Raw genomic sequence first — 55,661 nt, forward strand, 5'->3', positions numbered from 1 at the left:
ATGGGATTAAAGATGAAATGCATCGCAGTTTATACGAAAAGCTTCGAACAATTTTCGGACATTTACGAGGAAGTTCTGAATACGCCGCTTGCGGAGAACGAAGAGCGCGAGGTTGAGGGCGTAGTGGTTAGCGAATCGGGTACCGTGCCGGAAAACTATTTGGATCGGATGAAGGTTCGTCCGGACGTTGTCGTCATGAAGGTGAAGGACAAGGATATTACGATTTTGCAGCACGGCGACGTGTTCGAGATCTTCATTCCCGAAGAAGAAAACGTACTGCTATAGAAGCCGGAAGCCGAATTTTTCGGCTTCTTTTTACACAAACGGAAGCCCCACGTCCAAGGTGGGGTTTTTTTGAAGAGGAAAGGCCTCCACAAAGCTTCAGTAGCGTGGGGTTATTTACGAGAGTACGGGAGAAGGCTGCGGAGAGGCAGCCGATCCCGGGTACGACCGGGCAGCGGGGGGAACAAGAATGAATAATCAAACGCTTTTGGACATTGCGCAGCTGATGCGGGAGTCGGGGGACGGTCTTCATGCGGAAAAGCTGGCGGAAGTTGAACGGAAATATTCGTCGGGCGAGCTGACGATCGCATTCTGCGGCCACTTTTCCGCGGGGAAATCCAGCCTGGTTAACCGGCTTTGCGGCCACCGGCTGCTGCCTTCCAGTCCGATTCCGACAAGCGCGAATATCGTAGCGATCCGGAATGGCGCTCCGGCGGTCAAAGTTACGCGCACGGGCGGTTCGGCGGGAGAGCGCACGGCGGTCATCGCTCCCGAAGAGCTTGACGCCTATTGCAAAAATGGGGAAGACATCGCATCCATCGATATTTCGTATCCGATTCCGCTGCTGGGCGACCGGCTGGCGCTTCTCGATACGCCGGGCGTCGATTCGACCGACGATGCGCACCGTATGGCGACGGAATCCGCCCTGCATTTGGCGGACGTCGTTTTTTACGTCATGGATTACAATCATGTGCTTTCCGAAATGAATTTCGAGTTTGCCAAAAAGCTGAAGGAATGGGGCAAGCCGATCTATTTGATCGTCAATCAAATCGACAAGCACCGCGAGCAGGAGCTGACCTTCGAGGCTTTCCGCCAAGGCGTTGCGGAGGCGTTCGCCAACTGGCATATTTCGCCTGACGGTTTCGTCTATTTGTCGTTGAAATATCCCGATCATCCGCATCATGAGTGGGAAAAGCTGCTCTGGCTGATCGGCAGCCTTCAGGAGAAGGCCGATGAGCTGCGCGAATGGTCCGCCATTTGTTCGGCGGATCAGCTGATTCGCGATCATGCCAAGGTGCTGGAAACGCAGAACGAGGCGGAGAAGAGCAAACTGGCCGAGATCGCCGCGGACGTAAAGCCGTTGCAGGACGCCCACGGCGCGGAAGCTGTGGACGAGGAGGGCGGCGAGGGAACGGAGCCGGAAACAGACGGCGGCGATGCGGCGTCTTTGACGGAAGCGCTCAACCTCAAACGCCGGGAGCTTGCCGCTTTGACGGAGCAGGCGGACAGGAAACTGGCGGATTGGAAGATAGAGCTCCAGAAGCTTTTGGACAACGCGAACATTACGCCGGCGGGTACGCGCGATTTGGCCGAGCATTACTTGCAAGCCCGGAAGCCAGGCTTTAAGGTCGGCTTTTTTGCAGGGGCTGCGAAGACGGCGAAGGAAACGGAAAGCCGGCTGGCGGCGTTTCAGGCCGATTTCAGCGAGCGCGTTCGGGCCAATATCGCTTGGCATTTGCAGACGTGGGTCAAGGCGGCGCTGGAAGAGACCGGTTTGAAGGGCGAAGCCTACTCAGGAGCAGTCGATTCGATAGCCTTCGAGGTATCTCCGCAGTGGCTCGCCAATCAGGTGCAGCCGGGCGCCAGCTTCACCGGGGAATATACGCTTAACTATGCGAAGCAGATCGCTGGCGAGGTGAAGACGCAGTTCCGCCGGCTGTCGCTCGAGGTGCTCGAGCGGGCGCATGCCGAGCTCGCGGAGGCGAGCCGGGCGGAGGCGGACGCTCTGCGCGCCGAGCTTGCGGCGCTGGAACGGCGCTGCGAAGCGCAGCAGGCGCTCGAGCGGCTGCGCGCGCAGGAGGCGGCGTATGCCGAGGCGCTGCGCCAGCGGCTGCGCGAGGGCGGAGCCGCCGCGAAGCCGGCGGTGCCGGACGGCGCGGCGCTTGAAGCCGCTGCGCCGTCCGCGCCGGGCGAGCGCGCCGCCGTGCCGGCGCCGGCGGAGCCGCAGCCGGCCGCCGCGAGCCGCGGCGAAGCCGCCTCGGCGGCGCAGGCGAAGGCGCCGCAGGCCGCCGCCGCAGGCGAGGGCGCCGCGGGCGCGCATGCCGCGCGGCTGCGGGACACCGCCGTGCAGCTGCGCGGCGCCGCCGAGCTGGTCGGCGGCATCCCGGCGCTCGGCTCGATCGCGCGCTCGATGCGCGAGAAAGCCGACCGGCTCGCCGGCAACCGCTTTACGATCGCCTTGTTCGGAGCGTTCAGCGCCGGCAAGTCCTCGTTCGCCAACGCGTTGCTCGGCGAACGGGTGCTGCCGGTTTCGCCGAACCCGACGACCGCGGCGATCAATACGATCGTACCGGCGACTCCGGAGCATCCGCACGGCACCGTGCGCGTGAAGATGAAGCAGGAGGAAGCGGTGCTCGAAGAGGTTCGCTACTCGCTTCGCGTGCTCGGTCATCCAAGCGGCGGCTGGGACGACGCGCTCGCCAAGATTGAAGCGATCGCGCCGCAGCAGGTGAACGCGGGCGGCAAAGCGCACTACACGTTCCTGAAGGCGGTCGCCAAGGGCTACGGCGAAGCGAAAGAAAGCTTCGGCCGGGAGCTGATCGCCGGTTTCGAGCAGTTTGCCTCGTATGTCGCCGAAGAACGGAAATCCTGTTTCGTCGAAACGATTGCGCTGCATTACGCAAACAAGCTGACCGACCAAGGCGTCGTGTTCGTCGATACGCCTGGGGCCGATTCGATTAATGCCCGGCATACCGGCGTCGCCTTTAACTATATAAAGAATGCTGACGCGATCTTGTTCGTCACGTATTATAATCATGCGTTTTCGCAGGCGGACCGTGAATTTTTGCTCCAGCTGGGGCGCGTCAAGGACAGCTTCGAGATGGATAAAATGTTTTTCATCGTCAATGCCGCCGATTTGGCGGAGGACAGCGACGAGCTCAAACAGGTCGTCGCGCATGTGGAAGATAACCTGCTCAAGCACGGGATTCGCAATCCGCGCATTTATCCGGTATCAAGCAAGCTGGCGGTTGAAGGCAAAATGCAGGCGGACCGCAAGCTCGTCGAAGAATCGGGCATCGAGCCCTTCGAGCAGGATTTCATCCGCTTTACGTTCGAGGAGCTGACCGGCATTACGGTGCGTGCGGCCAAGCACGAAATGAAACGCGCTTCCGCGCTTTTGCAGGAATGGATGGCGAGCGCGAGACAGGGCGAGGCTGAGCGCAAGGAACGGCTTCGCGCGCTGGACGACGCGTTTGAAGCGGTACAAGCGGAGCTGAAAGCCCCGCTCTCCGCAAGCTATGTGCAGGATATGGGGAAAGAAACGCAGGAGCTTTTGTATTACGTGAAGCAGCGGGCGATGTACCGCTTCGGCGACTTCTATCAGATGGCGTTCAACCCCGCTTCGCTGCGCGAGGACGGCGGCGATATCCGCAAGCTGCTTCGTTCCGCCTGGATCGAGCTGCAAAGGCTGCTTTCTTACGATTTCTCGCAAGAAGTACTCGCCACGACGCTGCGCGTCGAACAGTTTATGAACCGGAGCGCAGCAACCATGCTTTCGGAAAAAGCCGCGGGCGTGCGTGAGCGGCTGCCGGCATTTGAGAGCGAACCGTTTGAGAAAGCTTCCTTCACTACTCCGGAGGTAGAGGAGACGCTTGAGATCGGCGAGGCGGACGAGAAATGGCTGCATGGCTTTTTCAAAAGCGGGAAGCATTTCTTTGAAGGAGAAGGGAAGCAAAAGCTTCGTGCTTCGCTCGAGTCGAAGCTTGCCGAGCCGATCGCCGCTTATCTGGAGCGCCACCGGAGTTTGATTGCCGACATGTATGGCGGTCAGTTCGAACGACTGCTGCTGGAAAGGCGGGGCGCCTTGCTCGAAGCCGCCGCCGAGCATGTATCGGGTATCCGCGACGCGCTGGAGATGAAGGTCGATTTCGATAAGCTCAGGCATATGCAGGAGCAGCTCGAGGTGCTGTACGGGGAAGAAGCGGCCGTTAAAGCTTGACCCGCTTTTTATAACGAGAAAAAGACTGTTTCCTTTCGAAATGAAGGGAAGCAGTCTTTTTTGCGTGTCGGTAAAGGAACGTTCATCCTCTTTTACTACATGACCAATCATTCCGAAATGAAGCCGCTGCATGAAGCCGACACCGGGCGAATGGGCATCACGGATCGTTCGCGCGTCCGAACGGTTCGGAATTTTCCGCTATACCGATTTTCTCCGATTTGAACAATTTTCGCTTCGATAGAACAATATTCGCATGGGTTTTTCCGGGTTCCTACGGTTATGGGAAAGTTGGGAAAATAATGCGGAATGCGTTTTTTCTGTTTTTCACGAAAGGGCTTTCATTGGCCCTGAAAGGCACGATTTAAGAGAATACGTTGGATTGTGTTTGCATTTCAACATGATATGTAAGTATAAGCGGTTATATGCGGGATTCCACTCATTGCCGTATGTTTCATATGGTGCTAACATTCAACGTATTACGGGTACACAATTTGGTAAATCGCTTTCTATTCCAGCTTTTCCAGCCCGTAAACGCGCTAAATCGGTTTCGAAATCAACCACGCTAAGAGGAGGAGTTTTGCTGCAAAAATCTTGCGATTTGCGGGGCAAATCCGACGTAGGGGTGCGAAGCGATGTCGTTTCATCCGGCGGTGCGCTAACACCGCATGTTCCGAAGCACCACTTCTCAAAACGGAATTGGTTTCACGGGTTTCTGGGAAATTGAAAAGCTTTTCTGGTTGTAACTATGAATAATCATGCAGCGTATGCATTCAAAAACAGTTCCCTAAAGGAAAGGATCCAGGGTTGCGATGAGGCTTTCCCGGCGAGGGGAAGTTCAGTCGCTCCTACAATCTTATCCGGCAGAGGAAAACTATGCTTACGAAGAACTTTCCTGACGGAAAGTTTGTAGGGGGTTGTCACTGTGAACGTGTTCAAGCAATTGAAGGAGTATTATTGGCCGGATCGAAAGCTTTTGTTTGTATCGATCGGATGTCTGGTATTAGCCACGGCGCTCGGGCTCGTTTATCCGAACCTGCTGCGCTATTTGATCGACGATGTAATCCGTAAAGAGGAATACGGCATGGTGCCGAGGCTGGCGCTTGCGGTCGTATGCGTCGTATCCGTCAAAGGGCTGCTGCAATACCTGCACGGCTTGTCGGGCGGCTGGCTCGGCAACAAAGTCGCTTACAACATGAGGGGCGCGCTTTATCACAAATTGCAATTTTTGTCCTTTCAATATTATGACAAGGCCCGCACGGGCGACTTGATGTCGAGGCTAACGGCCGATTTGGAGGCAATCCGCCAGTTCATCGGGTTTGGGTTCGCGCAAATTTTGAACGTCGTGCTCATGGTGGTATTCGGCTCGGCCATGATGTTCTCGCTGAACTGGAAGCTGACGCTCATCACGTTCGTGACCATGCCGTTTCTCGTCTTCACCGCGATGAAATTCGAGAAAAACATCCATCCCGCCTTTCGCAGCATCCGCAAATCGATGAGCGATTTGACGACGGCGGTTCAGGAAAATATTACCGGCGTTCGCACGGTGAAATCGTTTGCGCGCGAGCCTTACGAAATCGACAAATTTTCCGAGCGCAGCACCGCTTATAAAGATACGAACATCCAAACCTCGAACATTTGGGCGAAATACTTTCCGGTTATGGAGCTGTTCGCAAATTTAAGCGTAGTCGTGCTTCTTGGCGCCGGCGGTTACCTGGTGATCGAAGAATCGATGACGATCGGCGAGCTGGTCGCATTCTTCAGCCTAATCTGGTACATTATCGGTCCTATGTGGGGCATAGGCTTCCACATTAATAACTATACGCAATCCAAAGCATCCGGTGAGCGCGTACTGGAGATTTTGCACCAATACGTTCACGTCAAAGACAAGGAAAACGCCGTAAAGCTGATTCCGGATCAAGTAAAAGGCCATGTACGGTATGAAAACGTTACGTTTGCCTATCCGGATGCCAAGCCGGCGCTTACCGATTTCAGTTTGGATGCCCCTCCGGGCAGCGTGATCGGCATGCTTGGCGGTACGGGCGCGGGTAAATCGACCGTGATTCAGCTGCTGCTGAGGGCGTACAACATCAAAGAAGGCAAAATCACGCTGGATGGGCGTAATATCGCCGATATTCAAGTTCGGGATCTGCGCGAACAGACGGCGCTCGTATTCCAAGAGACGTTCCTGTTCTCCGCTTCGATTCGGAACAACATTGCGTACGGCAACCGCGACGTTTCGCTGGAGCAAATTATCGAGGCCTCGAAGATGGCTAAAGCGCATGATTTCATCATGGAGCTGCCTCTCGGGTACGATACGATCGTCGGCGAGCGCGGACTCGGATTGTCCGGCGGGCAAAAGCAGCGTATCGCGATTGCCAGGGCGCTGCTCAAGGATCCGAAAATTTTGATTCTCGATGACGCGACAAGCGCCGTCGACATGGAAACCGAGCATGAGATCCAAGCCGGCTTCAAGCAGCTGATGAAGGGACGTACGACATTTATCATCGCGCACCGTATTTCTTCGCTTCGTCATGCCGACGAGATTATCGTATTAGACAAGGGCCATACCGTGCAGCGCGGATCGCATGAAGAGCTGCTGAAGCAGCCGGGGCCGTATCTCGACACGTATAACATTCAATATGCGGATCGACCGCAGGAAGACAATAACGGCCATGATGCCGCCGAGCATGAGGAGCAAGGCAAATTGGCGGAAGTCATTCGTTTGGAGAGGAGGCTGGCGCAGTGAGCGGACAGCAGGAAGAACGAAGTCGGCAGGAAACGGCGGATAACGGAAGCCAGGCCGAGCCGGAAGTGAAAACGGGAGACGCCGGCCCCAATCAAGCAAAGGCGAATGAACGTTTTACTTATCAAGACGACGAAGTGATGGAGAAGGCATTCGACTGGAGCCAGCTGCGCCGGTTGTCGCACTATTTGAAGCCTTACGGGCGTCAAATGATGCCGATCATCATCATTACGATGCTGCTTGGTACGCTTACCAAGCTGGCGATCCCTTTTCTGATCACGCTGGCAATCGACGATGCCTTAATCGCAGGAAACAGCTCGAAGCTGATTACGATCGTGTGCATTATGGCCGGCGTTTACGTAGTCCAGTGGCTGGCGAATAATTACCGCATCCGCTATATGAACAACATCGGACAGAAGGTCATTTACGACCTGAGGAAGGATTTGTTCAGCCACATCCAGCAGCTTTCGTTCCGTTTTTTCGATAAGCGTCCGGCGGGCTCTGTGCTCGTTCGCGTGACGAACGACGTAAACTCGATGCAGGATTTGTTTACGAACGGCGTCGTGAACGTGCTGATCGATCTGGTGCAGCTGGTCGGTATCATCATTATTTTGCTCAGTATGAACGTGAAGCTGGGGCTTGCGATCATCGTTACCGTACCGCTTATGTTCCTCGTGTCGACTACGCTGCGCAAGCGGATCCGCCGGGCATGGCAGGACGTTCGGACGAAGCAGTCGCGGATCAACTCCCACTTGAACGAATCCATTCAGGGGATTAAAGTGACGCAGGCGTTTACGCAGGAAAAGGAAAATATCGGCTATTTCAAAAATATGAACGATACGAACCGCAAGTCGTGGAACAACGCAACCGCGCTGAACCAAAGCTTCGGACCGATCATCGAGGTAACCGGGGCGATCGGGTATTGCATCTTGTTCTGGTACGGCGCTTCACTCGTGCAGAGCGGCGCAGTGACGATCGGCGTATTGGTCGGCTTCGCGACTTACATCGGCAACTTCTGGGAGCCGATCAACCGTTTGGGACAAATGTATTCGCAGCTTTTGATCGCCATGGCCTCCTCGGAGCGCATTTTCGAATTTATGGATGAGAAGCCCAACGTTGCCGAAGCGAAGCATGCAACCAAGCTGCCGCCGATCAAAGGGAACATTCATTTTGAAGACATCGTGTTCGAATACGAAAAAGACCGCCCTGCGCTTCGCGGCATTAGCCTGAAAGTGCGGGCAGGGCAGTCGGTGGCGCTCGTCGGACATACCGGCTCGGGCAAAAGCACGATCATTAACCTGCTTTGCCGCTTCTACGATCCGGTACAAGGAAACGTGATCCTTGACGGTCACGATATCCGCGACGTCACCATCGAAAGCTTGCGTTCGCAGGTCGGCATCGTGCTGCAGGATACGTTCATTTTCTCGGGTACGATCCGCGACAACATCCGCTTCGGCAAGCTGAATGCGACCGACGAGGAAGTGGAAGCGGCGGCCAAAGCCGTCCATGCGCACGATTTTATCGTCAACCTGCCGCAGGGCTACGATACCGAGGTGCAGGAGCGCGGCAACGTGCTGTCGATGGGGCAGCGTCAGCTTTTATCCTTTGCGCGTGCTCTGCTCGCCGATCCTCGCGTGCTCATTCTCGACGAAGCGACGGCCAGCATCGATACGGAAACCGAGCTGAAAATTCAGGAGGCGCTCAAGACGCTGCTTCAAGGCCGCACCTCCTTTATTATCGCGCATCGGTTGTCGACGATCCGCAGCTGTGACAATATCGTGGTGCTTGATCACGGCCGCATTATGGAAAGCGGCAGCCACGAGCAGCTGATGGAGCATCAAGGCATTTATTACGGCTTGATTCAAGCGCAGTACCGCTTTCTTAGCGAAGCAAGCTAGAGGATAAAGCTCTTCCCTCCGAAGCGAAGGCAGCCTGAAAAGACGCAAGTTATTTTCATGTTGCCTTCCCGGAGGTTTTCTTTTACACTTGATGTTAACGTGAACAATTCAGTTGAATCGCTCATATAGCTTACTTTCATTTCCCCATTCGAAGGAGTGTAAAATCCATGAAGAGCAAATTTTCGGCACAGCTGTATACGCTTCGCAACGAGCTTGAGAAAGACTTTCCCGGCGTTCTGCGCGAGTTGAAAAAAATGGGTTGGGCCGGCGTGCAAATTTCCGGACTGCGCGGCTACAGCGCGGAAGAAATCGCATCGGTGCTGAAGGAAACGGGGCTCGGCACGGCAGGGATGCATATCGGGCTTGACCGGTTCCGCGGCGAGCTGGACACGGTGCTTGAGGAGGCCCGTCTTTTTAACACGAAAGACTTGATTTTGCCGGGTCTTCCCGAGTCCGTGCGCAATGAAGATGGATACCGCACGATCCGCAGCGAAATGAACGATATTGCCCGCAAGCTTGCTCCGCAAGGCTATCGGATCAGCTATCATAACCATGCTTGGGAATTCGACACGGTCATCGAAGGCAAGTCGGCGCTCGAATATTTGCTGGAGCCTGCTCCGGACAATGCGCTGCTCGCCGAAATCGACGTTTATTGGGTGAAAAGAGGGGGCAGCGACCCGGTTTCGTTCATCTCTCCTTACGCAAACCGGATGCCGATCATTCACTTGAAGGATATGACGAACGACGAACGGCAAACGTTCGCCGAAATCGGCACGGGCGTCATCGATTTTGCGCCGATTTTGACTTGGGGCGAGCAAAACGGCATCGAATGGTACTGCGTCGAGCAGGACGTATGCCCGGGCAACCCGATGGACAGCATGCAGATCAGCTTGGATAACCTGAACAAGCTTGCCGACGAGCTGGCGAAATAACGTAACGGCAAGACGATAGGAAACCGGAACCCGCATCCATATGCGGGTTTTTTGTTGATTTCCAAGACAGGTAGGGAGGCAAGACGTAACAGAAAGCAGGGAAGGTGAGAAGAGGGGGCGGGTATGGGGTGGAAGAGCGGCTGGAATCTCATACCCGTCTCCTCTCCCACGCGCAGACGTAAGGCTTCGCACAAAAAGGACCGACAGGGTGAAACTTCCCTGACGGTTGATCCTTGTCACTGCCCGGTTATCCGGCAGTTTTCCTTCACATGCAGTCACCGATTGGGCATTAGCTGAATAGGCTACTCATGACGACTCGAATGGTTGATGCGCCGGCGTTATTGCTGCGTTGCAGGGGCGTCTGGAAGCGCCCTGCGGCCGGCGAGCCGACGGAACCCGGGATCTGCTCGTACCGGATTGAAAATGGAAGTTCTTGCGAAAAGGTTGAGCTGCAAGTCTGACGGCTTGCCGCTTACGAAGCTGCGTTTCTCGCGAAACGGAGTAGCAAGTCTGACGACTTGCCGCTTACGAAGTAACTTTTCTTGCGAAAAGTTTGAGGAGGTCCCCCCACATGCATATTGAAGTTGTTAGACCGGGCGATTCGGTCTGGGCGATTGCCCAGCGCTACGGCGTGACACCGGCCTCGATTATCGAGGCGAACGGCATTTCGAACCCGCAGCGTCTTGTGATCGGGCAGTCGCTCGTCGTACCGACGGCGGGCTCGATTCATACGGTACGGCCCGGTGAAAGCCTGTGGTCGATTGCCCAGCTGTACGGGGTAACGATGCAGGAGATCAGCCGGTTGAACCCGTCGATCCATTTTGCTCAGCTGCAGCCCGGAATGGTTATTCGCATACCGATCCGGCCGAAGCCGACGATCGAGGTCAACTCCTATTTGCAGCCGACCGGAACGGCTCAGGATGCGGAACGCGTGAAGACGGCAGCTCCCCATTCCACGTATATCAGCATGTTCCAATACCGGGTTACGCGCGAAGGCGATCTCGTTGCTCCCCGTGTCGACCAGGCGCTGTCGGCGATGAAGGATACGAAAGCCGTGCCTATGATGGTCATTACGAATTTCGAGGAGGGCACGTTTTCGGGCGACATAGGCGCCGCCATCCTCCGGAACGAATCGGTCCGGAGCAATCTCATCCGCAATGTGCTGAACGTGATGAAGGATAAAGGCTACTATGCGCTAAACATCGACTTCGAGCATTTGTATCCGGAGGACCGCGAGAAGTATAACGACTTTTTGCGGGAAATTACGCGGCAAGCCCATCTGGAGGGCCATTTGGTTTCTACGGCTCTTGCGCCCAAAACAAGCGCCGCGCAGGCCGGGCAATGGTACGAAGCGCATGATTACGCCGCACACGGCCGCATCGTCGACTTTGTCATCATCATGACGTACGAATGGGGCTGGTCGGGAGGTCCGCCGATGGCGGTCGCGCCGATTCCGCAGGTACGAAAAGTGCTGGACTACGCCGTATCCGTTATTCCGCGGAAAAAAATTATGATGGGCGCACCCTTGTACGGATACGATTGGACCTTGCCTTTTGTCAAAGGAGGCAAGTTCGCCCGCACGCTCGGCATCGATGAAGCGGTCGAGCAGGCGGCCCGCGTCAACGCCGCGATACAGTACGATTACACGTCCCAGGCTCCTCACTATACCTACTTTGACCGGGACGGAAAAGAGCATGTCGTCTGGTTCGAGGATCCGCGCAGCATGCAAGCCAAGTTTAATTTAATTAAAGAATACGGCCTCCGCGGCATCAGCTACTGGGTGCTCGGCAAGCCGTTCACGTCAAATTGGGTGCTGCTTGAGGACAATTTCAAAATCAAATCGTATAAATAAACGGGTTGCAGGCGGTCCTTTGGGGCCGCTTTTTCGTTTCTATCCGGGGGAACGGCTTCCGCGTCTTGGCGTAAGCGTTTTCTTCAATTAGTTGCAAAATTTGGAGCGAACATTTAATCTTATTGTACGTGCTTGTCGATAAAACAAAGTAACGGAATCAACCGGCGGTTGCCGCAGACATGCCGCAGACGCTCTGGCTGTGCACCGGTCTTGCAGGGGAGGGCCATAATGAGATCGACGCGTTTGTTGTGGAGAGTCGCGGGAATTGCCGGACTGCTTGCCACCTTATTGTTCGTATTCGGATTCGGCTATGCGGTCAAGGACATTTTATTTCCTTCGGCGGCAGGCGAATTTGACGGCGCTCAGACGCCCGATCGGCAGGACAACATGCTTTCGCAGGACAAAATAAACATTCTTGCCCTAGGCGATTCTTTGACCAAAGGGACAGGCGATCAAACCGGCGAGGGGTATGTCGGCAAAGTGAAAAAAGGGCTTGAAGCGGCATACAAGAAGCCCGTCTTCATCTGGAACTATGCGGTGAACGGCCAGCTCTCGGAGCAGCTGCTGATGCAGCTGAACGCGGCGGACAGTCAGCTGCCCGGCTTCGTCAAGCAAGCGAACGTCATTATGCTGACGATCGGGGGCAACGACCTGAACCGTGCGGCGAACATTGCCGGCGGGTCGGCTCCTGCATCGCCTGCACCGGGAGCGCCTGCCGTATCGCCGGGCACGGCCGTTACGCCTGCGCCGACTGCCCAAGCGACGCCTAAGCCGCCCTCGGCTTCCGGCACTGCCGCTTTGCCCGAATCGCTGAACCTCGATTTCGATTCGCTGCGCAAGCAGCTTCCCGCAGCGGCGGACAAGCTTGCCGCCATTCTGGCGAAGCTCGCCGAGCTGAACCCGAAAGCCCGTATCGTATATGTGGGGCTTTACCATCCGTATTTGGATTCCGATCCGGACCGGATCGGATCGCCTGTCATTCAGGAGTGGAATGCGAAGGCGTTCGCCTCGGCGAACCGATACGCCAATGTAACGGTCGTGCCGACCTACGATTTGTTTGAACGCGAACAGACGCGTTATTTGTCCGTCGACCATTTTCATCCGAATGCGCTCGGCTACGAGCGGATGGCGGAGCGCGTGCTGCAGGTGCTGGAGTAAAGCGAAGGGAGAGGTGCGGGGTGAGCGACGTTTCAACCGTGCTGTCCGTCAGGGGCATCACCAAAACGATCAAAAATAAGCAAATCATCAAAGGGATATCGTTCGACGTTTACGCGGGCGAAGTGTTCGGCTTTCTAGGTCCGAACGGGGCAGGCAAGACGACGACGATTCGTATGCTGGTAGATCTGATTAAGCCGACGACCGGCACGATCTCGATATGCGGCGTGCCGGTCGGCGAGCGCCCTAACGACGCTTTGCGGAACATCGGCTGCATCGTCGAAAACCCGGAGCTATACAGCTATTTGTCCGGCTGGGAAAATCTCGAGCATTTCGCGCGAATGCTGCCGGACGTCGATGATGCGCGCATACGCGAAGTCGTGGCCATTGTCGGCATGGATAAGCGCATTTACGATAAGGTTCGCACTTACTCGCTCGGCATGCGCCAGCGGCTCGGCATTGCGCAGGCACTACTCGGCAGGCCACGGCTGCTCATTCTCGACGAGCCGACGAACGGACTCGATCCGCAGGGCATCAAGGAAATGCGCGTGTTCATTCGCAATTTGGCTAAAGACGGACTGAGCGTCTTCGTTTCGAGTCATTTGCTGAGCGAAATTCAACTGATGTGCGACCGGGTTGCGATTATCAGCCACGGGAGCGTCATCGCCGTAGGCGAAGTTTCGGAGCTGCTCAGCCGGTCCGAAGCGTCGGTCGTTTGGCGGGCCGTTCCGGCCGAACGCGCGCTTGCGGTTTTGCGTCAGAGCGGCTGGAACGGAACCGTTCGCGAGACGGAAGCCGGCCCGGAGCCGGACGGCCTCTCGCTGACGGCCGCGTCGCTCGGTACAGCCGGACCTGAACGAACCACCGCGACGGCGGAGAAGATATCCGCGGCAAGAATCGCTACGATCGACGCGGATATGCCGCAGCATGACATCCCCCGCGTAAACCGCCTTATGGTGGAGGCGGACGTCGACGTTTACGCGATTACGGTCTACAACCCGACGCTGGAAGATCTGTTCCTGCGCCTGACGGAGGGTGAAACGATTGATTAGGCTGCTGCCGCTCATTCAGAACGAAACCGTTAAAATGCTCAAAAAAAGGCGGTTTCTCGTCGTTATTCTAATCGTCGCCATCCTCGTGCCTGTTTTTACATACGGACAACTGAAAGTCGCGCAAAATACGCGCAAGCAGTTCGGTACCGACAACTGGCGCGTGACCGAGCAGCAAAAAATTTCGGATATTACGAACCGGCTTTCCAGCGGACGCGTGACCGAGGAATGGAAAAAGATGCTGCGTGTCGAGCTCAGAAAGTCACAGTATGCGCTCGAGAAGAACATTGACCCGAACAGCCCGAACGGGGTTACCTTCACGCGCGAATTTATGAAAAACTCGGTGACGCTCTTCCTGCCGCTGCTTATTGCGGTTATTGCGGCGGATATCGTATCGTCGGAGCAGTCGACGGGCACGATCAAAATTTTGCTGACGCGGCCCGTACGGCGCTGGAGAGTGCTCATGAGCAAATTTTTGACGCTGGTTCTGTTCGTCTCGCTCATCATTCTGTCGACAGGAGCGCTTGCTTATCTAATCTCCGGGCTTGTGTTCGGTTACGGGGGATGGACCGCTCCGGTGCTGACGGGCTATCAGTTCGTCGGCGGCGAGCTGAGCACGGCCAATACGCATGCGATCGAGCAGTGGCAGTTTCTTTTAATGGAATTCGGGCTCGCCTGGTTTTCCTGCGTCGTCGTCGCCTGCATGTCGCTTATGGTTTCCGTGCTCGTACGCAGCACGGCCGCGGGGATCGGCATTATGCTGGCCACGCTGATTGCGGGCACGATCCTCGCGAACATGGTATCATCATGGGAAACGGCCAAATATTTATTTATGGTCAACATCGACACGATCGGCTATTTGGTCGGATCGCCGCCGCCGATCGCGGGAATGACGATCACTTTTTCACTGGCCGTACTGGCGATTTGGGCGGCTGCCGCTTTATTTGTGGCATTCCGCGTATTTACGAAACGGGATATTTTGAATTAAGATAGCAGAGTGACGAATTACGGGTAACGGACAGCAAGCGGAAATCCGGCAACTGGAACCGCCATCGAAACCGTTTCTTTCGTGCCGGCAGCGTGCCTCTGCGGGTTTGTCCGCAGTACTGCCGGCATATTTCGTATCGTCAGAGCATGCAAGCGCCGGCGATTTCTCGATTGCCAGGTAACCGAATATCGTTTTGGACGATGCTTTTGAAGTCGTTTTCTGTGTAAATGTTTAGGACGGCACAGCCGTTATCCTTGGAGGGGGCTTTACGAATGGCCGAACAGATCGATTTGTTTGGAACGAAAACCGTTCCGCAGCAAACGCCGCAAAAGGCGGACTATGATGCGGATGACATACAAGTACTGGAAGGGCTTGTCGCCGTACGCAAGCGGCCGGGGATGTATATCGGCAGCACGAGCGCTTCCGGCCTGCATCACTTGGTTTGGGAAATCGTCGACAATGCGGTCGACGAGCATTTGGCCAAATATTGCACGACGATCGATGTAACGATCCATACGGACCAATCGGTCACCGTGCGGGACAACGGCCGCGGTATTCCGACCGGCATGCACAAGACGGGAGTTCCGACGCCGCAGGTCGTTTTTACGATGCTTCATGCGGGGGGCAAGTTCGGCGGCTCCGGCTACAAAAAGTCGGGCGGACTGCACGGCGTTGGCGCCTCGGTAACCAATGCCTTGTCCGAGTGGCTGGAAGTGGAGATTTTCCGCGACGGCAAAATACATAAGCAGCGGTTCGAATATTGGGTCGACGCGAACGGCAAGGAGCATGTAGGCGAGCCGGTATCCGGCCTCGAGGTGATCGGCAACACGAACCGTACGGGGACGAAGGTTACGTTCAAGCCGGACAAGCGCGTGTTTCACGGAGGAACGGCGATCAATCACGATACGCTTGCCGAGAGGCTGCAGGAAATCGCGTTTCTGAACTCGGGGCTGAAGGTGAATCTGAAGGACGAGCGTTCCGGAAGACAGGATTCCTTCGAGTACGCGGGCGGAGCTAGTCAATTCGTCCGCTTCTTGAACGAAGAGAAAACGGTGCTGCACGACGTCATTCATTTCAGCGCGGAGAAGGACGAGATCGAGGTCGAGGTCGCCATTCAATATAACGACGGCTATACGGAGACGCTCGCCTCCTTCGTTAACTCGATTCCGACCCGGGGCGGCGGTACGCACGAAACGGGCTTCAAAACGGCATTCACCCGCGTGATGAACGATTATGCCCGCAAGCTGACCATCCTTAAGGAAAAGGACAAAAACCTCGACGGAACCGATCTCCGCGAAGGCATGATGGCGGTCATCAATATCAAGATGGGCGACGTCGAGTTTGTCGGACAAACGAAGGACCAGCTCGGCAGCCAATCGGCCCGCAGTGCGGTCGACTCGGTCGTAGCGGACAAAATGGCGGTTTTCCTCGAGGAAAATCCGCAGACGGCGCAGCAGCTGCTCAAAAAAGCGGTACAGGCGTCAAAAGCCCGCGAAGCGGCGCGTAAAGCGCGCGAAGAGGTCCGCAGCGGCAAGAAGGGGAAGAGCGAAAGCTCGAACCTGAACGGCAAGCTGACGCCGGCGCAGTCGAAGGATCATGCGAGCAACGAGCTTTTTATCGTCGAAGGCGATTCGGCCGGCGGCTCGGCCAAGCAAGGGCGCGACTCGAAGCATCAGGCCATTTTGCCGCTCAAAGGAAAGCCGATGAACCCCGAGAAGGCGAAGCTCATCGATATCATGAAGAACGACGAGTATAAAGCGATCATTTCGGCTATCGGCGCGGGCGTCGGCTCCGAGTTCGATCCCGAGGAGAGCAACTACGGCAAAATCATTATCATGACCGACGCCGATACGGACGGCGCGCACATTCAGGTGCTGCTGCTGACCTTCTTCTACCGGTACATGAAGCCTTTGATCGACACGGGCCGGGTGTTTATCGCCCAGCCGCCGTTGTTTAAAGCCAGCAAGAAGAGCGGCAAATCGACGACGATCCAGTATGCTTACTCCGAAGACGATCTTCAGGTCGTCCTGAAGGCGATGGGCAAGCAAGTGGAGCTGCAGCGCTTCAAGGGGCTCGGCGAAATGAATCCCGATCAGCTGTGGGAGACGACGATGGATCCGGCGACGCGCAAGCTGTTCCAGGTGCAGATCGAGGATGCCGCGAAAGCGGAACGCCGGGTCACGACGCTTATGGGCGACAAGGTTGATCCGCGCAAGCGCTGGATCATCGAGAACGTCGATTTCACCGAGTATGAGGAGTAGTTCCGATTTGATGTGTAAAGGGGTCTGCAAATGAGTATGTTGGAACAGTTTTTACCTGCCTTTCTTGAAGATGTAGTCGGCGACCGGTTCGGCCGCTATTCCAAATATATTATACAGGACCGTGCGATACCGGATGTGCGCGACGGCTTGAAGCCGGTTCAGCGCCGGATCTTGTATGCGATGTACGATTCCGGCAATACGCCGGACAAGCCGTACCGCAAGTCGGCGAAGACGGTCGGGGACGTTATGGGGAACTACCATCCGCATGGCGACTCGTCGATCTATGACGGCATGGTCCGGATGGCGCAGCCGTGGAAAATGGGGCATATGCTGGTAGACGGCCACGGCAACTGGGGCTCGCTGGACGACGATCCGCCGGCGGCTATGCGTTATACCGAAGCGCGGCTATCCGAAATCGCGATGGAGCTGCTTCGCGACATCGACAAAAGAACGGTGCCTTTCCGCGACAACTTCGACAATACGACGAAGGAGCCGATCGTGCTCCCTTCGCGTTACCCGAATTTACTCGTCAATGGCGTAACCGGCATTTCCTCCGGGTTTGCGACGGAAATTCCGCCGCATAACCTGCGCGAGGTCATCGATGCTTGCGTGGCGCTGATGAATAAGCCGGATCTGCCGCTCGACGATTTGCTGCAGCTCATCAAGGGGCCGGACTTCCCGACCGGCGGTATCATTATGGGCGGCGAGGGCATACGCGAGGCGTACGAAACCGGCAAAGGACGTATTTACATACGCGCCAAAACGGCGATCGAAGATATGCGCGGCGGCCGCCAGCAAATCGTCATCACCGAAATCCCGTATCAGGTCGTGAAAGTGCGGCTCGTTACGGCTATGGAAAACATCCGTCTGGAGAAGAAGGTCGAGGGCATTGCCGAGGTGCGCGACGAAAGCGGCCGAAACGGGCTGCGGATCGTTGTCGAGCTGAAGAAAGACGCCGACGCGCAGGGCATTCTCGCCTATTTGCTCAAAAAGACGGATTTGCAGGTGACCTACAACTTCAACATGGTAGCGATCGTTAATAAAGCGCCTCGCCAGCTCGGCCTCAAGCAGATGCTTCATGCCTATATCGAGCATCAGAAGGAAGTCGTGACGTACCGCACGAAGTACGAGCTCGAGAAGGCTGAAGACCGTGCGCATGTGGTGGAGGGACTCGTCAAGGCTCTGAACATTCTCGACGAGGTCATCGCAACGATCAAAGCCTCCAAAAACCGTCAAGACGCGCAAAACAACTTGGTCGCCAAGTTCGGGTTTACCGAGCGGCAGGCCGATGCGATCTTGGTTTTGCAGCTGTACCGGTTGACCAACCTGGAAATCACTTCGCTGGAGAAAGAACTGAAGGAACTGCAAAAAACGATCGAGTATTTGCGGGGCATTTTGGGAAGCGAAGCGAAGCTGATCGGCGTCATCAAGAATGAGCTTGGCGAAATCCGGACGAAATACGGGGTCGATCGCCGTTCCGACATTCAGGGCGAGGTCGAAGAAATTAAAGTGAACCTGGAGGTTATGGTGACGCCGGAGGATGTGCTTGTATCGCTGTCCGGCGAAGGCTATATCAAGCGGACCAGCAAGCTGTCGTTCACCCGTTCGGGCGGCGAAATCGGCAATACGGGCCTGAAGGAAGGGGACTATGTTCGCTACCTGTTCGACGTGAATACGATCGAAAATTTGCTCATTTTCACGAAGAAAGGCCAGTACTTCCTCTTGCCCGTCCATCAAATTCCCGAATTCAAATGGAAGGACAACGGTACGGCGATCGTCAATGTCATTCCGATTACGAAGGAAGACCGCATCGTCAGCATCGTACCGGTCAAAGACTTCAAGGAACCGGGCAAATCGCTCGTCTTCGTTACCAAACGCGGGCAGGTGAAACGGACCGATCTTGCGGAATACGAAACGAACCGCTCCGGCGCCATCGCAGCCTGCAAAGTGGCGGATGACGACGAAGTGATTACGGTGCAGCCTAGCGACAATCTGCGCGATATTTTGCTGGTCACGAAACAAGGCATGAGCATTCGTTTCCGTGAGATGGAAGTAAGCACGATGGGCCGGACTGCCGGCGGCGTACGCGGCATCCAGCTGAAAGAGGACGACGATGTCGTATCTGCGGTATGGGTGAACGGAGACGAAGGCGAGATTATGGTCGTTTCGGATATCGGCTACGGCAAATCGTCGCTGCTGATGGATTATCCCGTCCAAGGACGCGGCGGCAAAGGGATCATTACATTTGAGTTCAAAGAAGGGAAGCGAGTGCGGCCGAACGGCTCCGAGCTCGTACGGGCGTTTTCCGTCAAAGAGTCGTACGCCATTATGGCGGTTACGGCGAATGGAGAGAAGCATACGTTCTCTACGGAATCGGCCCCAATCGAGGAGCGCAAGGCGATCGGCAAACTGCTTGTCCCCGTTCAAAAAGGCGATGTAATCGCCGATATGGTCAGACTTACTTAGCATCACGGAGTTGCATGCTGCCCTAACGACCGCCAACCGGCATGCACCGGCGCAGTCTAAGGCGGCAGTTTCAATCGTAGCTGTCGTAAGGCGGCTCGAGGCGATCCAGCAGCTTGAGCGCAATTTCAAGGACGGCCCATGCAGGCAGCGGTTCATTGAACTGCTCCAGCCAGTATGGGTCGTTTATTATCCCTTCGCGAATCGCCCGGTTGACGATGTCCTGTTTGCGTTGTTCATCCATGCTATGACCTCCCGGTGGTGCTTCATTCCCGCTTTGGGCCGGCTATGCGCCGCCTTTCGCAGGGCCATGCGCCTACTCACGAATAGTATATGTTGAATGCCGTCAAACGGTACCGCATTTTATCGTTTAATGTCTTAAAATATTAACGACGCTAACCTTTAAAAGCGAGAGACACAATGGTATACTGGATATAACAAATGGACGTCCATGACGCTGGCGAAACGGCCTTGGCGGCTTTGGCATCGTATGAACGGAACGGCAGGGCGGGACGCCATAGTTGGAAACGGAAGGGGTAGTTGCCGTGTACTCGCAGGAGTTTGCCAAGCTATGGTTCAAGCTTTCGAAAGACATGAAGCTATTTATGGAGGGGCAGCTTGCTCCTTCGCTAACGGAAGGCCAATTGCACGTGCTCGAGTATTTGCAGGCGCATGCAGAGGTGCGAATGAAGCCGTCCGATCTGGTCGATTATTTGTCCACGACGCCTGCGGCCATTACAACGCTGCTTGACCGGATGGAGAAGGCCGAGCTGATCGTTAGGGAACGGGACGACAAGGACCGCCGCATCGTATGGGTGGTCGTCACCGATAGAGGGAAGCAGGAATGCCGGCGCGGCGTTACGCTGCGTCAGCAGTTTCTGGACGGCTACTTGAGCCGGATTTCTTCCCACAACCAGCAGGTGCTCGTTTACTTGCTCGGCAAGGTCGCGAATTTGTGACGTTGCCAGAAGCATGTTACTAAGATTGCCGAAAACAAGGGAGCCCCGCGACAGGTTGGCGTTCCCTTGTTTTTTTGTTTCCGGATGCGGGGCAAAGAGAATCCGGCTTGACGACGAATAAGAGGCGGGAGCCGGACCGGCTTGATCGACCGGAGCTGCTTTTGATTAGCCTTGGGATGCGCCGGCACGCAGGTTTTTTTGATTAGGCTTCCCTGCAGTCGCACGTCTATGCGGGCTCTGCGCTGAGGTCTCGCGCGCAAGGCTCGGCGGCTCTTGCGTCGCGGTGCGGGCATGGGAACGCGGCTCGATCCGCTTTTTTACACAAGAGCTCTATGCTATAATCGGATGATTATGATTTGGAAGAAAACGGGGCGAAATTGATGGATACATTGGCGGACGCGGCGGACATCCTTCTTATCCTCGCAGGTTTGCTGCTCTTGGTTTTTCTGTTCATGCGGCTTTACCCCGCTTTCGGCGGAAAAGCGCCGAAAGAGGATCTGCGTCAATCTCCTCATTACCGGGACGGGACGTTCAGCAATCTGATCCCTACGTCCATGAACATGGATCTGAAGACGAACCTTGCGGTATTGCGCGAATTTGTAAAGGGGAACCCGAAAGGAAGGCCGGGAAGACCGCTCGGCGTCGAGCCTCTGCCTCTTCCGCTTAACGGCGCGCAGGGCCGGGTTACCTGGTTTGGGCACTCGGCTTTGCTGCTCGAGCTGGACGGCAAGACGATGCTGCTGGACCCGATGTTCGGGAAGACGCCTTCTCCGTTCCCGCTGTTCGGGGGCAAGCGGTATAGCGGGCCTCTGCCTGAACTGGAGAAGCTCCCGGCGATCGACGTTGTGTTCTTGTCTCATGACCATTACGACCATTTGGACTATGGCTCCATCAGACGGATCAAAAACAAAGTCAAGCGTTTCTGCGTCCCGTTAGGGGTGGGGAGCCATTTGGAAAGATGGGGCGTCGAGCGGGCGCGGATCGAAGAGCATGACTGGTGGGAGGAGTTCGAATGCGACGGGCTTCGGCTGGCCTGTACGCCCGCAAGGCATTTTTCGGGAAGACGCCTGACGGACCGCAACTCCACGCTGTGGTGTTCATGGGTCATAGCGGGCCGGCATGCCAGCGTTTATTTTAGCGGAGACAGCGGCTACGGTCCTCATTTTGCGGAGATTGGAGAAAAGTACGGGCCCTTCGACCTGACGCTGATGGAATGCGGCCAATATGACGAACGGTGGGCTGCGATTCATATGATGCCGGAACAAACGGTGCAAGCTCATCTGGACGTTAAGGGCCGGGTCATGCTCCCTATTCATTGGTCGGCCTTTACGCTGGCTCTGCATGAATGGACAGACCCGATCGAGCGTGTGACGAAGGCTGCCCGGGAACGAGGCGCGCATGTTTCTACGCCAAGAATCGGGGAGCCGGTTCTGATCGGCGCTGCCGAATACCCGGACTCCGCTTGGTGGAGAACGTATTAATCGTGAAAGTTGTGAAGATGCGCATTGCGGTGCGCTTCTTTTTTTGCTTCGAATGCTGAAAATAATAAGCGTATCGCGGCGGGGGCTCTTGTTCGCCGTTCGTCTTTATGCCGCCTTTCGGAGGTTTGTGGAGTTTTTCCGACAATCGCTGCTGTTATAGCTTCTATTTATTTATCGAACAATTGGAAGTTTTGTCAAATGGGTGTAAAGTTACATTTTGCCACTTGCATAACGAACAAGTGTTCGGTATATAATGATGAATATAATCAGTGTTTCCTTTCGGAGGGTTGACCATGCGTACGGCGAAGAACCGAACGATTTTTTTGGCGGAATTCATTCCTGTAGGTTTAGCATTTTTTGTTTTTCACGCAATTCCCACTGCATTGCGAACATACACTCTGTATATAATAAGAATATATGTTCGTGTTTATTAGTGGGTCATATGTGCGAAGGTGTTGGACGCATCTCCGAATCGCGACTATACAGGAGTGGATGTCATGCCTCAAGAGCGAACCATTATGTTAATCGATGGACAGTCATTCTATGCTTCGATTGAAAAAGCGGCCCAGCCGGCCTTGAAGCATAAGCCGGTAGCTGTAGGTGACCCCTCTAGAAAATCCGGCATCATTTTGGCCGCTTGTCCCATTGCCAAATCACGCGGTGTGACGACTGCTTCAAGAGTGGGCGAGGCGCTCGCGAAATGCTCCGATTTGGTCGTAATACGCCCCCGAATGCAAACCTATATCACGGTATCCTTACTCATTACCGAGATATTCGAGTCATTTACAGACCAGGTTGAACCCTATTCCATCGACGAACAGTTTCTCGATGTTACGGGTTCTGTCGGTTACTTCGGGGCTCCGGAGGAGATCGCCCGCCAGATCCAGACACGTGTTCAGTTATCGACAGGAGTTTGGACCCGTTGCGGAATTGGACCTACCAAAATACTGGCGAAGATGGCTACGGACAATTTCGCCAAAAAAATGCCCAATGGTATTTTCAAACTTGGCTTCGACAATTTGGAATCTGTATTATGGCCGCTGCCGGTGCATCAAATGTTCATGGTTGCCTCTCGAATGACTCGTCACTTCACACGCATGGGTCTTTACACGATTGGCGATATTGCTCGTCTGGAACTGGGTGATTTTAAAAGGCGCATGCGTAAAGAAATGGGCAAGCAAAGCGATATACAAGCGGAATATTATTGGCAAACAGCACGTGGCATAGACCCTAGTCCTGTCGTGGCAAGTATTCGAAATCAATTGAAATCGGTAAGTCACGGCAAGGCGCTCAGAAGCAGCCTTTATCGGAAACTTGAAGATATTGAGGTTGTACTGCTGGAATTGGTTGTGGAGGTCTGCCGTCGCAGCAGGAGAGTGGGTTACATCGGGCGAGTTGTATCCGTCGGAGCAGCGGAAACGGATGGCCAGCGCTCGGCATCGTTTAATCGACAGGTAACGCTTGAACAACCGACATCCCTTTCACATGAAGTCGCAGCAGCGGCTTTCGGGATTTTCCATAAACATTGGAGCGGTATGCCTGTTAGCCACCTGTATATTGCACTGACTCAGCTGACCGATGATAGCGTCATTCAGCTTACTTTTTTCGATGACCGGATCAAAACATACGATCTAGAAAGAGCAACTGATAAAATAAAGGATAAATATGGAAGCTCCGCTATTATGCGAGCATCCTCATTATTACAGTCCGGAGTGGCCCGTGAGAGGGCGGAACAGATCGGAGGTCATTATATATGAGCAAATTGGATGGCAATGAAAGGTGGAAATCGAAAATGCTGCTCACCGAACATCAAGAACAATATGAAAATCGCTACGACACCAAGAATTCTCGTAATCGGCCTACAGAGGATGAGCTCAAAATGATTCGTGATTACATCTTGCTCCCTTACATGTTAAGTATGGTGCAAAAGAGCATCGAAGATATGAGCAACCATTCCACCCTTCTAAAGAAACTTTATTTGACAGCAGGCCGGGCGGTAATGAAGCAAATAAGCACGGATATGTACAATGTTCGGCGCGAATTGTCCAAGCGTAATATTAAAATTACTAATGATGAACAAGCGGATATGGTCATATACCACCGTTTTATTTGTAGGGGATACGAGGATCGCTTTGGAATGGTCCGGGATGTTATGCGCTCGGAAATCAGCATTCGCCTATCAAAGTATATTAAGGAATTAATTAGCCGAATGGACTGCGAAAAAAGCTTAGATTGACAGAAAATCAGTTTCGCCAGTCAAGCGGCCGAAATCCGTGCTTAAGCCGGCATATGAAAAAGATCGCCAATTGGCCAAGTAGGCCGGATAAGGCGATCTTTTCTTCAAATCAATCTTCAAATCAATGCGGGCTCCTAACTGAAAAATAAAGCACTAGACAGGCCACGGCTGCCATATAGGGCGTTGCACTCCTGGTTTGTCTTCCTGATCGATGGCCCCCGACACTCAGCCGTTTGCAAAAAAATAAAGAACCGAACCTTTTTTTGATAGAGAGACAATATAGGGTGTAAGCTGCTTATTCAGGAGGGCCCTCCGCATGCAAAGTGAACCTATGTACCAATTACTTACAAAAATGAAAGGCGGTGATCGACAGGCTTTTCATACGATGTATGATGCCACCTATCAAGACGTCTACCGGACAGTCTCCTTTCTGGTGGATCATCGGCAGGATCGGGAAGATGTCATGAATGAGATCTATATGCAGATGTGGACCTCACTTGCTAACTACGATACGAACCGGCCTTTCCACTTCTGGCTGCACGGCTTGGTAATCCGTCAAGTGCAGAGATTTCGGGTCAAGAGCTGGCGGAGATTCCGAATTTTTGAACGCATCCGTGCCTTCTCCCGGGAAGAGTCTCATTGGGATCAGCCTGCTGTGTTGATGGATGGGACGAACCTCATGATATCGCAGGCAATCCGAAAACTGACCGACAAACAGCGAACGGTGATTATCCTCCGCTTTTTTCACGACTATGCGCTTGAGGAAATCGCGACATTGCTCGATATTCCACTGGGTACAGTCAAGTCCAGATATCACGCAGGCCTCCAGGCGCTTCGAAAATACATAAGGAATCTCCCCCCGGAAAGGATGGAAAAGATCAATGACTATTGAACGCAATATCCGTGAACATCTGCACAAAGAAGCGGAAACGATGGAGTGCCCGCCGGCCATTTCCAAACGAATAGAACAATCCTATTCTCAATATTTGAAACGCAAAAGGAGCGAAAAAAACATGAAAAAACGATTGATTGGCGGAATAGTTGCTGCTGCGATTTTGATTCCAACCGCGGCATTTGCGGCCCCTGCCCTGATTGACATGCTTACGAGAACGCCAATGACTGCTGAACAAGTCAAGACGGATGAGGTTGGCAATGCAACGCTTGAGAAGCTGTATCGCGCATTTCCAGAAACAAAATCGTTTGAGATTATCGATGCAAGCAACGTTCAAGGTGTCCAAACTAGCATCATCCTGCAGGAAAAAGGAGGAACCGGCAAAAAGATTACCCTTCATACAAACGCGATTACGGGTGCGATTGAACATGTGATTCAAGAGAATTGGGAGCCTAAGGAGAAGCCGCTCACTGCTTTAACCGATCAGGAAATCAAGGCGAAGGCAGATTTTCTAATTGATAAAATGTATGGCAACATCGGAGAATACGAGTTTGCTATGGAGCAAATGGAGAACCCGGATCAAAAAACGTTTATGTTGAATTACACTAAAAAGGGATCACAAACACCGTTCTACCAGGCATTTGTTCAGGGCAATACAATCAGTGTTTCTCTGATCGGCGGCGAGATTGCACCTTCAAACAGTAAAGTAGAAGGTTTTTTCTCTAGAAATGGTAAGCCTGATTATTTTGCTGATGCCTATTTAAATGATGTCAAACTGTTTTCTTTACTAAACATTAGCCCGCCGGAATTAAAGCAAGAACTAGCAAAAGGTAAGTCTGTTGTGGAAATTGCAGCGTCTAAAAATATTTCTAAACAACAAGTGATTGATGTCATTGCCAAAACACAGGTTGAGAAACAGCTGCAAGGTGAAAGTAATGGCGATGTTCCTAAAAACAATCGTTCAACTGAGCAAATGTTAAAAGCTATTGAACCGAAAGTATTGCAAGTTATTGAACACAAAACGGAAGCGCCATCGAAGAAATAACAAGTCAAGGCGCATGAGGTTGGTAAAACCAACCGAGGATTGACGGCGGGCGCGGGCTCCGAGCGGTCTTGACGCAAGGAAAGCCCTCCGCCGGAGTTATGCCGGTCTTGCTCGCGGCAATCTCAGTCCGGCGTACGGATTTGTATTGTCGGCGCCTCGGCCCTCATTGTAAAATAAGGGGACAGGATTCGACATTTTCCGTAAGCGATGGGGGAACTGGCCGTGACAAACGAATACAACGGGGAACACGCAGCGAATACGCAGTTAGAGGAGCTCGTCGAGCGGTTTCGTCCGTATGCGGCCGAAGGCAAATGCGCTTCGTATATTCCGGCGCTGGCGAATGCGGAGTCTTCGCATCTCGGGACGACCATCGTCCAGCCGGACGGAACCGTCTGGAGAGCCGGGAACTGGGACGTCCCATTCACGCTGCAAAGCATATCCAAGGTGCTCAGCTTTATCGCCGTTTGCGTGGCGCACGGCATTCCATATGTGCTGGAGCGGGTGGACGTGGAGCCGACCGGCGACCCGTTCAACTCGATCGTCCGGCTTGAAATGCACAAGCCGGGGCGGCCCTTTAATCCGCTTATTAATGCGGGGGCGATAACGACCGCTTCGATATTGCCGGGCGATACGCCGAAGCAGAAACTGGCGGCGATCGTTCGCGTGGTCGAACGGCTGACCGGCAAGCCGGCACAGGTGAACGAGGACGTGTTTCAGTCGGAATGGGGAACGGCCTACCGGAATAGGTCGCTTGCTTATTACTTAAAGGAAACCGGCTTCCTTGCCTGCGATGTGGAGGATGCGATCGAGGTATACTTGAAGCAGTGCGCGATCGAGGTGACGACGGAGGATCTCGCCATGATCGGGCTTGTGCTGGCGCATGACGGCTATCATCCGATCCGCCGCGAGCAGCTGCTGCCGAAGCAGGTCGTCCGCATGGCCAAAGCGCTTATGCTCACTTGCGGCATGTACAACGCCTCCGGCAAGTTCGCCGCTTTTGTCGGCGTGCCCGCCAAGAGCGGCGTATCCGGCGGCATTATGGCGGCGGTCCCGTCGCGCGTCCGTCCGCCCGGAACGCCGTGCGCCGGCGGCTGCGGCATCGGGCTCTACGGCCCGGCGATCGACGACGTCGGCAACAGCAAGGCGGGCGGCATGCTGCTGCAGCATTTGGCGGAGCAATGGGATTTGAGCATTTTTTAATCCAAAGCGCATAACGGAGCACTTCGAAAGCATCGGAGGCATCCTGCATTCTCTTAAGGAGAGCAGGGATGCCTCTTTTTGTTTTCCCTGCAAGCGGATGGAAAGAGAGGGTGACGATGAACGCGATCGTGGTGGTCAGCAAGCATTCCGAGCAATATGTGTCCGTTCGTTTCCCGTACCGGCCGGATTACGTCGACAGGATCAAGGGCATTCCCGGCAGGCGCTGGAATCCCGGCGAGAAGGTGTGGCTGGTGCCATACACGCTTTCCGCCGTAGCTTTACTCGTAGGCCTTTTTCGCGATACGGCCCAGATGCAGGGGGAACTGGCGGAGGAATGCGGGTTTGTCTGGGAGTGGCTAGACGAAACGGTATCCGGGAGCGGTCCAGCCGATTTTTGAAGGAGGAAAGATAATTTAAAGGGGAAAGGACGCCGGTTATGGAATAATATTCATAGAGGAAGGGTTGACGTATTTCTTACAGTTGCGGCGACAACTGCGGAGGGGGACGAAAAACGAGCAAGGGCGTATATCTTCTCTTATTGATCCCTGTATCGTTACTGTTGTATGCAGTGGTTAAGGAAATCTTTGGAACCGGCGATCCTGCAATCGCGTACTTGCTCTCGCTTCTTGTAACGCACATGGTTTTGAGCAAAACGGTCGAAGACGAACGTGCCGAACGATAAACAGCGGTGTGCAGCGAACCGACGCGAAAGGAGCATCCATGACGAATGACCATTCTATCGCCAAACGCGGCTGGATAATCGCACTTTTGCTGCTGGGCACCTTTTTTGCTTTGGGCTTGGCGGCTTTTCTGCGGCACAAGACGAACAGCAATATGTATAACTTCCTTGGCTGGGATATGTTTCTGGCCTGGATTCCGCTCGCGGGCTCCTTTCTCATCGAGCTTGTGCATCGCATGCCGGGAGGTGGCCCAGGCGGCTGCTGCTCATCGCAGCGGGCTTTTGGTGGCTTATGTTTTTTCCGAATTCCGCCTATTTGGTGACGGAGATCATTCACTCCTTCCGGTATTTTGATCCGGGGACGAGCGGGAGGTTTTGGTACCGTATCGACTTCTGGTACAGCCTATCGGTTACGTTTACGGCTGCCGTGACCGGGCTGCTGCTTTCCTCGTGGGCGCTTCTCCTCTTGCATGCCAGGTGGAAAATCCGGCTGGGAACGCAGCTCAGCTGGATTGTCGCCGCGTTCGTTCTGCTGCTGGGCATTGTAGGCATTTATATCGGCAGATTCGTTAGGTGGAACAGCTGGGATATGATGAGCGACCCGAATGCCATCGTTTCGGATGTATTTGCGTTGGTCTTGCAAGAAAGCGATAAAGGCTTGTTCCTGCCGTTTACGGCGCTGTTCTTTTGGATTCAGCTTCTGGTCTACGCGATCTTCTGCGCGTTTGCCGGAAACGCGGGTAGGAAGGAAGACGCGAATGTCGATCGAAATAAAGGGTAAAAGGAGAGAAAGCGTATGTCGCAGCACGAGATGTTCGATGTTTTCGATGAAGAAATGAGGAAGACCGGCCAAGCAAGCCGCAAGGATGTACATGCCCAAGGGCTATGGCATCAAACCTTTCACTGCTGGATTGTGAATAAATCGGCGGAAGGCGGAGCGAGTCTTCTGCTGCAATTGCGGCATAAAGATAAAGATACGTTTCCGAATCTGTTTGACATATCGTGCGCCGGGCATCTGTTGTCGGGCGAAACCGTTCGGGACGGCGTGCGGGAGCTGGAGGAAGAACTTGGGCTGCGGGCTTCCTTCGAGGAGCTTCACTATTGCGGAATGGTTGCGCAGGAGAACATCGTTACGGCCCGGTTAATTGACCGCGAGTTTAACCATATTTTCGTATACGAATGCGATAAGCCGGTGGAAGCCTACGAATTCCAGCTCAGCGAGATTTCCGGGCTGTTTGCGGTGGATGCGGAGGCGTACAAACAGCTGGTAACGGGAGAGCGGGATTCGATAACGGCAGAGGGAATCCTGATGGATGATCACGGGAGGGAACGACTCCAGGTAAGCAGAGAGATCCGCGTAGGCGATATCGTGCCGAATACGGACGCCTATTACCGTTTGCTGTTCGACAGGATCGGCTAGAACGCTTAACACAACGGGAGGAAGCCTATGAAAACCTATGTTTACTTTGTCAGACACGCGGTGTCCCCGTTTGCGCTTCATGACGAAAGAGCCAGGGGACTATCCGGGGAGGGGGCTGCCGATGCGCATCATGCGGCCGGTTTATTGGCTTCCGAAGGAATAAACGTCGTCGTATCGAGCTCGTATACAAGAGCCGTGGATACGGTAAGGCCGCTCGCGGAGCTGCTCCAAACGGAAATCGTAGAATTCGAGGAGCTGCGGGAAAGACCGATCGCAAGCTTGCGGTACGCCATTTCGGAGGACGAGCTGACGGCGGCAATCGGAAGATCGTTCGAGGACATCGATTTTTGCATGGCGGAGGGGGAAACGACCAGAGAAGCGCAAGACAGGGCGATCCCGGTCTTTAAGCGGCTGCTTGAGCAGTATCGCGGGCAAAAAATAGCGGTAGGGACGCATGGGAATATTATGACGATCATTTTGCAATATTTTGACGGGCGGTACGGATTCGAATTCTGGAAGCAAACGTCCAAGCCGGACATCTACAAACTGCAGTTTGACGGCGACGTGCTGGAAAATGTGGAAAGGCTGTGGCGGCCGAGGGGATAAGTCTGGGCTCGCTCACAAAGGCGAACGGCTGGGAGAACGGCGTTCCGAGGCTCCCGGGCCTGTCGTTAAGGGGAAGGAGTCTTGAGCTCGTACCACGTCGCGTAAGCCTCGATGTTCGAATCGGAATGATCGCTCGCATCGAATGTCTTGAAATACCGTGCGTAATAGGCGTGCTCGATGGTTTTCGGATCGCCGTCCGAGTCGATGGTCATGTGGATTTCCGAGATGTCGAGCCCCCATTTGAGGCTCTTGGCGATTGTTTTCATGGTATCGACGGTGGCAAAGGTGCGGGCGCTTGCTACGATGGAATCGAGCAATTGCTGCGATGGCTCTTCCTTCAGCGTGATGCGGCACGTCACATCCGGACGCGTAAACGTGATGCTTACATGTTTGACGGATTCCGACAGGTTCATCAGCTCTTTTTTCCAAGCGTCGGCGGCATCGGTATCCACTTTATGAGTAACGCTGCATCCGCAGACCGTCATGAGCATAACCAGGAGCAGCGGTGCACATATTCTCCGCGCGTTCATGAAATAGGCTCCCTCCTGTCGGCTTCGTTCTTCACTACGTATATACCCTAGCACTGCGGTAAAGGTTCCGCAAGGCCGCGGATTTTCGTCAGACAGGACGGAAGGTACAAGGAAAGAAAGGAAACGAAAGGATGGGATGCGGGTGTCGGGTAAAAGGCTTCGGTCTCTCGTCGGCGTTCTCGCCATAGCGCTTGCCGCGGGAGGGTGCTCCCTCGTCGACAACATGAAGGGGCGAAACGGCGGAGACGGGAAGGCAGGCGGCGAAACGGCTGCGTCAGCGGCTCCGGAGACGGCAGGGCAAGCGGTTCTTCCCTACAGGCAGGAGGTGGTCGCGGACAACCTCAACGTGCCTTGGGCATTCGAGATTTCATCGGACGGCCGCATGTTCTTTACCGAGCGTTCGGGTGCAGTCCGCATGATCCGCGACGGGAAGCTTGTCAAGGACCCCGTCATTTCGATGCCGGCGCCGTTCGTCAGCAAAGGGGAGGGCGGTCTGCTCGGCCTGGCGCTTGATCCGCAATTTGCGGACAATCATTATATGTATGTGTACCATACGTACGAGGACAAGGGGCAGACGAAAAACCGACTCCTTCGCCTGATCGAGCAGAGCGGCAAAGCGAAGCTCGATAAAGTGCTGATCGACGGTCTGCCGGGAAGCACGAATCATAACGGAGGACGGATCAAATTCGGTCCGGACGGCCATTTATACGTCACGTCAGGCGACCGGTACGAGCCGCCGCTTGCGCAGGATACGAAGAGTTTGGGCGGCAAAATTTTGCGCATCCGGCCGGACGGTTCCGTTCCGGCGGATAACCCGTTTCCGGGCTCCCCGGTTTACAGCTATGGCCACCGGAACCCGCAAGGGCTTGTCTGGCAGCCGGAGACGGGGAAGCTGTTCGCGTCCGAGCACGGGCAGAGCGCGCATGACGAAATCAATGTGATCGAAGCGGGAGCGAATTACGGCTGGCCGACGATTGAAGGGGACCAAACGGCTCCCCGGATGAAGCCGCCGCTCGCGCACAGCGGTACGACGACCTGGGCGCCGTCAGGCATGACGTTCGTCACGAAAGGGCCTTGGAAAGGCAGCATGCTCGCGGCTAATTTACGCGGCGAGCAATTAATCCGTTTCGAGCTGTCGGGTGACGGCGGCCAACCGGCGGTGTCCGGCAAGCAATATTGGCTACAGAGGCAGCTTGGGCGAATAAGGGATGTATACGAAGGGCCGGACGGTTCGCTGTATGTGCTGACGAATAATCGCGATGGGCGAGGAACCCCGAAGGCTGGTGACGATAAAATCATTCGGCTCGTGCCGGAAGCGGTCAAATAAAAGGGACCGTTCCCTTTTGGGGGCAGGCGATATAGCCGTCCGGCAGCGAGCATTCCGGCAGATACGGTTATCTGCCGTATCTTGGGTTCGAGCTGGCGGATCTTTCCGTGCGCAAATACGGATTGTTCATGCCCGAGAAATCGTCGACAGTTCTGGATGTGTATACGTGACGAGGAACCGGGCAGCAATGGTGGCGGTTCACGATTTCAACCTGATGAACGATCTCCACGACCTGCGGATGATAAATGTCTCTAAAAACTTGAACAGGCGGATCATAAACGGTTTTCGTCGGGCATGTCGGGCAATGAGGTTTTGGATGACAAGACATGTGCATCAACCCTTTCTTGTGAAGTAGTACAGTATATGGGGCAAATGGGAAATAGCATGGATGGAAGCCTAAGGGCTTTTCCCCAATTCATGTACGTTCGTCCCTATCGTCATCGCACGCCCAAAAGGCGCATTCGGCCGCTTATCGGAGCGGGAATGCGCCTTTTGAAAGTGGCGTTCATGGTGTTGCATACGGTTCGGCCGGTGCGAACAAGAGAGAACGCGACCTCGACGATTGTGGATGGAAAATATCCCTCGCGGGGCGGGTTGGCTTGTACGGATGCCTAACGGCTAGTCCCTATACGAGCATGCTTCGTCCATACGGGCCAAAGGACAAAAAGAGACCCGCAAGCAACGGGCCGCGGGTCTTAAGAGATTATATTAAAAGGGGGGTCGACTCTTAGTATAGGCGGTCATCATTAAAGAAACATGAAGAAAGTATTTCGTTTTTGTTACATTTGTGTTAGTTTTTGTTGCGACAAGCTGGCAGGCAGGGCTTTTAAGCGAACGGATCCGCTGCATAAGGGCCGTATATGGCGATTTTCATCAATTTGGCGGACATGAATTTCGGGGAGTACGGCGTGTCGTTTTCCAGCCACCAAACGATCACTTCCACGAAAGCGGCCGCCGTATAGCGCACGAGCATGTCCCGCGGCGCCGTCAAAAGCCTGTCGTCCGGCTGGACGGCAAGGAGTCCCGTCGAAATGAATTCGGTTATCGCGTTGATTAGCCGCGAAGTGAAATAGGGCATGCGCGTCTCGATCAGCATGACTTTGTAATAATCCGCATGCAACTCCACATGTTCGAAGAGATGAACGAAAGTAGGATGCGGCTTATCGCTTCGAAAGTCGAATATCTTCATATCCTCCGAAACGCCGGCCGTCCGCAAACGGTCACCTAGCTCCAGCATAATCTCGTCCGTGCTTTGCTCCGTCAAATCGTGCTTGTCGTTGTAATGCAGATAGAAGGTGGCGCGATTCAGACCGGCCCGTTCCGCGAGATCCTGCACCGTAATTTTTTCGTATCCTTTATCGCGAATCAAGGCAATGAGCGCGGCGTTTAACAGCTGACGCGTCCGCTTGACGCGGGGATCGTCCTTTTTGTTTCTGATCGACATTTGCAGCTCTCCTGTTTAACTTTTTCCGTTTCGGCCACACACTGCCGGAGACTGTCGACAAATCGACAAATCGCCGCGTATTGATGTTTGCGCGCCCGGGATCGGTTTGTTATATTAATAGTCGACACGCTGTCGTATAAACAACGTCATGTTTAATTTTATCGTAACGTTACGGAAAAATAAAGCTGCCTGAACGCGCAGCTGCTTTGCTGCGGACAATTTGGAGAGGATGATGGACGATGGGACGTCTTCACGATAAAGTAGCCATAATTACGGGTGCGGCAATGGGGCAAGGAGAAGCGGAGGCGAGGCTGTTCGCCCGGGAAGGGGCGAAGGTTGTCGCAACGGATATGCAGACCGACCAGCTGGAGCGGGTTGTGGCCGAAATTAATGCCGGCGGCGGACAAGCCATCGCCGTCAAGCATAACGTAGCGTCTGACGACGATTGGAAGCGGGTAGTGGAAGAGGCCGTCGCGGCATTCGGCAAAGTGGAGGTGCTTGTCAACAATGCCGGGATCAGCACGGATGCAACCTTGAGCACCTTTACGATCGAAAATTGGAGCAAGGTGCTGGACATCAACTTGACGGGATGCGTAATCGGCATGAAATACGTCGTGCCGGAAATGAAGAAAGCCGGAGGAGGCTCGATCGTCAACATTTCGTCGATAGCCGGAATCGTGGCGCTGAACTACACGAACGGGTACACGGCGTCCAAAGGCGCGCTCAGGGCCATATCCAAAGCATCGGCCGTAGAACTTGCGCAGGACCGCATTCGCGTGAATTCGGTGCATCCCGGCATCATTGTGACGCCGATGATCCGCGAAGCGATGGAAAGCGGAGCGGAGCAAATGTTCCAAGCGGGAACGCCGATTCCGCGCCTGGGCAAGCCGGACGACATCGCGTACGGCGTTCTGTACCTGGCTTCCGACGAATCTTCGTTCGTAACGGGCACGGAGCTTATTATTGACGGTGGATGGACGGCGAGATAATGATTTTTTGAGTCGGCAGCATGAAGTAAATCATCAAGCAAAAGCCGTTCGTCCGAGTTAGGGCGGGCGGTTTTTGCTTTCCGCGACTCCTGCATAGCCGGGCTGTGCAGATTTGAGCGGAACGTCTTCGGGAAAGTAACGTATTAGAGATAAGAAATCCAATATGTTACAGGAGGTCGTGACATGAATACGGAAATGCAAGCCCCGCAGCCCCGTAAAAACAGCGTGAAGACTATCGTGAATCTTGCCGTTCTGGGACTGCTGGTCGTCATTGTCGGCATGAACAGCTTCTCGACCGTGCAGTACGGTCATGTCGGGCTGTATAAAACGTTCGGCAAGCTAAGCGACAACGTGCTGGCGCCGGGCGTGCATATGAGGCTGCCGTTCGTCCAGACGGTCATTCAGGTCAATACGCAGGTCACGAAGGCGGAGTCCGATACGTCGGCCTCGTCGAAGGATTTGCAGCCGGTTTCCACGCATGTGGCGGTAAACTATTCGGTGAACAAAGAGGCTGTCTATCACTTGATGAACAATATCGGAGGCGCCTACGACACCATCATCATTTCGCCGGCTATTCAAGAGATCGTCAAAGAAGTAACGGCCAAATATCCCGCCGAGGATTTAATTGCGAAGCGCGATGTCGTAGCGAACGAAGTGAGTGATCTCCTGACCAAAAGGCTGGCGAAATACGATCTCATCGTAAACGATATCAACATCGTCAATTTCAAATTTTCCGACGCGTTCAACCAGTCGATCGAAGCGAAGCAGGTCGCTCAGCAGCAAGCGCTGAAAGCGGAGAACGACTTGAAGCGCGTGGAGATCGAAGCCAAGCAAAAAGTCGCACAAGCGCAAGCCGAGGCGGAATCGCTCAAGCTGAAGAAGCAGGAAATAACCCCCGACTTGGTGCAGCTGAAACAAATCGAGGTGCAGGAAAAAGCGCTGGAGAAATGGGACGGCCGCTTGCCGTCGGTGACCGGTGGAGCAACGCCGTTCATCGATGTAGAGTCATTCGTCAAGTGAGCCGTTCAATAGAAAGAGCAGTCGGGTGATTAGCCTGGCTGCTCTTTTCATTTCGGTTACTTCACGACAAGAACGGGAATAGGAGAGTGCTGAACGATGTTATGGCTGACGCTGCCGAGAAACAGCTCTTTCACGTCCGACAAGCCGCGGCTTCCGACGATGATGACATCGGCGGACATTTCCTTGGCATAATCCAAAATGGCGGCAACCGGGTTGCCGATCAGCAGGGTGGCCTTAGCGTCCGGCAGACCGGCCAACTGCCGGTTTGCTTCTTCGACCATGCTTTCGACCCGCTTCAGGTATTCCTTCTCGTATTCGTCGGAAGGCTTGACGATCGCTTCGCCGATGACCGCTACCGGGTTGTGCAGAACGTGAACGGCCTCCAGCTTCGCTTTGCTGTCCCCCGCAAGCTTGATGGCCAGCTGCAGCGCTTTCTTGGATAAAGGCGAACCGTCGTAAGCAAGTAGCATGCGTGAGAACATCCTAATCGTCCTTTCGGGCCTATGGCGGCATACTCATGCAACCAGTATGCCACATTCGGGCTTCGGATAAACGAACTAGTGAATGAGCTCGCTTTCTTTGGCTTTGCTGACGAGCTTTTCGCTGGATCGGTTGATGATTTTTTTGAGCGCGAGCCCTATGATCAGCGCGATCCCGGCGAAAACGGCAAGCATGCTTATATCGCGTGCGACGATGTCCCACAGGATGCCGCCGACCGCTTCGCGCATCATGCTGATCGCATACGTGAACGGCAGGAAGGGGTGAATCGCTTGAAAGAACGGCGGCGTCACTTGTATCGGGAACGTTCCTCCCGAGCCGGCCAGCTGCAGGACGAGCAGGACGATCGCGAGCGCTTTGCCGACATTGCCGAACACCGATACGAGCGTGTACACGATCAGCATGAACACGGTACTGATGAGCAGTCCGAACAGAACGAACCACAGCTTCTCCGCCACATAGGCGCCGAGTATGTAAATGTCCCCGGTCGTCACGAGCAAAGATTGAAGCAGCGTCAAGGTAAGAAAAGTTAAGAAACGCCCGAAATAAACGTGATAGCTGCGAAATGCCCCGTGATGATCGTGAACCTCCACCGTCAACAAGGAAACGAGCAGCAGCGCGCCGACCCAGAGCGAGAGGGTGGAGAAGAACGGCGACATACCGGAGCCGTAATTCGGAATCGGAAACAGCTTGTTTTCCTTAAGCAGTACAGGCTCGGCGAAAAATTCGCTTTCCTTCTCGAAATTGTTTTTGAGCAGATCGATAATTTGCCGGATGTCGCCTTCCGTTTCGAAGGCTCTGAACCGGTCGGCCAGCTGCGCGATTTTCGCTTCCGCCGCAGGCAGCTGCTGGCGGATCGCGTCGAATTCCCGGCTGCCGACAGCAAGTCCTTGCGCCGCATCGTCGACGATCCGCTTCACGTCGGGAATGCTTTTGGCCGCTTCCGTAAGCGCCGATTGCGCGGTTGCGAGCGACTTTTTGGCGGTTGCCAGCCCTTGCTGTACCGCCGGCAGGATTTCGCTGTCATAACGATTGAGGATGTCGCCAAGCTGCGCCGACGCTTCCTTCGATAGCCGGTTCAGCTCGTTCACCAGCTCCGCTGCCGGCTTCTCGCCCTTGTTTACGGCGTCTTGGATACGAGTAACGACCGACAGCTGCTGCTGGAATTTCTCCTTGACGCCATTCAGCTTCGCGATCGTCGGCGCTAGACGGTTGCCGGAGGTGAAGCCGTTCAGCTTCTCGAACAGCGCGATCGTCTTGTCCGTAACCGAAATGGCGGTGGTCAGCCTGCGGGAGGCAATATCAAGAGCGGTCTTAGCTGCATTCGGATCGAAATTGGCATCCAGTAAAATAGCCGTGAGCTGTTCCGTATAGATAGCGGCTTGCTGCAGGAGCAGCAGATCCTGCTTGATGTTCGGCGCAATCGCCTCGAGCGCTTCCGTTCCTTTGTCGAGGTATTGGCCTACCCCCTCGGTTACTTGCTGGCCTTCCTCGGCGATTCTCGCCACCTCGGGGATACGGGACTGCACTTTCCCGACCAGTTCGTTTGCCGTTGCTATATCCTTCGCTGCGGTGTCGACGGCGGCGTTGATCTCCGGAAATGCCGCTTCCAGCTTGAAGACGACTTCCTTGACCTTCTCGATCGTCGGCAGCTCGTTTTCCAATTCGACGCCTACATCATTGAACAGCTGGAAAATAGCGCCGTTGGCTGTCTTTATAAAGTTGCGCGTAATTTCCTCCGTAATGCCGGAAGCGCCTTTGGACGTGATTTTCGGCGAGATGGCATTGATTTTCTCGTTCACGTCATATAAGATTTCGCCCTTCTCCGGATTGTCCGTCAGCACGGTCGCGATTTTGGCGGAAAAATCGGAGGGGATCGTGATGGCGGCATAGTAACCCCCGTGCTTCACCCCGTGTAGCGCATCCTCCCGGCTGACGAAATTCCAGCCCATCTTGCTGTTGGCTTTCAGAGAGGAGACGACTTCGTCCCCGATATTGACGGGCTTGCCGCGCAGCTCGGCACCCTTGTCCTCGTTCGTGACCGCGATAGCGATCCCGCTTGTTTGTCCGTACGGATCCCAGGACGCTTTAATGTTGAACCATGCGTACAGGGAGGGCAGGCAAACGAGTCCGAGTATAATCACCGTCGCCGCCCAGTTTTTGGCCAGTCTTTGCAGATCGCCGAAATAAATGAGTCCAATCTTTTTCATTTGCATCTCCTCTGGATGTCGGATAGGAATTTCACCTTAAGTAGTATAGCCGAAATGCCAGAATTTGAAAATTAAACATTACGGGCGATTGGGCTTTGTCAGGATCGGGTGCTTACGGGTATAATGAGCATATTCCGTTATGAAGGATCGGGGGTTCGCGCCGATCGTTGCAAAAGGCGGAGAATCATCCGTCGTTTGACCGTTTACATAACAGACCGTAAGGAGAGCCGGTTTACATGAGCCAGAGTAATGACAAAGCGCAGCCTGGAGATACGATTGTCATCGTAGCCAATACGAACGATCATCCGTTTGAAATAGGGCAGCGTGTCCTCGTAACCGATTGGTACGATTTCGAAGCGTCGGACGCCGTATACGGCGTAGAGGCGATCGCGCATCCGGAGATGGAGCACTGGTTCGTGCGACATACCGATTACAAGAAGGCATGAGCTTGGAAACGGACCGTATGATGAATGTTGGAGGCGTATATGCTTACTTTTGAAGAAAAACTTGCGATTCTGGAATCGTTTCCCGAGCTGCAGCGCAAAAACGTATCGCTAGGGCGCGTCAATTTCCACTATGAAGAAAGCGTACATGAGAAAAAGACGGTTGCCTATCATATGCATCCGAACGGGAACGGCTTTGTTTACGACGGCTTGCTGCAAGGCTATGCGACGGACGACAAAGGCTTCGTCAATATACGGGATTTCACGTCCGACGAGCTTCGCTCGATCGTGGACAAGTCGATCCGGTCGCTGTCCGGCGCATCGGCACCAAATGCGAACGGCGGCGATAGCGCCGGGGAAGAACGTTGGGTCGGGCCTGACGATCACGTGCTTACGGTCACTTATGAAGACGAGTTGTGGTATTTGTATACCGGAGCGAATTTGGAATCGGCATTCGAAACCTATGAAGAGGTTGAAGCCTACATGAAAGAAGAAGGGTTTACGAGGGAGTAAATAGGAGGGCAAGAAAGCCGGTCGCATGACGAAGGCCGGCTTTTTTATGCCTTTTTACGTCGTTTCGCAAGAGTTTGGAACGAATATATGATAATTTATTATTATTAGCGAGCGTTTCGGGGTATAATTAGTATATTGGCAGCATTGACGCCTTGCAATGAACGCCGGTGAGTAGAGATGACACTAGATTGTTCGCTAATCCATATTAAAAGAGACCTGTCGATAAGGAACCTTTTCTATGATGAACCGAATACTTGCTATGTGAAAATCAGTCGTTAAAAGAAAAGGGGAAATTCAAAAATGAAAATGAACTTGAAGTTTACGAATAACGGGAAATTGGCGATTCAGCTGTTTACCAACGAGGAATTATTAGAAATTTTTAATAGATATATGAATACCTTAACCAAAAAGTATGACATAGAAGTCACGATACCGGTTGATTGGAACCAGTCCATTGCGGAGGACGGATCGCTGAAAGTCGTGCTGGCTAATGTAAAGTGCGAAGTGGAAGTCTTTTTTAAAGAGCTGGGAAGGGACATAAAGGTTCCTTTAAAGAAGAGACAAGGCGGGAAGCTGGACACGGTATTTAAGCTCGAAAAGATGGAATAGGGGAACGAAGGGGCCTGCTCGAAAGAGCGGGCTTCTTTTTTTTGAGGATATTTCCATATGAAGGTTGTAAAATATTGACTACGAACAAATGTTTGCTATAATAGAGTTATAGAACAAACGTTCCTATTTTGAGAGGGGTGTATCGTATGCCGGCAAATAAGATCAGATTTATCGAAAGAGACTATTTCAGAAAACTAATGATCGACAACAGCGAATGGATGACGGAAGACCAAATTGAGAAAATTCTTGATCAGGCCGGCACCCTATGGGACGATTTGACTTTTAAATTTTACGACAATGGAAAGCTTGAGATATTCGATAACCATACGGAGCAGCGCATTTCTTTGCACGACCTTCGCGGCGCCGCCTATGATTTTTACGTGAAAGAAAGAATCCGGTATATCCGCACGAACCTTCAGGCCAAAATATTGCAATCCGCTTAACGGGCGGTGCAGGGCAGCTTGCCGGATCGGGCCCGTTCGGTTGTTTCTTAGTAGCGGCTGATGACGAGTTATTAAAGTTCCAAGCTAAAAAAGCATGAAACTGTCTGCTGACGCAGGGGGAGTGTCATGCTTTTAAGTATTTCCTCTTAATCCCTTCCCGCTTCGTAAAGTTTATGGGCGATCATGCCGGGCTGCGTTCGTACAGTCGACATATGGTCGCCGTGTCCTTGAATGAGCCGGAATAAGCCTAAGCGGCTGGACATATGGGGATGCCAGCCGTATTCGCTGCTCCCTTGCGGCAGAGCCGTGTCCTCCGTGAGATAGAGGTAGCTCTTCGGTATGTTCAGCCTGTAAAAGGTTTTCAGATCCAGCTTTTCGAAGAGCGGCTTGGCAGGCTCGGGAGATATGCTGTTATACATTTGTTGAACGAGACCTAGGCTTGCCAAGTTCGCGAACGTTTCCCGATACAACGGAAAGGGCAGCATGATGGTGTCGTCCTTCGAGCTTTGCCTGAGCTGTTGAAACGCTTCGCGAACGGGCGGCGGCACTTCGTCCGCAACGCTTTCTCCGTCCTTGAGCACGAAGGCATTCAAGAAGACAAGCCGCCGGATACGGTCAGGGACGAGCTCGGCGACTTTCTGGATAACCGATCCTCCGAAGCTGTGTCCCGCTAAGACAATGTTTCGCAGATGCCTTGATACGATGAAATCGGCGACCGATTTCGTAATCATGGCATGGGTTACGGCTTTATTCGGATCGCTCCCGTGTCCGGGATATTCAGGCGCATAAACGATATGGCCCTTATTCCGCAATTCCGCGGCTACACGGTCCCAAAACCCGGCGTCCGCCCAAGATCCGTGAACAAGAACAAAAGTAAGAGACTGCTGCTTTTCGCGATCGTCCTCATTCACTCCTTGCGCATGACCGGCAAGTGCGGGGGCAGGCCAGGCGGGAGGGGAATTCGGAGGAGAGGTTCTATAAGGCCAATGGACGTACATGATCATTTCCTTTCAAGACGTGGATAGATCACCATATGCCCATACCGGGTAGAATGTTCATGCAGCTTTAAGACGCTCGAATCGGTATCCGCATGACAAAAGGGATAGGGCGTCGTTTCTACGGAAGAAACGTTCCCTATCCCTATTGTATTTCAATTGCTCAAGCCTTACATGAAAGTTTCTCCATTGTCATAGTTGAATTGCCAATGGATGCCGAATTTATCCGTCAGGCTGCCGTAGCATTTGCTCCAGAACGTTTCTTGAAGCTCCATGCCGACCTTGCCGCCTTCTTTCAGCTTATGGAACAAGGATTTAACGAGATCGATGTCCTTTTCGACTAGCGCCAGGCTTATGTTGTTGCCTGCAGTAAAGGGCATACCGGGGAAAACATCGGAAAACATGACATTGCTTCCGCTGATGTTAAGCCGCGTGTGCATGATTAAATCCTTGGCTTCCTCAGGAAGCGTAAACGACGGGTCTGGCGGAGTTTGGCCAAAGGTCATCATTTGCGGCTTGTCCGTTCCAAATACCTCGGCATAAAATTCGACAGCTTCACGACAGTTTCCATTAAAGTTAATATAAACATCAACGGCCATTCGCTTCACTCCTTCGTTTTGGTTGGTACTGAGTAAGCCTTATGTACGTGTTCATTGTAGCATTTTAATGGAAATAATCAAATATCCCCGCCAAGTACGGCGCCGATGGAGGAATTATTTTCTTTTCCAACAGTTGTATTCCGTTGATATTATTGGTATAAGTGTTGGAGAAGTTTTTATTTGCGGCATGCGAACAAGAAATACTCACAGCAAAGGGAGAAGATGATCTATGAAAAGAAAAATGATTATCCTGGCCTGCTCGGCGTTATATATGACGGCTTGCAGCAAGGATGCGCCGGCAACGACTCCGACAATCGCGCCGCCCCCGTCAGCCACGGTCAGCAAAAGCAGCGGAGATCAAAAAAACAAACCGGTCGAACAAAACGAAAAAGTAACGGTCGCCTTTCAAAAGGAGCTTGTACGGTTAGGAGAGTTTGATTTAGCGAAAGGGAAAAATTTTGACTTTCAAAAATATCAAACGTCGGCTTTAACGAAAGTGGATAAAGAAATTAGTGAAATGGCCCAGCCTCTCCTCATAGAATGGAAAAAGGAGGCGGAGGTGGAAGTGTTCTACAATGATGTCGTCGATATCAATAGGTCCCAGTGGAAAGTAAAGCCGGATCCCAAACATCCCGACGCGAATAAGCTGATGTCGCCCAAACAAGGGGATATCGCATCGTTCAAAATAGAAAGCACGAGGTCAATCGTCAAGTTCGCGCCTTGGACGTACGTACCAAACGGTGATGGCGGCGAGGTGGAGCTACAATTTAGGTACGTATTAAAGGATGGGACAGCAGGGATGAAATCATGGACATTCAAGGTAGGGAAAGCGGAGTGACTTGACGGTAGGAAGGGGACCTTCGGATGAGCAAAAGAGTAATCCTCGGACTGATTTTGTCTTCGTTCCTTATCGCCGTTTCCTTGATCATGATGGTGTACACGTACCTCTACGCAACAACTAACCGGGTAGGGGTTATAGGAGACGGCAAGTTTCATTTTGAATCGATATTGACTTACGTCTTTACATGTATTTCGGGTATTTTGTTTTTGATTTTCTCTCTCGTTCAAGCTTACAAAGAGAAGAAGGGCAAAGGAGGTTCCGAATGAGCACATTGGAAAAAGCGATTGCGATTGCGTCTAAGGCACATGAAGGACAAGTAGACAAGGGAGGCAACCCGTATATCCTTCATCCACTGAGAGTCATGTTACGGCTTGACACGGATGAAGAGCGCATTGTTGCGGTATTCCATGACTTGTTCGAGGATACTGCGGTAACGTCTGCGGATCTCGGAGAGCAAGGCTTCAGTGCCGAAATCATTGATGCCGTTCATGCCTTAACCAAGAAGAATGGTGAAGCGTATTTGGATTTCATTGCTAGAGCCAAAAAAAATAGGATCGCTAGAAAAGTTAAAGCGGCAGATATTGAAGACAACATGGATCTGACAAGAATCCCCGATCCAACCGAAGAGGACGAAGAACGAGTAAAGAAATATCGAGCGGCTCTGGAAGCGTTAACGCTTTAATCTGTTCTATAGTTAATTAATAGCCGGCGGGAATCAAAGGAAAGGGGCGTGACATGCAGATGGACAACGGGTATTTTGTAGGCTGGGGAACGCTGGCCCTTATCAATGCGGGATTAGCTCAAGGGAAAAATAGAGGCGGATTGAACTGGTTCCTATTGTCCTTGCTCTTGGGGCCGATTGCGACTTTCTTTCTGGTTGTTTCAGACAAGCGATAGAGGAAAGCTTTCAAGAGAGTCGGTAATGTAGGACTGGGCACGAATGCGGACACAATACGCAAGTGGAATTAGAATAAGGAAATCGGTTCCGGCCGAACGACTAAGGCGACGTTCCTCGGCTTATTCAGCTTCAGCGCATGATACATTCGGATGCGTCCGAATGGGTTCGCGGTATGCAGGATGATTTTTTTTGGGTATCTTTTGCTTTTCATCACGTACTGAACAATTTCAAACCCTGTCGGCCTACCGAAGCCCAGATCATAGTCGAGCGACAGAACGTTTACTTTATTTCGTTTGATTAGTTTAAGGCACTGCTTGACCGTTCTAGCCAATTTATATCCTTTAGGCCGCGGGCGTAAGTCGTCGAGGTAAACGTTGATCATGCTATCACTCCCTCCCTTGCGTGTTCTAGACTATGTAACCCCCAAGAAGGGGGGGTTAGATGAATGCTCTAGAGACGATAACCAGCAAGATGAAGAGCACGAGAATGACACCTACTGTAGTAAAACCGCCGCAGCCGGTAGAGACGGGAGAAACCGCAACTGGAGCGGCCGCTACAGGAGAAACGCCGCAGCCGCAACCTCCGCCATAACCTCCGCCATAACCTGCACCCAAATCATAACCCATAGAAAATAACCTCCTAATTGTTATTTTAATCAGAGACAATTGACTGTAAACCTAATGACCATTGTATGTTGCGGCAGGGGGGATGCTTAGACTCTTGCATAGGTTCGGAAAAAAATGTTGCCCCGATAACGTAGGGCGGAGCATAAATATGCCATAAGAAAACATGCGTCATGCACGGCTCTCGACTACCGAACATGTTCTTCCCGTTTCCGACATAAATATGAGGAATGAAGCGAAGAGGAAAATGGGGAGCGTTGCGCCATGCCTATTTATCCGCCGATCTTACAGCGCGGTGATACGATTGGTATCGTAACATTGGGAAGCCCGCTTAGCGCAGTCACTATCGATAATGGCATCGCCGTACTACGGAACATGGGGTTTAATGTTGTACTAGGGAAATACGTTTACTCGGTGGACGGTTTTCTTGCAGGAACGGACGAACAGAGAGCCTCGGATTTGATGAATATGTTTATCGACCCAACCGTTAACATGATTTTACCCTCTAGGGGAGGAGTCGGGGTAGCAGGCATTCTCCCTTATTTGGACTATAGCGTCATTTCGAGAAATCCCAAAATCCTTACGGGTTACAGCGACATTTCCGTGCTTATGAACGCGTTGTATCAGTTTTCGGATCTGGTCACGTTTTCCAGCTTGCTTCTTATCGATTTCACGTTATCGACGCCGGCGTATAACTACAATCAATTTTTTGAGGCGACTTCGACCTTCACCGCCCCTAGATTGATTCGTAACCCTCCGGGCATGCTGCTTGTCAGTAAAGTGCTGGGCAATGTGACGGGAACCCTTGTCGGCGGGAACCTCACCTCGATAACGGATACGCTTGGGACGCCTTTCGAGATCGATACCAACGGCAAAATCCTGTTTATTGAGGAGACGCATGAGCCTATCAATAAGGTGTATCGAATGATCAACCGGTTGAAGCTTGCCGGCAAATTTACCAATTGTATCGGAATCGTAACGGGAGAATGCACGGGTTGTCAGACGGCTTATGGGAAAACGTACCAAAATTTGATCGATGAGGTGCTGGTCCCGTTAGGGAAACCGCTGCTGACCAATTTGGCTTCCGCTCACGGATACTATAAGGCTGCCATCCCTATAGGCGCCCCCGTTAATCTGAATACGTACAATACGACGTTGACGGTGCTGGAGGCGTCCGTTAGCATGCCGCAAAATTGGCGGGGACCAGGGTTGTAGTTTTGCTTGCCTGACATACATCGATACATACCGGCTAGCCTTGCTGCCCATGGCGCAAGGTTTTTTCCTTTTGGCGTTTACACTGGCCCCAGAATGATTTGACGGTTGATATTGAGAATGATTATCATTTATACTAATAGAATATTTGAAACGTTCGTGTACCTATTTGGATGAGCTGCAAGAGATGTGCGGTTGAGAAGGGAATGGAGACAGGCTATGAAACTCAGAGACCAAATCATGCTGTGGGATCATGTTTTCATCAGGATGATGGATGTTCGTCATACGATTATGAATCAGGGGGAGGAATTACGCTCCTATCGTTTACCTGCCAGTGCATTCTTATATGTTGTACGCGGTCGCGCACAAGTGCGGTTGGATGGACATGCAAGCATAATGAATCGGTTTCATGTCCTGCATGGCGGTAAGGGGCTAAACTTGGATATCGCAGCCGAAGAACATTTGGAATACTACATGATTTTATATAAAGCCGTATTGCCGCTGCCATGCCGTCAGGAGATTCTGAAGATGATGGAGGAACATAAACCGTTTCACATGCAATATCTTTTTGCTCCGCAATACCCAATTTCCTTATATGAGAAAGTAGAACGCATGAACAGAGAGTGGCGGCAATCCGATAGCCTGGAGAAATTGCAAGTCAAAACATGGTTTTATCAATTTGTTTGCGAGATTCTGAGGCAATTGGAGCAGCATGGAGTCACGGTCATCAAGCCGGATCTCGCAGCGCAAGCCGTACGCTATATTCATGAGCATTATAAGGAGCCCCTTACACTCGAATCACTGGCAGAGATGCTGGAATGCAACTCCAGGCAGCTTCTGAGGATGTTCAAAGGCCGGATGCATACCAGCCCGATCGACTATTTGATTCAAGTTCGAATGAATAGAGCTAAGGACCGGCTGTTGAACACGGATTTTACATTAAAAGAAATTGCCGAGAGCGTAGGCTATTCGGACAGTTATTATTTCAGCCGTATCTTCAAAAAAGTGGAAGGGGTTTCTCCCACTGCTTTCAAAGAGCATGCCCATAAAATGGATGCGAGTCGAAATAATCCATCCCGGTTGTCGAGATATCCTATTGTTGCAAAAAAGCTTCGACGTTATATTAGTAATGATCATGAGAATCATTATCAATATAAGGGAGAGGGAGAACTACATATGTTTAGAAAGTCCAGGACAGCTATGGCAGCAACGCTATTATTTTGTTTTACATTATTGCTGAGCGCTTGCGCGAACGGTTCGAATCCATCAAATGAAGCAAACGGAGGGAAGGCGGTGTCCGGCAGTAATACGGCATCGTCCTCACCTTCACAGACCCGGCCGTCGGAAGTCGATGCGCCCCGAGTCATTAAACACGCAATGGGCGAAGAAACGCTCACCGGCACTCCGAAGCGGGTTGTCATTCTGACTAACGAAGGGACCGAAGCGCTGCTGGCACTGGGAATCAAACCGGTCGGCGCCGTAAAATCCTGGATTGGCGATCCTTGGTATACCCATATTAAAGACGATATGAAGGATGTTACGATTGTCGGTGATGAATTGCAGCCGAATATCGAGCTGATCGCCGGCCTGAAGCCGGATCTGATAATCGGCAATAAGGTCAGACAGGAAAAAATTTATGCGCAGCTGAAGCAGATCGCGCCAACGGTATATTCCGAGGATCTGGGCGGAGATTGGAAAAGCAATTTCAAGCTGTATATGGAAGCCGTCAACAAAAAAGCCAAAGGCGAAAAAGCGATGGAAGCATTCGATAAACGCGTTGCCGATGTTAAGGCGAAGCTTGGCGGAAAACCGGCTACCCGGGTATCGGTTGCCCGCTTCTCCGCTACGCAGGTGCGCATTTATCAGAAGCAAACTTTTTCCGGCGTACTCTTGAATCAATTGGGAATTGCCCGGCCCGCCTCGCAGGATAAGGACGGCAACATCGAAGTCATGTCCAAAGAAAGAATTCCCGAAATGGACGGGGACGTCATGTTCTACTTCGTCACGGAAGCCGCCGGCAAAACCGATGCGAGCAAAGTCGTCCAGGAATGGATGAACGATCCGCTATTCAAAAACTTGAACGTATCCAAAAACAACAAAGTAATCCAAGCGGATGAAGCGATCTGGAACTCGGCGGGAGGCATTGAAGCGGCTAATTTGCTGTTAGACGAACTTGTTGCTTATTTTGGAGTGAAGTAAGCGGTCATGGCGAATCGAGCCAAACGGCGTCTCCTCATGAGGAGCGTCGTTTTTGTTTTGCGGAAGGACAAGGATACACGACTTACAGCGTCTTTTGATGCCGTAAGTTTGCCGAGACGATGAACAATCAGCGGAGATATACTTTCTGTTGAAAAAAACACTCCTTGCGGAGTGTTTAATAGATCAGTCGCCTAGTCACTTCGATGCTGCTGCCGTATTTTTCTTTCAGGATGTCGAATTGATCTTTTACGATGCTGCATATGTCTTTGAGCCTTTGACTACTCGGGATAATGGTTTCTTTCACTTCGCCGTTCAGAATGACATCAAAAACAACCACGGAACGAACACTCCCTATCTTTTGGATAATGACATCTTAGTAAATGAATATGATGGGCGTGTTAATTCTAAAGCCTTTTTATGTGAAAATTTGATGGCGATAAAGCGAAATGAGGAATGTAACAGTTTCCTCGCCGTTTTGTAATCGAAACGTAATATGGCCTTGACACAAATCGACAGCATGTCCATGGCAGATCTCGTATACTGGAGATGCACTTAGGGAATCTAAGTGAAAAATGGAGGGATAAACATGGCAGATGTCGAAAAAGAAGTGTCGGCGGAAGAAGAGAACGTAGAAGAAACGGTAACAGAGGAAGTTGAAGAAAGCGGCGAAGAAGAAGTAGCGGCAAGCGAAGAAGTTACCGAGGACTCGTCCGAAGAAACTAGCGAAGAAGAAATGCAAGAAGCCGAAGAAGAAGAACCGACTGAATCCGATGAACATGCTTCTGAACCTACTGAGTAATATTCCTCCATTTCCTTCCTGCTAATATCAATAAAATTGCTCAAAAGTGCCTGTTCATCCATTGAGCAGGCACTTTACATGTTCTGCGTTAACGATAAAGCATAAAAACGGTTCTAACGGAAAGGCGGCAATAATAGATATTGGAAAATGGAAAGTCATTCTGGCGATTTGGTTCAAAGGGCGGTATACTAGTATTGTGCAAAGGTTTTCAGACAAAGATTTGACGAGGAACAATTACTATTTCTTCGGGAGTGATTAGTTATGAAGTTAAATCAACGTAACCTGGAGAGCTTCAAAACCGTGCATCGAGAATACAATCCTGAGAAAGTGTACGATTACCTCAATCGCGGATGGGTCCTGCTGAAGATCGACACGGAAGAAAATCCGCCGGAAAGACAGCAGCGTACCATTTTCACTTTTGGCTGGAACAAGGATCATGATGAAGGGCAAAAGTCGAAGAACCCGTACGAGGAATTGTATCAAAAGAGAAATTACTATTCGAAGAAGTATTTAGAATGATGTGACGTATACCTAAGAACATATGGATACCGCACGTCAGAACAAGTGAAGAAGGAAGAATAGCATGACCGATAGCCGTACTTTAGCGAAAGCATGACGATGCCCCAGCGTTTTTCGGGGCAACGTCGTGCTTTCATTCGTTTGCGGCGGGTTCAAGGAACCGCCCGACGAGGCGAACGGCTATTTTACCTTGATCTCGATTTTCGTTCCGTCAGGAAATTTCTCGAGCTGGTTGCTCACCCAGGAACCGGCTCCCCGGTTATCCGAGGGCGCTACATAGGCGATATCCGCTCCCTTGCCGCCCTCGGCGCACATGGCCATCGGATATTCGTCCCGGTCGTAGTTCGGTTTCGTAGGAATGCCTTTGAGCGATTCCTTTCTGTTCTCCTCGGCGCCCCCGCGGTCGATCGTGCAGATGCGCGATTCCCCGCGCTTGATTGCGGCTCGAATATGAGCGGCGGTTTCCGGAAACCGCTCCGAAGGGATAACGAGCGTGTAAGCGGCGGAATCGTTCTTACGATGCAAGAGGGAGTCGAATACGCCTTGGTTAAATAAATAAAAGGCAACGGCCAGAAGGAATAAGGCGACTACGATGAAATGTTTTTTCTTCACGTTCATATAATCCTTTGCCGGTTATTTGGTGCCAGGAGACGACATGGCGATCCGATTTCCCAATAGGCGAACGGATAATTGTATTATAGCAAGATAAGCAGGATGGCGTTCATGTAAATGAAGAAATAGGCAGCCTATTTATCGACATAATAAAGCACCCCGTTCCTATCATTGGACGTACCGAATGTTTTCCAATGGGAAGGAAGGAGGGTGCGCAACAAACAAATGCTATGTACTATAGCGAAAGACTTACTTGGTATCCCGGCTGGTTCTTAGGATGATTCTGATTCATGAACACGGAACGGTCGTTCTTCAGCATAATCACTTCAAAGAACGGAGTGAAGCGCTGTTCCGTAATGCCGAACCCTGTCAAAAACTTGGCGAACAATTCCTGTTCTTGCCGTTCGGGTTCTCCGTCAGCCAAGGACGAGTCTACCAGATTGATCAGGATGCAAATTTTCTGAGCGTCGGTCAGAATCGGTGCGGCTTCGCTAATTTTGTACAAGGGGACCGCGACTAGTCCCCTTGTGGTCTATATCCGCAACTTTCCTTACCTCTTAGAGCAAGCACAGGCCACGATGACCAACAGAATGAAAAGGACCAGAATCACTCCAGTGCTTGTAAATCCCCCACGACGTTCATCACGAAGTTCTTCACGGCGTTCAAAACGACGCTCATCACAACGTTCATCACGACGTTCTTCACGGCGATCAAAACGACGTTCATCACGACGTTCATCACGGCGATCAAAACGACGTTCAAAACGATTTTCTTCATTAGCAAATCTAACTTCACCCATCTAAGTTCCCTCCTTTTTAATTTCAGTATGATGAATCAATAGCCGAAACCACAAACGGAGCAGGAAATAATTACCAACAGAATGAACAATACCAAAATCGTGCCAGTCGATGTGAAAGCTCCACCAAAAGACATCTGAACCCCTCCTTAAACAGTATCTATCTGGTTAAATCTCCTACCGGGTCATCTCAACCAGAGGTCTGAAAACATAATATGGGACCGAATCCTTTTTGATTGGGTTAATAACGATAGTCTTTAATATTAGTGAATATGCTGATAAATCGATATAATGGAAATTTTGTGGATGGAGAAGCCGCTAGGAAAAACAAAAGGACTCTAATCGAGGAGTCCTTTATAATGACTTTAAATTAAGGCAATCGCCAGCAAATCGAAAAGCGCCAGCGACGTGATCGTATCATTAAACCCGGACCCATTGTAACCATTTCCATTGTAGCCATTGTAGCCATTGCCGTTGTAACCACATCCGCAGCCCTTTGTTTTTACCATTTTCTTGGTGGACGCTGTTTCAGCGCGAGGCGACGTGTCCAGATAAACGTATTGCGGATCGACATTGACGATAACGCCCTCATGTGTTTCGCCGCGAGTTGTATATACTGCAACTCGTTTGTTCAAGTAGCTGCGGCACACATGGTATTGTTCGGACATATTCCCACCTCCAGAATATGAACCCCCACAAACTTCAGCTGGTTGGGGATTTTTCATGGTTTGATAGCTTATTTCTAATGACCAATTACTATTATTTTATAATAAAGCGCAAGCAACGATAACTATCAAGATGAAGAGAGCCAAAATTGCTACTATGAAAGTTTCAGTAACCAATTCTGCAGACCGAGCAGGCGACAATCACCAATAAAATGAACAAAACAAGAATCGTGCCAGTGCTTGTAAATGCTCCGTGAACATGACGTTCTTCTCGACGTTCTTCTCGGCGTTCTTCGCGGCGGTCATCACAATTTGCAAGTAAAACTTCTCCCATTGCTAATTCACTCCTTTGATTTAGTAGCCGAAGCCACAAACAGAACAGGCAACAATTACCAACAAAATGAACAATACCAAAATAGTACCAGTCGATGTGAAAACATTACCCATAAAATAATCTCCTCCTTAATTTGTGTCCGTCTGGCAGTATGGCCTTACTGGTCGCCTCAACCATCGGTCTGAAACCATGATATGGAATTGAATTCTTTATGATTGGGTTAATGACGATGGTTTTTAATATTAGTTAATATGCTGATAGACTGATGTATTGTTACTTCATTCCAAAGGTCTCACTTACTGGCTTCGGCTAAGTGGGGGTTTTTTGCCTTTTTTTCAACTACTAAACTATTAAACAAGCACTACCTTACTCATAGTAATAGAATGAATCATTAAAACGAAAGGGGGGGGTTCGATGTTGGAACAAAGATTCCAAGACACAGCAGAGTGTAACTGTTTTGGCTTTGGGTTTGATTGCTTTGGATGTAGGGATCGGTCTAGACGTAGGGATCGTTCTGGATGTAGGGATCGTTCTGGACGTAGAGATCGTTCTGGACGTAGAGATCGGTCTGGACGTAGGGACCGTTCTGGACGAAGGGATCGGTCTAGACGCTTTGGCCGCAGGTGGCCGTAACTAACGTATCTTGAACCAAATCAAACAGAATCCCCACCGGCTTAGGCTAGTGGGGATTTTTGGTTTTACAGGTATGTTTTTCATGCGGTCGGTTATTATAAGCTACGTTGCACTTGAACATTCTGGAGAGTGAAGGACTATGACCATGATGACTAAACCTAAGCAGCCTAAAAAATGCGTTAGTTGTTGTGGGGGCACTGGGACGGGATAAAGCAATATTGCAGTAAATAGCCCCTTGTAGACGCCGTAAAATGCCATCTTATGCTGCGGCGTAACGCCCAGCTCGATTATACCAGCAGGCCGCAAACGTCCGTCCTGATATACGAGGTGGATTTTCTGGCGTGGATGGACTACGGCGTGCTCTCTCACAACCGCAAGATTGACGATGTGCTGTAAGTCTTGGGTTGAAAGCGGGAGTGCCGCGGCGAGCGAGGTTATTGATTATCGTGCAGCGAACGAAGACCACTCGGCAACGATCCTATCGAAGCATTGACTGCGATAAGGACGATTCGGGTGGTCTATTCGTATCGGCGATCGTTCCGTTTGTCATTTGCTGCCGCAGGGCAACACAAAACTCATAAAATACGATAATATATAGAAGGATACATAGCGAGTCCAGCAAATGACGGAAAGCGACGTGATCAGTTGAGCCTATCGGAAGTGATCGTGCCTGTATTTACCCATTTTATTCCGATACTCTTTTTTGTCTATATGGGAATGGATGTCCTGACGCGCAACCCGAAAAAAGTGGAGCATCGATTGGTCAGCCTTACTGCACTATGCTTTATGCTGCTATTCACGGAAGAATAGTGAGACACCAGCTCCCCATCGCGTACAGCCCGGGTCTTGCGGCCAAGTGGTTCAGCACTGCAGGAATTTTGATCCCTGGACTGGGCTTTCACTTATTCATCAAACTTTCTCAACTGGACAAGAAAATGCCGCGCTATATGTATCCCGCTATCTTTTATTTGCCGGTGATCATCATTCTCGTCAATCTTCTAACAAACGATAAAATGATTTCGGCGAACGAGTTCTATCAAGGCGGAATATGGAAACTTCCTGTTTATAACAAGCCGTATTACATTGCCATGATCGCCAGTATTGTGAATAATTTCTTATATTTGATTCCGCTTATGAAAGGCCGGGCAGCAGCAGGAACGACGGGACTTAAGGGGATTTACAATCAACTGATTTTTGGCGTCGTCATCTCCGCTTGCTGGTTTATCGTGTTCGGGTTGATTGATTTCGGAAGCAGCCTACCGCCTTACCCTTATTTATACGGCGGTGTCGTGTGGTGCTTCTTTCTGCGGCGCACGATGAAAAGATACGATTTCCTCAATTTCAAGGACAAGCGCTATGAGAAATTGTTCAACCTGAATCCGGCACCGATTCTGCTCGCAGATCTTCAAGGGAATATGAAGGAAGCTAATCCTAGCGCCAAGCAATTATTCGAATATTTTCGTCTCGATGATGCGGAATTTTACACCTTGCTAAGCGAAGACCTCAGAAACCGGATACGAAGTCGTGAAGAAATCCAGAATTGCGAGATGACGATTAGTAAAGAAAATAAGCGGTTGGACGTTCTGATCGACGGCGATTATGTGTGGGTAGACGATCAACAGCATATCCTTCTCATTTTGCGCGACATTACTATGCAGAAGGAAAATCAAAGAGAAGTTACGTTCTTGGCCTATCATGATCCGTTAACTCGTTTGCCTAACCGGAGATACTTCTACGAGAAGCTGGAAGCCGCCATCAAGGATGCCGATAAACATCGACAGAGGCTGGCTGTTGTTCTGATCGATCTCGATTATTTCAAAGAAATCAACGATAAATACGGACACCAGGCCGGCGATGAAGTTCTGCTGCTAGTAGCGAAACTTATTCGAGAAACGGTTGCCTCTCACGGAACGGCGGCAAGACTGGGCGGGGATGAATTTGTTTTCTTCGTTCATCCGGTCGCATCGGAACTATTTGTCCAAAAATTGATTCATAAGTTGCAGAGTGCCGTGGCGCAAAGCAAGCTGGAGGTCACGCAGGAAGCGATTTCGCTTGGACTAAGCGTAGGAGCAAGCTTCTTTCCCGAGAATGGGTCGGATGGAGATGCCCTGCTCAACAGTGCGGACAAGGCGATGTACATGGACAAGCGAAAAGGAAGAAAGGCTTACCAAATGCTGGCCGGTGAGACGTCGTCATAGAGTGAGGCGTCGGACGGTCTTTCAACATTGTAAAGTTTAAATAACAGCCTGTGAGTCGCTGCATGTAAGGAATGCCCTGCTGAGGGTGGTTTGAAATGCCGCCTTTTTTGGAATCCTGCTAGTATCCTGATTGACGTGTAGGAGCGGGAGCATGAATGAGGCGGTTATTGCAACCATAACGAAAGCCAAGAGCAGACAATCCCTTTATCATTTTACCAGAGCAAGAAATTTGCCGGTTATCGCTCATTTCGATGCTCTGCTGTCAAGTAATTGTACGAACCCCGCCTCTGCAGGCGAGCGCCGAACTAAGGCCATGCAAGTGAACTATGAGAATTATTCGATCACAATTAATGCTCATCTAAGGATTCCCGACAGGATGATCGATGCTGCCAGTTCACAGGAACAATTCAGGACTTGTCTGGATCGGCATGTATTTTTTTGGCCAACTCGAAAGGATTGCCGGAAAATGATGGACACGTATGCCCGAAGGGAACCGGACGAACGATTTGCCGTTCTGGAGTTCGATGCGCACTCCTTAATCATGGAGCATTATGCCGCCGTGAAGCTTTCCAAATACGACTCGGGGAGCGCGCCGCGGTTTCCGGCTAGCTGTTCTTACAAGAAGAGTCCGGAAATGTTTCTGCCGATTAGCAGCTTCAAGCGCATCATGAATAACACGGTGCCGACAGTTCCGTCCGAGATACGGGAGGTTCTCATTGAAGACCGGGTAATGAATGTGTCCAAGCATTTACGAGCGGTTTACGCCGGCGATTGCCAAACGATACCGGAGCGCTGGAAAGAACGGGCGAAGCCTCTGTCGGATATGGAGACGGAGGGCATATGATTTTGGATAATTCCTTTACAGGAATATTCTCTCCGTAGTACATTGAATTCGTGGAATAACAATGGATTCCACAGAACGCTTCTTCAAATAGTTAAGGAATGGAAGGAGTTACTGAGATGAGCCAAGAGGTCACTACGTTTATCGAAAGCCTAGACAAACCGTGGCAGATTGAAATTTGCAATCGTCTCCGCGGGATGGTTCATGAGATCATACCGGAAGGAACGGAACGCATTCAGTACAAGAAGCCGCATTTTCTGAAGAACGGGCATTATGCCGCAGTCATTTCCACTTCCAAGGATGCCGTTACGTTTATGATCATGAATGCGACCGGTCTTGAAGTGCCGAAAGGCTTTGATGGCCCGCCGGAACGAAAATGGCTCAAAATACGCGAAGGCGAATCGCCCGACTACGACACCCTGGCAACTCTTCTCGCACAGGCATCCAGTTCGCTCTAAACGAGACGAGACGGATCGGAAGGGGGAGTAAAATGAATACGACAACGTTGAGCGCCCTTGCCGAACCCAACCGATTGCAGATCGTCGAATTGCTTCGCGATGGTCCTCTTACCGTAGGGGAAATCGCCGACCGGCTCCACATTCGGCAGCCGCAAGTATCCAAACATTTGAAAGTGCTGAATGAAGCTCAAGTTGTAGAAGTGCGCCCCGATGCCAATCGCCGATTTTACAAACTGAGGCCGGAGCCGCTTCAGGAGCTGGACACTTGGCTGGAGACGTTTCGCGGTTTATGGGAGGATAGGTTGGACCGATTAGACGCTTATTTGAAGGAA

General features: G+C 52.1%; 61 protein-coding genes and 1 pseudogene (1 of these 62 only partly in view). 45 read left to right on the plus strand and 17 right to left on the minus strand.

Annotated elements, in window-relative coordinates:
- The first annotated feature begins 12 nt into the window (after nt 1–12).
- The 12 genes from ACKGJP_RS16315 (at nt 13) to gyrA (ending at nt 19,566) form a co-directional block, all read left to right on the plus strand.
- Entirely contained in the window at nt 13–285 is a 273-nt protein-coding gene (locus tag ACKGJP_RS16315; protein ID WP_409346674.1) for an NAD/NADP transhydrogenase alpha subunit, read from the plus strand.
- A gap of 187 nt (nt 286–472) precedes the next feature.
- The gene (locus tag ACKGJP_RS16320; RefSeq protein ID WP_409346675.1) at nt 473–4,222 is read left to right on the plus strand and encodes a dynamin family protein; all 3,750 of its coding nucleotides are present in this window, start codon (nt 473–475) and stop codon (nt 4,220–4,222) included.
- A gap of 60 nt (nt 4,223–4,282) precedes the next feature.
- The gene (locus ACKGJP_RS16325; protein WP_409346676.1) at nt 4,283–4,444 is read left to right on the plus strand and encodes a hypothetical protein; all 162 of its coding nucleotides are present in this window, start codon (nt 4,283–4,285) and stop codon (nt 4,442–4,444) included.
- Between the two features lie 700 nt (nt 4,445–5,144).
- Nucleotides 5,145–6,968, plus strand: a complete 1,824-nt coding sequence (locus ACKGJP_RS16330) for an ABC transporter ATP-binding protein (RefSeq protein WP_409346677.1) — start codon at nt 5,145–5,147, stop codon at nt 6,966–6,968.
- 65 nt (nt 6,969–7,033) lie between these two features.
- Entirely contained in the window at nt 7,034–8,863 is a 1,830-nt protein-coding gene (locus ACKGJP_RS16335) for an ABC transporter ATP-binding protein (protein ID WP_409347179.1), read from the plus strand.
- Between the two features lie 167 nt (nt 8,864–9,030).
- Entirely contained in the window at nt 9,031–9,795 is a 765-nt protein-coding gene (locus ACKGJP_RS16340) for a sugar phosphate isomerase/epimerase family protein (protein ID WP_409346678.1), read from the plus strand.
- 571 nt (nt 9,796–10,366) lie between these two features.
- A complete protein-coding gene (locus ACKGJP_RS16345; RefSeq protein WP_409346679.1) occupies nt 10,367–11,647 on the plus strand; it encodes a LysM peptidoglycan-binding domain-containing protein in 1,281 nt (426 codons plus the stop codon).
- 228 nt (nt 11,648–11,875) lie between these two features.
- Entirely contained in the window at nt 11,876–12,805 is a 930-nt protein-coding gene (locus ACKGJP_RS16350) for a GDSL-type esterase/lipase family protein (RefSeq protein ID WP_409346680.1), read from the plus strand.
- Nucleotides 12,806–12,825: 20 nt separating this feature from the next.
- A complete protein-coding gene (locus ACKGJP_RS16355) occupies nt 12,826–13,854 on the plus strand; it encodes an ABC transporter ATP-binding protein (RefSeq protein WP_409346681.1) in 1,029 nt (342 codons plus the stop codon).
- A complete protein-coding gene (locus tag ACKGJP_RS16360) occupies nt 13,847–14,839 on the plus strand; it encodes an ABC transporter permease (protein WP_409346682.1) in 993 nt (330 codons plus the stop codon). Before ACKGJP_RS16355 ends, ACKGJP_RS16360 begins: the two co-directional genes overlap by 8 nt.
- A gap of 272 nt (nt 14,840–15,111) precedes the next feature.
- Nucleotides 15,112–17,100, plus strand: a complete 1,989-nt coding sequence (gene parE / locus ACKGJP_RS16365; protein WP_409346683.1) for a DNA topoisomerase IV subunit B — start codon at nt 15,112–15,114, stop codon at nt 17,098–17,100.
- Nucleotides 17,101–17,130: 30 nt separating this feature from the next.
- Entirely contained in the window at nt 17,131–19,566 is a 2,436-nt protein-coding gene (gene gyrA, locus ACKGJP_RS16370) for a DNA gyrase subunit A (RefSeq protein WP_409346684.1), read from the plus strand.
- A 70-nt stretch (nt 19,567–19,636) separates the two neighbouring features.
- Here gyrA and ACKGJP_RS16375 read toward each other — a convergent pair whose 3' ends face one another.
- Nucleotides 19,637–19,807, minus strand: coding sequence for a hypothetical protein (locus tag ACKGJP_RS16375; protein ID WP_409346685.1), 171 nt, complete (start codon nt 19,805–19,807; stop codon nt 19,637–19,639).
- Nucleotides 19,808–20,108: 301 nt separating this feature from the next.
- On the opposite strand from ACKGJP_RS16375, the gene ACKGJP_RS16380 reads away from it, so the two are divergent.
- The 12 genes from ACKGJP_RS16380 (at nt 20,109) to ACKGJP_RS16435 (ending at nt 30,081) form a co-directional block, all read left to right on the plus strand.
- Nucleotides 20,109–20,522 (plus strand): MarR family winged helix-turn-helix transcriptional regulator, encoded by a 414-nt coding sequence (locus tag ACKGJP_RS16380; protein ID WP_409347180.1) that lies wholly within the window; start codon nt 20,109–20,111, stop codon nt 20,520–20,522.
- A 380-nt stretch (nt 20,523–20,902) separates the two neighbouring features.
- Nucleotides 20,903–22,003, plus strand: a complete 1,101-nt coding sequence (locus tag ACKGJP_RS16385; protein ID WP_409346686.1) for an MBL fold metallo-hydrolase — start codon at nt 20,903–20,905, stop codon at nt 22,001–22,003.
- Between the two features lie 497 nt (nt 22,004–22,500).
- Nucleotides 22,501–23,760, plus strand: a complete 1,260-nt coding sequence (locus ACKGJP_RS16390; RefSeq protein ID WP_409346687.1) for a DNA polymerase IV — start codon at nt 22,501–22,503, stop codon at nt 23,758–23,760.
- Nucleotides 23,757–24,239 carry a hypothetical protein gene (locus tag ACKGJP_RS16395; RefSeq protein ID WP_409346688.1) on the plus strand — a complete coding sequence of 161 codons (483 nt, stop codon included), beginning with the start codon at nt 23,757–23,759 and terminating at the stop codon, nt 24,237–24,239. Before ACKGJP_RS16390 ends, ACKGJP_RS16395 begins: the two co-directional genes overlap by 4 nt.
- Nucleotides 24,240–24,555: 316 nt before the next feature.
- The gene (locus ACKGJP_RS16400) at nt 24,556–25,131 is read left to right on the plus strand and encodes a sigma-70 family RNA polymerase sigma factor (RefSeq protein WP_409346689.1); all 576 of its coding nucleotides are present in this window, start codon (nt 24,556–24,558) and stop codon (nt 25,129–25,131) included.
- Nucleotides 25,121–26,176: a hypothetical protein gene (locus tag ACKGJP_RS16405; RefSeq protein ID WP_409346690.1), complete on the plus strand. Its 1,056-nt coding sequence runs from the start codon at nt 25,121–25,123 to the stop codon at nt 26,174–26,176. Before ACKGJP_RS16400 ends, ACKGJP_RS16405 begins: the two co-directional genes overlap by 11 nt.
- A 207-nt stretch (nt 26,177–26,383) precedes the next feature.
- Entirely contained in the window at nt 26,384–27,376 is a 993-nt protein-coding gene (locus tag ACKGJP_RS16410; protein WP_409346691.1) for a glutaminase, read from the plus strand.
- Nucleotides 27,377–27,444: 68 nt separating this feature from the next.
- On the plus strand, nt 27,445–27,774 hold the full coding sequence (locus tag ACKGJP_RS16415; RefSeq protein ID WP_409346692.1) for a hypothetical protein: 330 nt from the start codon (nt 27,445–27,447) through the stop codon (nt 27,772–27,774).
- A 322-nt stretch (nt 27,775–28,096) separates the two neighbouring features.
- A complete protein-coding gene (locus ACKGJP_RS16420; RefSeq protein ID WP_409346693.1) occupies nt 28,097–28,378 on the plus strand; it encodes a hypothetical protein in 282 nt (93 codons plus the stop codon).
- The gene (locus ACKGJP_RS16425) at nt 28,348–28,836 is read left to right on the plus strand and encodes a DUF1361 domain-containing protein (protein WP_409346694.1); all 489 of its coding nucleotides are present in this window, start codon (nt 28,348–28,350) and stop codon (nt 28,834–28,836) included. The genes ACKGJP_RS16420 and ACKGJP_RS16425 overlap by 31 nt, the downstream gene beginning before the upstream one ends.
- A gap of 15 nt (nt 28,837–28,851) precedes the next feature.
- Nucleotides 28,852–29,475, plus strand: a complete 624-nt coding sequence (locus tag ACKGJP_RS16430; RefSeq protein ID WP_409346695.1) for an NUDIX hydrolase — start codon at nt 28,852–28,854, stop codon at nt 29,473–29,475.
- Nucleotides 29,476–29,502: 27 nt separating this feature from the next.
- Nucleotides 29,503–30,081 (plus strand): histidine phosphatase family protein, encoded by a 579-nt coding sequence (locus ACKGJP_RS16435; protein WP_409346696.1) that lies wholly within the window; start codon nt 29,503–29,505, stop codon nt 30,079–30,081.
- 65 nt (nt 30,082–30,146) lie between these two features.
- Here ACKGJP_RS16435 and ACKGJP_RS16440 read toward each other — a convergent pair whose 3' ends face one another.
- Nucleotides 30,147–30,611, minus strand: a complete 465-nt coding sequence (locus tag ACKGJP_RS16440; RefSeq protein WP_409346697.1) for a hypothetical protein — start codon at nt 30,609–30,611, stop codon at nt 30,147–30,149.
- Between the two features lie 136 nt (nt 30,612–30,747).
- Here ACKGJP_RS16440 and ACKGJP_RS16445 point away from each other — a divergent pair, with 136 nt between their 5' ends.
- Nucleotides 30,748–31,938, plus strand: a complete 1,191-nt coding sequence (locus ACKGJP_RS16445; protein ID WP_409346698.1) for a PQQ-dependent sugar dehydrogenase — start codon at nt 30,748–30,750, stop codon at nt 31,936–31,938.
- A 67-nt stretch (nt 31,939–32,005) separates the two neighbouring features.
- Here the strand turns inward: ACKGJP_RS16445 and ACKGJP_RS16450 are convergent, their stop codons facing one another.
- Complete coding sequence (locus tag ACKGJP_RS16450) at nt 32,006–32,266, minus strand: hypothetical protein (protein ID WP_409346699.1); 261 nt, start codon at nt 32,264–32,266, stop codon at nt 32,006–32,008.
- Between the two features lie 498 nt (nt 32,267–32,764).
- The gene (locus ACKGJP_RS16455) at nt 32,765–33,382 is read right to left on the minus strand and encodes a TetR/AcrR family transcriptional regulator (protein ID WP_409346700.1); all 618 of its coding nucleotides are present in this window, start codon (nt 33,380–33,382) and stop codon (nt 32,765–32,767) included.
- 239 nt (nt 33,383–33,621) lie between these two features.
- Between ACKGJP_RS16455 and ACKGJP_RS16460 the strand changes: the two genes are divergently transcribed.
- Nucleotides 33,622–34,371, plus strand: a complete 750-nt coding sequence (locus tag ACKGJP_RS16460; RefSeq protein ID WP_409346701.1) for a glucose 1-dehydrogenase — start codon at nt 33,622–33,624, stop codon at nt 34,369–34,371.
- A 183-nt stretch (nt 34,372–34,554) separates the two neighbouring features.
- Entirely contained in the window at nt 34,555–35,391 is an 837-nt protein-coding gene (locus tag ACKGJP_RS16465; RefSeq protein WP_409346702.1) for a prohibitin family protein, read from the plus strand.
- Between the two features lie 56 nt (nt 35,392–35,447).
- Here the strand turns inward: ACKGJP_RS16465 and ACKGJP_RS16470 are convergent, their stop codons facing one another.
- The gene (locus tag ACKGJP_RS16470; RefSeq protein WP_409346703.1) at nt 35,448–35,861 is read right to left on the minus strand and encodes a universal stress protein; all 414 of its coding nucleotides are present in this window, start codon (nt 35,859–35,861) and stop codon (nt 35,448–35,450) included.
- A gap of 87 nt (nt 35,862–35,948) precedes the next feature.
- The gene (locus ACKGJP_RS16475) at nt 35,949–38,099 is read right to left on the minus strand and encodes a YhgE/Pip family protein (protein WP_409346704.1); all 2,151 of its coding nucleotides are present in this window, start codon (nt 38,097–38,099) and stop codon (nt 35,949–35,951) included.
- A 236-nt stretch (nt 38,100–38,335) separates the two neighbouring features.
- Between ACKGJP_RS16475 and ACKGJP_RS16480 the strand changes: the two genes are divergently transcribed.
- From ACKGJP_RS16480 to ACKGJP_RS16495, 4 genes are all read left to right on the plus strand, one after another.
- Nucleotides 38,336–38,545, plus strand: a complete 210-nt coding sequence (locus tag ACKGJP_RS16480) for a hypothetical protein (RefSeq protein WP_409346705.1) — start codon at nt 38,336–38,338, stop codon at nt 38,543–38,545.
- Between the two features lie 39 nt (nt 38,546–38,584).
- Nucleotides 38,585–39,055, plus strand: a complete 471-nt coding sequence (locus ACKGJP_RS16485) for a hypothetical protein (protein ID WP_409346706.1) — start codon at nt 38,585–38,587, stop codon at nt 39,053–39,055.
- A gap of 300 nt (nt 39,056–39,355) precedes the next feature.
- Nucleotides 39,356–39,664 (plus strand): hypothetical protein, encoded by a 309-nt coding sequence (locus ACKGJP_RS16490; RefSeq protein WP_409346707.1) that lies wholly within the window; start codon nt 39,356–39,358, stop codon nt 39,662–39,664.
- Between the two features lie 146 nt (nt 39,665–39,810).
- Complete coding sequence (locus ACKGJP_RS16495) at nt 39,811–40,107, plus strand: hypothetical protein (RefSeq protein WP_409346708.1); 297 nt, start codon at nt 39,811–39,813, stop codon at nt 40,105–40,107.
- Between the two features lie 146 nt (nt 40,108–40,253).
- Here ACKGJP_RS16495 and ACKGJP_RS16500 read toward each other — a convergent pair whose 3' ends face one another.
- Together ACKGJP_RS16500 and ACKGJP_RS16505 are read right to left on the minus strand one after the other, a co-directional pair.
- On the minus strand, nt 40,254–41,105 hold the full coding sequence (locus tag ACKGJP_RS16500; protein ID WP_409346709.1) for an alpha/beta hydrolase: 852 nt from the start codon (nt 41,103–41,105) through the stop codon (nt 40,254–40,256).
- A gap of 167 nt (nt 41,106–41,272) precedes the next feature.
- Nucleotides 41,273–41,701 carry a VOC family protein gene (locus ACKGJP_RS16505; protein ID WP_409346710.1) on the minus strand — a complete coding sequence of 143 codons (429 nt, stop codon included), beginning with the start codon at nt 41,699–41,701 and terminating at the stop codon, nt 41,273–41,275.
- Nucleotides 41,702–41,930: 229 nt separating this feature from the next.
- Between ACKGJP_RS16505 and ACKGJP_RS16510 the strand changes: the two genes are divergently transcribed.
- The 3 genes from ACKGJP_RS16510 to ACKGJP_RS16520 are packed head-to-tail and all read left to right on the plus strand — an operon-like array spanning nt 41,931 to nt 43,224.
- On the plus strand, nt 41,931–42,539 hold the full coding sequence (locus ACKGJP_RS16510) for a hypothetical protein (RefSeq protein ID WP_409346711.1): 609 nt from the start codon (nt 41,931–41,933) through the stop codon (nt 42,537–42,539).
- A 26-nt stretch (nt 42,540–42,565) separates the two neighbouring features.
- Nucleotides 42,566–42,808: a hypothetical protein gene (locus ACKGJP_RS16515; RefSeq protein WP_409346712.1), complete on the plus strand. Its 243-nt coding sequence runs from the start codon at nt 42,566–42,568 to the stop codon at nt 42,806–42,808.
- Complete coding sequence (locus ACKGJP_RS16520; protein WP_409346713.1) at nt 42,805–43,224, plus strand: GTP pyrophosphokinase; 420 nt, start codon at nt 42,805–42,807, stop codon at nt 43,222–43,224. The genes ACKGJP_RS16515 and ACKGJP_RS16520 overlap by 4 nt, the downstream gene beginning before the upstream one ends.
- A gap of 283 nt (nt 43,225–43,507) precedes the next feature.
- Here ACKGJP_RS16520 and ACKGJP_RS16525 read toward each other — a convergent pair whose 3' ends face one another.
- The gene (locus ACKGJP_RS16525) at nt 43,508–43,822 is read right to left on the minus strand and encodes a cyclic-phosphate processing receiver domain-containing protein (protein ID WP_409346714.1); all 315 of its coding nucleotides are present in this window, start codon (nt 43,820–43,822) and stop codon (nt 43,508–43,510) included.
- A gap of 55 nt (nt 43,823–43,877) precedes the next feature.
- A complete protein-coding gene (locus tag ACKGJP_RS16530) occupies nt 43,878–44,066 on the minus strand; it encodes a sporulation protein YjcZ (RefSeq protein ID WP_409346715.1) in 189 nt (62 codons plus the stop codon).
- Nucleotides 44,067–44,327: 261 nt separating this feature from the next.
- Between ACKGJP_RS16530 and ACKGJP_RS16535 the strand changes: the two genes are divergently transcribed.
- The 3 genes and pseudogenes from ACKGJP_RS16535 to ACKGJP_RS16545 all read left to right on the plus strand — a co-directional run bounded on the left by ACKGJP_RS16535 (nt 44,328) and on the right by ACKGJP_RS16545 (nt 47,474).
- A complete protein-coding gene (locus ACKGJP_RS16535) occupies nt 44,328–45,278 on the plus strand; it encodes an LD-carboxypeptidase (protein ID WP_409346716.1) in 951 nt (316 codons plus the stop codon).
- 855 nt (nt 45,279–46,133) lie between these two features.
- Nucleotides 46,134–46,259: pseudogene (locus ACKGJP_RS16540) on the plus strand (helix-turn-helix domain-containing protein); the annotation flags it as partial.
- Nucleotides 46,260–46,568: 309 nt separating this feature from the next.
- Nucleotides 46,569–47,474 (plus strand): ABC transporter substrate-binding protein, encoded by a 906-nt coding sequence (locus ACKGJP_RS16545; protein WP_409347181.1) that lies wholly within the window; start codon nt 46,569–46,571, stop codon nt 47,472–47,474.
- Nucleotides 47,475–47,649: 175 nt separating this feature from the next.
- Here the strand turns inward: ACKGJP_RS16545 and ACKGJP_RS16550 are convergent, their stop codons facing one another.
- A complete protein-coding gene (locus ACKGJP_RS16550) occupies nt 47,650–47,811 on the minus strand; it encodes a mechanosensitive ion channel protein MscL (RefSeq protein WP_409346717.1) in 162 nt (53 codons plus the stop codon).
- 249 nt (nt 47,812–48,060) lie between these two features.
- On the opposite strand from ACKGJP_RS16550, the gene ACKGJP_RS16555 reads away from it, so the two are divergent.
- Complete coding sequence (locus tag ACKGJP_RS16555) at nt 48,061–48,273, plus strand: hypothetical protein (RefSeq protein WP_409346718.1); 213 nt, start codon at nt 48,061–48,063, stop codon at nt 48,271–48,273.
- A gap of 261 nt (nt 48,274–48,534) precedes the next feature.
- A complete protein-coding gene (locus ACKGJP_RS16560) occupies nt 48,535–48,792 on the plus strand; it encodes a hypothetical protein (protein ID WP_409346719.1) in 258 nt (85 codons plus the stop codon).
- A gap of 180 nt (nt 48,793–48,972) precedes the next feature.
- On the opposite strand, the gene ACKGJP_RS16565 is transcribed toward ACKGJP_RS16560, so the two are convergent.
- The 6 genes from ACKGJP_RS16565 to ACKGJP_RS16590 all read right to left on the minus strand — a co-directional run bounded on the left by ACKGJP_RS16565 (nt 48,973) and on the right by ACKGJP_RS16590 (nt 51,199).
- Nucleotides 48,973–49,404, minus strand: a complete 432-nt coding sequence (locus ACKGJP_RS16565) for a DNA-entry nuclease (RefSeq protein ID WP_409346720.1) — start codon at nt 49,402–49,404, stop codon at nt 48,973–48,975.
- 235 nt (nt 49,405–49,639) lie between these two features.
- Nucleotides 49,640–49,909, minus strand: coding sequence for a hypothetical protein (locus ACKGJP_RS16570; RefSeq protein ID WP_409346721.1), 270 nt, complete (start codon nt 49,907–49,909; stop codon nt 49,640–49,642).
- 45 nt (nt 49,910–49,954) lie between these two features.
- A complete protein-coding gene (locus ACKGJP_RS16575) occupies nt 49,955–50,203 on the minus strand; it encodes a hypothetical protein (protein ID WP_409347362.1) in 249 nt (82 codons plus the stop codon).
- Between the two features lie 35 nt (nt 50,204–50,238).
- On the minus strand, nt 50,239–50,337 hold the full coding sequence (locus ACKGJP_RS16580; RefSeq protein ID WP_409346722.1) for a YjcZ family sporulation protein: 99 nt from the start codon (nt 50,335–50,337) through the stop codon (nt 50,239–50,241).
- A 228-nt stretch (nt 50,338–50,565) separates the two neighbouring features.
- Nucleotides 50,566–50,868 carry a hypothetical protein gene (locus ACKGJP_RS16585; RefSeq protein WP_409346723.1) on the minus strand — a complete coding sequence of 101 codons (303 nt, stop codon included), beginning with the start codon at nt 50,866–50,868 and terminating at the stop codon, nt 50,566–50,568.
- 163 nt (nt 50,869–51,031) lie between these two features.
- Nucleotides 51,032–51,199, minus strand: coding sequence for a hypothetical protein (locus ACKGJP_RS16590; protein WP_409346724.1), 168 nt, complete (start codon nt 51,197–51,199; stop codon nt 51,032–51,034).
- A gap of 457 nt (nt 51,200–51,656) precedes the next feature.
- Here ACKGJP_RS16590 and ACKGJP_RS16595 point away from each other — a divergent pair, with 457 nt between their 5' ends.
- The 6 genes from ACKGJP_RS16595 to ACKGJP_RS16620 all read left to right on the plus strand — a co-directional run.
- Complete coding sequence (locus ACKGJP_RS16595) at nt 51,657–51,836, plus strand: hypothetical protein (RefSeq protein ID WP_409346725.1); 180 nt, start codon at nt 51,657–51,659, stop codon at nt 51,834–51,836.
- A gap of 257 nt (nt 51,837–52,093) precedes the next feature.
- Entirely contained in the window at nt 52,094–52,228 is a 135-nt protein-coding gene (locus tag ACKGJP_RS16600; RefSeq protein WP_409346726.1) for a hypothetical protein, read from the plus strand.
- A gap of 413 nt (nt 52,229–52,641) precedes the next feature.
- Nucleotides 52,642–54,030 (plus strand): GGDEF domain-containing protein, encoded by a 1,389-nt coding sequence (locus tag ACKGJP_RS16605; protein WP_409346727.1) that lies wholly within the window; start codon nt 52,642–52,644, stop codon nt 54,028–54,030.
- Between the two features lie 151 nt (nt 54,031–54,181).
- Nucleotides 54,182–54,874 carry a DUF7002 family protein gene (locus ACKGJP_RS16610; RefSeq protein WP_409346728.1) on the plus strand — a complete coding sequence of 231 codons (693 nt, stop codon included), beginning with the start codon at nt 54,182–54,184 and terminating at the stop codon, nt 54,872–54,874.
- Nucleotides 54,875–54,990: 116 nt separating this feature from the next.
- Complete coding sequence (locus ACKGJP_RS16615) at nt 54,991–55,329, plus strand: DUF1801 domain-containing protein (protein WP_409346729.1); 339 nt, start codon at nt 54,991–54,993, stop codon at nt 55,327–55,329.
- Nucleotides 55,330–55,361: 32 nt separating this feature from the next.
- On the plus strand, nt 55,362–55,661 hold the 5' portion of the coding sequence (locus ACKGJP_RS16620) for an ArsR/SmtB family transcription factor (RefSeq protein ID WP_409346730.1). Its footprint extends 27 nt past the window's final position; 300 of the gene's 327 nt are visible here — the first part of the coding sequence; it begins with the start codon at nt 55,362–55,364; its stop codon lies off the right edge, out of view.

The organism is Paenibacillus litoralis (genome assembly GCF_046244365.1).
GTDB lineage: Bacteria > Bacillota > Bacilli > Paenibacillales > NBRC-103111 > Paenibacillus_V.

What these genes read in the sequence shown, in the direction of transcription:
- ACKGJP_RS16600 (WP_409346726.1), top strand. Translation starts at nt 52,094, where the DNA reads ATGCTGCGGCGTAACGCCCAGCTCGATTATACCAGCAGGCCGCAAACG.
- ACKGJP_RS16460 (WP_409346701.1), top strand. Translation starts at nt 33,622, where the DNA reads ATGGGACGTCTTCACGATAAAGTAGCCATAATTACGGGTGCGGCAATG.
- ACKGJP_RS16405 (WP_409346690.1), top strand. Translation starts at nt 25,121, where the DNA reads ATGACTATTGAACGCAATATCCGTGAACATCTGCACAAAGAAGCGGAA.
- ACKGJP_RS16615 (WP_409346729.1), top strand. Translation starts at nt 54,991, where the DNA reads ATGAGCCAAGAGGTCACTACGTTTATCGAAAGCCTAGACAAACCGTGG.
- ACKGJP_RS16530 (WP_409346715.1), bottom strand. Translation starts at nt 44,066, where the DNA reads ATGGGTTATGATTTGGGTGCAGGTTATGGCGGAGGTTATGGCGGAGGT.
- ACKGJP_RS16390 (WP_409346687.1), top strand. Translation starts at nt 22,501, where the DNA reads ATGCCTCAAGAGCGAACCATTATGTTAATCGATGGACAGTCATTCTAT.
- ACKGJP_RS16340 (WP_409346678.1), top strand. Translation starts at nt 9,031, where the DNA reads ATGAAGAGCAAATTTTCGGCACAGCTGTATACGCTTCGCAACGAGCTT.
- ACKGJP_RS16320 (WP_409346675.1), top strand. Translation starts at nt 473, where the DNA reads ATGAATAATCAAACGCTTTTGGACATTGCGCAGCTGATGCGGGAGTCG.
- parE (WP_409346683.1), top strand. Translation starts at nt 15,112, where the DNA reads ATGGCCGAACAGATCGATTTGTTTGGAACGAAAACCGTTCCGCAGCAA.
- ACKGJP_RS16575 (WP_409347362.1), bottom strand. Translation starts at nt 50,203, where the DNA reads ATGGGTGAAGTTAGATTTGCTAATGAAGAAAATCGTTTTGAACGTCGT.
- ACKGJP_RS16490 (WP_409346707.1), top strand. Translation starts at nt 39,356, where the DNA reads ATGAAAATGAACTTGAAGTTTACGAATAACGGGAAATTGGCGATTCAG.
- ACKGJP_RS16560 (WP_409346719.1), top strand. Translation starts at nt 48,535, where the DNA reads ATGAAGTTAAATCAACGTAACCTGGAGAGCTTCAAAACCGTGCATCGA.
- ACKGJP_RS16350 (WP_409346680.1), top strand. Translation starts at nt 11,876, where the DNA reads ATGAGATCGACGCGTTTGTTGTGGAGAGTCGCGGGAATTGCCGGACTG.
- ACKGJP_RS16585 (WP_409346723.1), bottom strand. Translation starts at nt 50,868, where the DNA reads ATGTCCGAACAATACCATGTGTGCCGCAGCTACTTGAACAAACGAGTT.
- ACKGJP_RS16465 (WP_409346702.1), top strand. Translation starts at nt 34,555, where the DNA reads ATGAATACGGAAATGCAAGCCCCGCAGCCCCGTAAAAACAGCGTGAAG.
- ACKGJP_RS16425 (WP_409346694.1), top strand. Translation starts at nt 28,348, where the DNA reads ATGTTTTTTCCGAATTCCGCCTATTTGGTGACGGAGATCATTCACTCC.
- ACKGJP_RS16375 (WP_409346685.1), bottom strand. Translation starts at nt 19,807, where the DNA reads ATGGATGAACAACGCAAACAGGACATCGTCAACCGGGCGATTCGCGAA.
- ACKGJP_RS16395 (WP_409346688.1), top strand. Translation starts at nt 23,757, where the DNA reads ATGAGCAAATTGGATGGCAATGAAAGGTGGAAATCGAAAATGCTGCTC.
- ACKGJP_RS16555 (WP_409346718.1), top strand. Translation starts at nt 48,061, where the DNA reads ATGGCAGATGTCGAAAAAGAAGTGTCGGCGGAAGAAGAGAACGTAGAA.
- ACKGJP_RS16515 (WP_409346712.1), top strand. Translation starts at nt 42,566, where the DNA reads ATGAGCAAAAGAGTAATCCTCGGACTGATTTTGTCTTCGTTCCTTATC.
- ACKGJP_RS16315 (WP_409346674.1), top strand. Translation starts at nt 13, where the DNA reads ATGAAATGCATCGCAGTTTATACGAAAAGCTTCGAACAATTTTCGGAC.
- ACKGJP_RS16435 (WP_409346696.1), top strand. Translation starts at nt 29,503, where the DNA reads ATGAAAACCTATGTTTACTTTGTCAGACACGCGGTGTCCCCGTTTGCG.
- ACKGJP_RS16590 (WP_409346724.1), bottom strand. Translation starts at nt 51,199, where the DNA reads ATGGGAGAAGTTTTACTTGCAAATTGTGATGACCGCCGCGAAGAACGC.
- ACKGJP_RS16455 (WP_409346700.1), bottom strand. Translation starts at nt 33,382, where the DNA reads ATGTCGATCAGAAACAAAAAGGACGATCCCCGCGTCAAGCGGACGCGT.
- ACKGJP_RS16385 (WP_409346686.1), top strand. Translation starts at nt 20,903, where the DNA reads ATGGATACATTGGCGGACGCGGCGGACATCCTTCTTATCCTCGCAGGT.
- ACKGJP_RS16480 (WP_409346705.1), top strand. Translation starts at nt 38,336, where the DNA reads ATGAGCCAGAGTAATGACAAAGCGCAGCCTGGAGATACGATTGTCATC.
- ACKGJP_RS16500 (WP_409346709.1), bottom strand. Translation starts at nt 41,105, where the DNA reads ATGTACGTCCATTGGCCTTATAGAACCTCTCCTCCGAATTCCCCTCCC.
- ACKGJP_RS16520 (WP_409346713.1), top strand. Translation starts at nt 42,805, where the DNA reads ATGAGCACATTGGAAAAAGCGATTGCGATTGCGTCTAAGGCACATGAA.
- ACKGJP_RS16505 (WP_409346710.1), bottom strand. Translation starts at nt 41,701, where the DNA reads ATGGCCGTTGATGTTTATATTAACTTTAATGGAAACTGTCGTGAAGCT.
- ACKGJP_RS16610 (WP_409346728.1), top strand. Translation starts at nt 54,182, where the DNA reads ATGAATGAGGCGGTTATTGCAACCATAACGAAAGCCAAGAGCAGACAA.
- ACKGJP_RS16415 (WP_409346692.1), top strand. Translation starts at nt 27,445, where the DNA reads ATGCCTCTTTTTGTTTTCCCTGCAAGCGGATGGAAAGAGAGGGTGACG.
- ACKGJP_RS16535 (WP_409346716.1), top strand. Translation starts at nt 44,328, where the DNA reads ATGCCTATTTATCCGCCGATCTTACAGCGCGGTGATACGATTGGTATC.
- ACKGJP_RS16485 (WP_409346706.1), top strand. Translation starts at nt 38,585, where the DNA reads ATGCTTACTTTTGAAGAAAAACTTGCGATTCTGGAATCGTTTCCCGAG.
- ACKGJP_RS16525 (WP_409346714.1), bottom strand. Translation starts at nt 43,822, where the DNA reads ATGATCAACGTTTACCTCGACGACTTACGCCCGCGGCCTAAAGGATAT.
- ACKGJP_RS16580 (WP_409346722.1), bottom strand. Translation starts at nt 50,337, where the DNA reads ATGTCTTTTGGTGGAGCTTTCACATCGACTGGCACGATTTTGGTATTG.
- ACKGJP_RS16440 (WP_409346697.1), bottom strand. Translation starts at nt 30,611, where the DNA reads ATGAACGCGCGGAGAATATGTGCACCGCTGCTCCTGGTTATGCTCATG.
- ACKGJP_RS16495 (WP_409346708.1), top strand. Translation starts at nt 39,811, where the DNA reads ATGCCGGCAAATAAGATCAGATTTATCGAAAGAGACTATTTCAGAAAA.
- ACKGJP_RS16475 (WP_409346704.1), bottom strand. Translation starts at nt 38,099, where the DNA reads ATGAAAAAGATTGGACTCATTTATTTCGGCGATCTGCAAAGACTGGCC.
- ACKGJP_RS16345 (WP_409346679.1), top strand. Translation starts at nt 10,367, where the DNA reads ATGCATATTGAAGTTGTTAGACCGGGCGATTCGGTCTGGGCGATTGCC.
- ACKGJP_RS16510 (WP_409346711.1), top strand. Translation starts at nt 41,931, where the DNA reads ATGAAAAGAAAAATGATTATCCTGGCCTGCTCGGCGTTATATATGACG.
- ACKGJP_RS16450 (WP_409346699.1), bottom strand. Translation starts at nt 32,266, where the DNA reads ATGTCTTGTCATCCAAAACCTCATTGCCCGACATGCCCGACGAAAACC.
- ACKGJP_RS16430 (WP_409346695.1), top strand. Translation starts at nt 28,852, where the DNA reads ATGTCGCAGCACGAGATGTTCGATGTTTTCGATGAAGAAATGAGGAAG.
- ACKGJP_RS16420 (WP_409346693.1), top strand. Translation starts at nt 28,097, where the DNA reads ATGACGAATGACCATTCTATCGCCAAACGCGGCTGGATAATCGCACTT.
- ACKGJP_RS16410 (WP_409346691.1), top strand. Translation starts at nt 26,384, where the DNA reads ATGGGGGAACTGGCCGTGACAAACGAATACAACGGGGAACACGCAGCG.
- ACKGJP_RS16470 (WP_409346703.1), bottom strand. Translation starts at nt 35,861, where the DNA reads ATGCTACTTGCTTACGACGGTTCGCCTTTATCCAAGAAAGCGCTGCAG.
- ACKGJP_RS16400 (WP_409346689.1), top strand. Translation starts at nt 24,556, where the DNA reads ATGCAAAGTGAACCTATGTACCAATTACTTACAAAAATGAAAGGCGGT.
- gyrA (WP_409346684.1), top strand. Translation starts at nt 17,131, where the DNA reads ATGAGTATGTTGGAACAGTTTTTACCTGCCTTTCTTGAAGATGTAGTC.
- ACKGJP_RS16445 (WP_409346698.1), top strand. Translation starts at nt 30,748, where the DNA reads ATGCGGGTGTCGGGTAAAAGGCTTCGGTCTCTCGTCGGCGTTCTCGCC.